The organism is Acidimicrobiales bacterium (genome assembly GCA_041394245.1).
Classification (GTDB): Bacteria; Actinomycetota; Acidimicrobiia; order Acidimicrobiales; family Aldehydirespiratoraceae; genus JAJRXC01.
Genome location: JAWKIR010000003.1, coordinates 457,269 through 514,939 on the forward strand (window position 1 = coordinate 457,269; position 57,671 = coordinate 514,939).

At 68.4% G+C, this 57,671-nt stretch carries 51 protein-coding genes, 1 tRNA gene and 1 pseudogene (2 of these 53 cut by a window edge); 22 read left to right on the forward strand and 31 right to left on the reverse strand.

All coding sequences use genetic code 11. From position 1 onward, the window contains the following. The 3 genes from R2707_16805 to R2707_16815 form a co-directional block, all read right to left on the reverse strand. A protein-coding gene (locus R2707_16805) for an isopeptide-forming domain-containing fimbrial protein (protein MEZ5246758.1) crosses the window boundary here: on the reverse strand, window positions 1–2,947 show its start. Its footprint begins 4,616 nt before the window's first position; 2,947 of the gene's 7,563 nt are visible here — the first part of the coding sequence; the start codon lies at window positions 2,945–2,947; its stop codon lies off the left edge, out of view. A 147-nt stretch (window positions 2,948–3,094) separates the two neighbouring features. Next, window positions 3,095–4,048, reverse strand: a complete 954-nt coding sequence (locus R2707_16810) for a TIGR03621 family F420-dependent LLM class oxidoreductase (GenBank protein ID MEZ5246759.1) — start codon at window positions 4,046–4,048, stop codon at window positions 3,095–3,097. A gap of 12 nt (window positions 4,049–4,060) precedes the next feature. Then, entirely contained in the window at window positions 4,061–5,350 is a 1,290-nt protein-coding gene (locus R2707_16815; GenBank protein ID MEZ5246760.1) for an amidohydrolase family protein, read from the reverse strand. Window positions 5,351–5,430: 80 nt separating this feature from the next. On the opposite strand from R2707_16815, the gene R2707_16820 reads away from it, so the two are divergent. The 3 genes from R2707_16820 to R2707_16830 all read left to right on the forward strand — a co-directional run bounded on the left by R2707_16820 (window position 5,431) and on the right by R2707_16830 (window position 8,742). Then, window positions 5,431–6,066 (forward strand): TetR/AcrR family transcriptional regulator, encoded by a 636-nt coding sequence (locus R2707_16820; GenBank protein ID MEZ5246761.1) that lies wholly within the window; start codon window positions 5,431–5,433, stop codon window positions 6,064–6,066. An 80-nt stretch (window positions 6,067–6,146) separates the two neighbouring features. Further along, the gene (locus R2707_16825) at window positions 6,147–6,917 is read left to right on the forward strand and encodes an acetoacetate decarboxylase family protein (protein MEZ5246762.1); all 771 of its coding nucleotides are present in this window, start codon (window positions 6,147–6,149) and stop codon (window positions 6,915–6,917) included. A 118-nt stretch (window positions 6,918–7,035) separates the two neighbouring features. Beyond that, window positions 7,036–8,742 carry a family 43 glycosylhydrolase gene (locus R2707_16830; GenBank protein MEZ5246763.1) on the forward strand — a complete coding sequence of 569 codons (1,707 nt, stop codon included), beginning with the start codon at window positions 7,036–7,038 and terminating at the stop codon, window positions 8,740–8,742. Between the two features lie 129 nt (window positions 8,743–8,871). Here the strand turns inward: R2707_16830 and R2707_16835 are convergent, their stop codons facing one another. From R2707_16835 to R2707_16845, 3 genes are read right to left on the reverse strand one after another with little or no spacing between them, the layout of a single operon-like run. Beyond that, window positions 8,872–9,348, reverse strand: a complete 477-nt coding sequence (locus R2707_16835) for a nuclear transport factor 2 family protein (GenBank protein ID MEZ5246764.1) — start codon at window positions 9,346–9,348, stop codon at window positions 8,872–8,874. Beyond that, entirely contained in the window at window positions 9,338–11,131 is a 1,794-nt protein-coding gene (locus R2707_16840; GenBank protein ID MEZ5246765.1) for an ABC transporter ATP-binding protein, read from the reverse strand. The genes R2707_16835 and R2707_16840 overlap by 11 nt, the downstream gene beginning before the upstream one ends. Then, on the reverse strand, window positions 11,131–12,819 hold the full coding sequence (locus R2707_16845; protein ID MEZ5246766.1) for an ABC transporter ATP-binding protein: 1,689 nt from the start codon (window positions 12,817–12,819) through the stop codon (window positions 11,131–11,133). Before R2707_16845 ends, R2707_16840 begins: the two co-directional genes overlap by 1 nt. A gap of 215 nt (window positions 12,820–13,034) precedes the next feature. On the opposite strand from R2707_16845, the gene R2707_16850 reads away from it, so the two are divergent. Continuing rightward, entirely contained in the window at window positions 13,035–13,991 is a 957-nt protein-coding gene (locus tag R2707_16850) for a D-2-hydroxyacid dehydrogenase (GenBank protein MEZ5246767.1), read from the forward strand. Window positions 13,992–14,003: 12 nt separating this feature from the next. Here the strand turns inward: R2707_16850 and R2707_16855 are convergent, their stop codons facing one another. The 8 genes and pseudogenes from R2707_16855 to R2707_16890 form a co-directional block, all read right to left on the reverse strand. Beyond that, window positions 14,004–15,935, reverse strand: coding sequence for an S-layer homology domain-containing protein (locus R2707_16855; GenBank protein ID MEZ5246768.1), 1,932 nt, complete (start codon window positions 15,933–15,935; stop codon window positions 14,004–14,006). 150 nt (window positions 15,936–16,085) lie between these two features. Beyond that, window positions 16,086–16,442, reverse strand: a pseudogene (locus tag R2707_16860) (glutathione peroxidase). A gap of 254 nt (window positions 16,443–16,696) precedes the next feature. Continuing rightward, window positions 16,697–16,945: a MoaD/ThiS family protein gene (locus tag R2707_16865; protein ID MEZ5246769.1), complete on the reverse strand. Its 249-nt coding sequence runs from the start codon at window positions 16,943–16,945 to the stop codon at window positions 16,697–16,699. Window positions 16,946–16,955: 10 nt separating this feature from the next. Continuing rightward, window positions 16,956–19,196 carry a xanthine dehydrogenase family protein molybdopterin-binding subunit gene (locus R2707_16870; protein MEZ5246770.1) on the reverse strand — a complete coding sequence of 747 codons (2,241 nt, stop codon included), beginning with the start codon at window positions 19,194–19,196 and terminating at the stop codon, window positions 16,956–16,958. Then, complete coding sequence (locus tag R2707_16875) at window positions 19,193–19,687, reverse strand: (2Fe-2S)-binding protein (GenBank protein MEZ5246771.1); 495 nt, start codon at window positions 19,685–19,687, stop codon at window positions 19,193–19,195. Before R2707_16875 ends, R2707_16870 begins: the two co-directional genes overlap by 4 nt. Beyond that, window positions 19,684–20,550, reverse strand: a complete 867-nt coding sequence (locus R2707_16880) for a xanthine dehydrogenase family protein subunit M (GenBank protein ID MEZ5246772.1) — start codon at window positions 20,548–20,550, stop codon at window positions 19,684–19,686. Before R2707_16880 ends, R2707_16875 begins: the two co-directional genes overlap by 4 nt. 46 nt (window positions 20,551–20,596) lie before the next feature. Further along, window positions 20,597–22,060 carry a wax ester/triacylglycerol synthase family O-acyltransferase gene (locus R2707_16885; GenBank protein ID MEZ5246773.1) on the reverse strand — a complete coding sequence of 488 codons (1,464 nt, stop codon included), beginning with the start codon at window positions 22,058–22,060 and terminating at the stop codon, window positions 20,597–20,599. After that, entirely contained in the window at window positions 22,060–23,493 is a 1,434-nt protein-coding gene (locus tag R2707_16890) for an HAD-IB family hydrolase (protein ID MEZ5246774.1), read from the reverse strand. The genes R2707_16885 and R2707_16890 overlap by 1 nt, the downstream gene beginning before the upstream one ends. A gap of 121 nt (window positions 23,494–23,614) precedes the next feature. Between R2707_16890 and R2707_16895 the strand changes: the two genes are divergently transcribed. The 3 genes from R2707_16895 to R2707_16905 are packed head-to-tail and all read left to right on the forward strand — an operon-like array spanning window position 23,615 to window position 26,781. Beyond that, window positions 23,615–24,547, forward strand: coding sequence for an alpha/beta fold hydrolase (locus R2707_16895; GenBank protein ID MEZ5246775.1), 933 nt, complete (start codon window positions 23,615–23,617; stop codon window positions 24,545–24,547). Between the two features lie 33 nt (window positions 24,548–24,580). Continuing rightward, the gene (locus tag R2707_16900; GenBank protein ID MEZ5246776.1) at window positions 24,581–26,035 is read left to right on the forward strand and encodes an AMP-binding protein; all 1,455 of its coding nucleotides are present in this window, start codon (window positions 24,581–24,583) and stop codon (window positions 26,033–26,035) included. A 5-nt stretch (window positions 26,036–26,040) separates the two neighbouring features. Beyond that, a complete protein-coding gene (locus R2707_16905) occupies window positions 26,041–26,781 on the forward strand; it encodes a lysophospholipid acyltransferase family protein (GenBank protein ID MEZ5246777.1) in 741 nt (246 codons plus the stop codon). Window positions 26,782–26,785: 4 nt separating this feature from the next. Here the strand turns inward: R2707_16905 and R2707_16910 are convergent, their stop codons facing one another. Then, complete coding sequence (locus R2707_16910; protein ID MEZ5246778.1) at window positions 26,786–27,817, reverse strand: TauD/TfdA family dioxygenase; 1,032 nt, start codon at window positions 27,815–27,817, stop codon at window positions 26,786–26,788. A 1-nt stretch (window position 27,818) separates the two neighbouring features. Then, window positions 27,819–29,543, reverse strand: coding sequence for an amidohydrolase family protein (locus R2707_16915; protein MEZ5246779.1), 1,725 nt, complete (start codon window positions 29,541–29,543; stop codon window positions 27,819–27,821). 110 nt (window positions 29,544–29,653) lie between these two features. On the opposite strand from R2707_16915, the gene R2707_16920 reads away from it, so the two are divergent. Both R2707_16920 and R2707_16925 read left to right on the forward strand, forming a co-directional pair. Then, the gene (locus tag R2707_16920; protein MEZ5246780.1) at window positions 29,654–31,336 is read left to right on the forward strand and encodes a family 43 glycosylhydrolase; all 1,683 of its coding nucleotides are present in this window, start codon (window positions 29,654–29,656) and stop codon (window positions 31,334–31,336) included. Between the two features lie 55 nt (window positions 31,337–31,391). Then, entirely contained in the window at window positions 31,392–34,190 is a 2,799-nt protein-coding gene (locus R2707_16925) for an acyltransferase family protein (GenBank protein ID MEZ5246781.1), read from the forward strand. Window positions 34,191–34,209: 19 nt separating this feature from the next. On the opposite strand, the gene R2707_16930 is transcribed toward R2707_16925, so the two are convergent. Further along, complete coding sequence (locus R2707_16930; GenBank protein ID MEZ5246782.1) at window positions 34,210–34,704, reverse strand: MarR family transcriptional regulator; 495 nt, start codon at window positions 34,702–34,704, stop codon at window positions 34,210–34,212. A 53-nt stretch (window positions 34,705–34,757) separates the two neighbouring features. Here R2707_16930 and R2707_16935 point away from each other — a divergent pair, with 53 nt between their 5' ends. The 4 genes from R2707_16935 to R2707_16950 are packed head-to-tail and all read left to right on the forward strand — an operon-like array spanning window position 34,758 to window position 38,943. After that, window positions 34,758–36,386 carry a methylmalonyl-CoA mutase family protein gene (locus R2707_16935; protein MEZ5246783.1) on the forward strand — a complete coding sequence of 543 codons (1,629 nt, stop codon included), beginning with the start codon at window positions 34,758–34,760 and terminating at the stop codon, window positions 36,384–36,386. Continuing rightward, complete coding sequence (locus R2707_16940; protein ID MEZ5246784.1) at window positions 36,383–36,784, forward strand: cobalamin-dependent protein; 402 nt, start codon at window positions 36,383–36,385, stop codon at window positions 36,782–36,784. Before R2707_16935 ends, R2707_16940 begins: the two co-directional genes overlap by 4 nt. Further along, window positions 36,781–37,752 (forward strand): methylmalonyl Co-A mutase-associated GTPase MeaB, encoded by a 972-nt coding sequence (gene meaB / locus R2707_16945; protein MEZ5246785.1) that lies wholly within the window; start codon window positions 36,781–36,783, stop codon window positions 37,750–37,752. The genes R2707_16940 and meaB overlap by 4 nt, the downstream gene beginning before the upstream one ends. A 9-nt stretch (window positions 37,753–37,761) precedes the next feature. Next, window positions 37,762–38,943, forward strand: coding sequence for a cytochrome P450 (locus R2707_16950; protein ID MEZ5246786.1), 1,182 nt, complete (start codon window positions 37,762–37,764; stop codon window positions 38,941–38,943). Here R2707_16950 and R2707_16955 read toward each other — a convergent pair. Next, entirely contained in the window at window positions 38,924–39,766 is an 843-nt protein-coding gene (locus tag R2707_16955) for a helix-turn-helix transcriptional regulator (protein MEZ5246787.1), read from the reverse strand. The two genes, R2707_16950 and R2707_16955, sit on opposite strands and share 20 nt — an antisense overlap. Window positions 39,767–39,856: 90 nt before the next feature. On the opposite strand from R2707_16955, the gene R2707_16960 reads away from it, so the two are divergent. Genes R2707_16960 through R2707_16980 form a run of 5 tightly spaced genes read left to right on the forward strand, consistent with a single transcriptional unit; the run spans window position 39,857 to window position 42,712 of the window. Next, complete coding sequence (locus R2707_16960) at window positions 39,857–41,020, forward strand: PLP-dependent aminotransferase family protein (GenBank protein ID MEZ5246788.1); 1,164 nt, start codon at window positions 39,857–39,859, stop codon at window positions 41,018–41,020. Between the two features lie 13 nt (window positions 41,021–41,033). Next, entirely contained in the window at window positions 41,034–41,405 is a 372-nt protein-coding gene (locus R2707_16965; protein ID MEZ5246789.1) for a hypothetical protein, read from the forward strand. After that, window positions 41,402–41,572 carry a hypothetical protein gene (locus R2707_16970; protein ID MEZ5246790.1) on the forward strand — a complete coding sequence of 57 codons (171 nt, stop codon included), beginning with the start codon at window positions 41,402–41,404 and terminating at the stop codon, window positions 41,570–41,572. Before R2707_16965 ends, R2707_16970 begins: the two co-directional genes overlap by 4 nt. A gap of 57 nt (window positions 41,573–41,629) precedes the next feature. Further along, window positions 41,630–41,869 (forward strand): hypothetical protein, encoded by a 240-nt coding sequence (locus R2707_16975; protein ID MEZ5246791.1) that lies wholly within the window; start codon window positions 41,630–41,632, stop codon window positions 41,867–41,869. A 54-nt stretch (window positions 41,870–41,923) separates the two neighbouring features. Next, the gene (locus tag R2707_16980) at window positions 41,924–42,712 is read left to right on the forward strand and encodes an alpha/beta fold hydrolase (GenBank protein MEZ5246792.1); all 789 of its coding nucleotides are present in this window, start codon (window positions 41,924–41,926) and stop codon (window positions 42,710–42,712) included. Here the strand turns inward: R2707_16980 and R2707_16985 are convergent. Continuing rightward, the gene (locus R2707_16985; protein ID MEZ5246793.1) at window positions 42,664–43,089 is read right to left on the reverse strand and encodes a hypothetical protein; all 426 of its coding nucleotides are present in this window, start codon (window positions 43,087–43,089) and stop codon (window positions 42,664–42,666) included. The genes R2707_16980 and R2707_16985 overlap by 49 nt on opposite strands. A 127-nt stretch (window positions 43,090–43,216) precedes the next feature. On the opposite strand from R2707_16985, the gene R2707_16990 reads away from it, so the two are divergent. Genes R2707_16990 through R2707_17005 form a run of 4 tightly spaced genes read left to right on the forward strand, consistent with a single transcriptional unit; the run spans window position 43,217 to window position 46,995 of the window. Beyond that, window positions 43,217–44,377: a hypothetical protein gene (locus tag R2707_16990; GenBank protein ID MEZ5246794.1), complete on the forward strand. Its 1,161-nt coding sequence runs from the start codon at window positions 43,217–43,219 to the stop codon at window positions 44,375–44,377. 8 nt (window positions 44,378–44,385) lie between these two features. Continuing rightward, the gene (locus tag R2707_16995) at window positions 44,386–45,432 is read left to right on the forward strand and encodes a lysophospholipid acyltransferase family protein (protein MEZ5246795.1); all 1,047 of its coding nucleotides are present in this window, start codon (window positions 44,386–44,388) and stop codon (window positions 45,430–45,432) included. Continuing rightward, complete coding sequence (locus R2707_17000) at window positions 45,429–46,226, forward strand: DUF1295 domain-containing protein (GenBank protein ID MEZ5246796.1); 798 nt, start codon at window positions 45,429–45,431, stop codon at window positions 46,224–46,226. Before R2707_16995 ends, R2707_17000 begins: the two co-directional genes overlap by 4 nt. Continuing rightward, entirely contained in the window at window positions 46,219–46,995 is a 777-nt protein-coding gene (locus R2707_17005; GenBank protein MEZ5246797.1) for an inositol monophosphatase family protein, read from the forward strand. Before R2707_17000 ends, R2707_17005 begins: the two co-directional genes overlap by 8 nt. Before the next feature lie 3 nt (window positions 46,996–46,998). Here the strand turns inward: R2707_17005 and R2707_17010 are convergent, their stop codons facing one another. The 12 genes from R2707_17010 to R2707_17065 form a co-directional block, all read right to left on the reverse strand. Beyond that, complete coding sequence (locus R2707_17010; GenBank protein ID MEZ5246798.1) at window positions 46,999–47,667, reverse strand: DUF3105 domain-containing protein; 669 nt, start codon at window positions 47,665–47,667, stop codon at window positions 46,999–47,001. A 77-nt stretch (window positions 47,668–47,744) separates the two neighbouring features. Continuing rightward, window positions 47,745–48,608 (reverse strand): FliA/WhiG family RNA polymerase sigma factor, encoded by an 864-nt coding sequence (locus R2707_17015; protein MEZ5246799.1) that lies wholly within the window; start codon window positions 48,606–48,608, stop codon window positions 47,745–47,747. A gap of 282 nt (window positions 48,609–48,890) precedes the next feature. Then, the gene (locus R2707_17020; GenBank protein ID MEZ5246800.1) at window positions 48,891–49,880 is read right to left on the reverse strand and encodes a Gfo/Idh/MocA family oxidoreductase; all 990 of its coding nucleotides are present in this window, start codon (window positions 49,878–49,880) and stop codon (window positions 48,891–48,893) included. 10 nt (window positions 49,881–49,890) lie between these two features. Continuing rightward, window positions 49,891–50,046, reverse strand: a complete 156-nt coding sequence (locus R2707_17025; GenBank protein MEZ5246801.1) for a hypothetical protein — start codon at window positions 50,044–50,046, stop codon at window positions 49,891–49,893. A 68-nt stretch (window positions 50,047–50,114) separates the two neighbouring features. Then, window positions 50,115–50,188, reverse strand: a tRNA-Ile gene (locus R2707_17030). Between the two features lie 68 nt (window positions 50,189–50,256). Next, window positions 50,257–51,012 (reverse strand): DUF3566 domain-containing protein, encoded by a 756-nt coding sequence (locus tag R2707_17035; GenBank protein ID MEZ5246802.1) that lies wholly within the window; start codon window positions 51,010–51,012, stop codon window positions 50,257–50,259. A gap of 103 nt (window positions 51,013–51,115) precedes the next feature. Then, on the reverse strand, window positions 51,116–51,964 hold the full coding sequence (locus tag R2707_17040; GenBank protein MEZ5246803.1) for a DUF3445 domain-containing protein: 849 nt from the start codon (window positions 51,962–51,964) through the stop codon (window positions 51,116–51,118). Between the two features lie 26 nt (window positions 51,965–51,990). Then, the gene (locus R2707_17045) at window positions 51,991–52,311 is read right to left on the reverse strand and encodes a pilus assembly protein TadG-related protein (protein MEZ5246804.1); all 321 of its coding nucleotides are present in this window, start codon (window positions 52,309–52,311) and stop codon (window positions 51,991–51,993) included. Between the two features lie 60 nt (window positions 52,312–52,371). Then, window positions 52,372–54,924, reverse strand: a complete 2,553-nt coding sequence (gene gyrA / locus R2707_17050) for a DNA gyrase subunit A (protein MEZ5246805.1) — start codon at window positions 54,922–54,924, stop codon at window positions 52,372–52,374. Beyond that, window positions 54,924–56,993: a DNA topoisomerase subunit B gene (locus R2707_17055; protein ID MEZ5246806.1), complete on the reverse strand. Its 2,070-nt coding sequence runs from the start codon at window positions 56,991–56,993 to the stop codon at window positions 54,924–54,926. The genes gyrA and R2707_17055 overlap by 1 nt, the downstream gene beginning before the upstream one ends. Before the next feature lie 125 nt (window positions 56,994–57,118). Continuing rightward, on the reverse strand, window positions 57,119–57,439 hold the full coding sequence (locus R2707_17060) for a DUF721 domain-containing protein (protein MEZ5246807.1): 321 nt from the start codon (window positions 57,437–57,439) through the stop codon (window positions 57,119–57,121). Beyond that, window positions 57,436–57,671 carry the 3' end of a DNA replication/repair protein RecF gene (locus tag R2707_17065; GenBank protein ID MEZ5246808.1) on the reverse strand. 877 nt of this gene lie beyond the right edge of the window, so only the last 236 of its 1,113 coding nucleotides appear in the window; its start codon lies off the right edge, out of view; its stop codon occupies window positions 57,436–57,438. The genes R2707_17060 and R2707_17065 overlap by 4 nt, the downstream gene beginning before the upstream one ends.

The following is a 57,671-nucleotide window of genomic DNA, read 5'->3' on the forward strand; positions in this document are numbered from 1 at the left end:
CACCGGCGTCGGTGTCGCTCGAGGTCTGGACCTTGACGACGGTGACGTCGGGGATCACGACGGTGGTCTGGTCGCGTGCACTGGTCGCGTTCTCCGCGGCCTGGTTGTCCTCGTCGATGTTGTCGGTCGGGACATAGGTCGGTGTCGTTCCGGCGTTGCCGTCGCTGCCCGTGTAGTCACGCACGCCGGCGTCGTTCACCAGGTCCTGCCCGGCCGCGATCGTCGCCGGCACGGTGATCGAGTACGACAGGGTGCTCGTCTCCTGCGGCGCGAGGTCGGCGATCGTCATCGTGAGGACACTGCGCCCGTCGGTGGCCTGGCCCCCGAGCGGGTAGCTCCCGTCGCCCGGGTCGAGGCAGGTGACGACCTCACCGGTCGTGAGGGTGGCGGCGGTTGTGACGTCGGCACAGACGATGCCGGCCGGGAGGATGTCCCACGTGCGGATGTCGAAGGCCGACGCGTAGAGGTCCTCCGTCGGGTTGGCGCCCGCCTCGAAGTCGTTCGTGATGTCGACCTCGTAGTCGAACACGTCGAGCTGCACCCCGCTCTCCGCGCCGTCGTCGGTCGGCTGCCCGGTCGGGGCGTTGCGCTTGTCGAGCACGATGTGGGGTTCCACGTGCGGATAGCCGGCCTGGTCGCGACTCGAGAACGTCACCCCACCGCTGTTGTCGTTGTTCTGGAGGGTCAGCTTCGCAAGGTTGTCGATGATGTCGACACCGGTGACGTCGCGGGGATCGTCGGACAGCCGGACCGAGAAGATCACCTCGAACCGATCGGCGGTGTTGTCGACGTAGAGGTCGGTGCCACCGCCGGGGATCGTGCTGCCGAGCGCCCAGCTCAACGCCTCGTCGGTCGCACCGCTCGGCGCGGTGCCGGGGCCGGCCACGAAGTCGTAGGCCTCGTCGATCACAGCGTCGTTCACCGTGAAGACCTGACCCGTGTTGGTGTCATCGCCCCAGAACGCCTCGAAGACCGAATCCGGCGGGATGAAGTCGGACACCACCGGATTGCGGAAGTGCAGGTCGCCGATGAAGTCGACGACGATCCGGTAACACACGCGATCGCCGGGCCGGTAGGCCCAATTCGCCTCATCGGGCGTGGGCGGCGCTTCGCTGGTGAAGGTGGCGGCATCACAGTCCAGCGTGACCCCGGGCGCGGTCGGCTGTGACACGCTCTTGTCGATGTTGACGACGCTCGATGCCTGGCCGGCCGACGACGCGTCCGGCGTGGTCTCGGTGACCCGGTCGAGGTCGACGGCGCCGTCCGTGATCGGACTGGTTGTCGCAGTGACGTCGACCTCGTTGGTGAACGCGTCGGCGCCGACGACCGGTGTGTCGTCGTCGAACGCCTCCTGGTAGTCGACCCGCACTCGCGAGGTGAAGGTGATCTCGAAGTCGTCGTTGGTGCCGAGGTCGGGAACCGTCGACCACACGAGCGTCCAGGACCCGTCGGTGTCCTCGGTGACCGTGTCGGGATCGTCGACGCCACCGTCGACGAGCGGTGCCGGGAGACCGCCGGTCTGCAGACACTCGGTGCCGACCGGTGCGATGGTCTCGGGATTGCCGGCCGACAGGATCGGACACTGGCCGTCGGGCAGCGTGTCGGTCACGACGATGCCGGTGGCGTCGCGGTACTCACCGGTCTCGACGAGAAGGCTCCATCCGGGCAACTCGGTCTGCGTGAACACGCCGTCGTCGACCGACTTGTGGATCGAGAGGTCTTCCGCGGTGACCACCCAGGAGTCCTCGGCAGTCGAGGTCAGGTCGTCGACCCCCGGGTTGTAGTTGCCCGTCGCCCGCGACCAGTTGCGCAGCGACTGCTCGTCGGTCGTCAGTGGTCCGGAGTTGTTGTCGAGATCGGCGGTGTCGTCGCCGATGTCGAGATGGCCGGGCGCGAACGTCGCGGTGTTCTCCCGCAGCGGGATACCGGCCGCGTACATGAGCTCGAACCGTTCGCCGGGTGCCATCGTGCCGACGGTCGCCGTGAGGTCCCACACGACGTGCGTGTAGACGCCGGCGGCCTGGCCCGGGAACTCCTCGTCGGCTGCCAGGGTGACCGTCTCGACGGTGGTCGGGGTCTCACACGTGGCGGCGACACCGTTGCTCGTCGGGTCGACGGGGGCGACCCCGACGCCGAGCGCACCGGCACCCGCATACTCCTCGGTGCCGGTGGCCGACACGTTGGTCGCGGGCACGGTGTCGGTGTTGTCGACGGCGCCGCAGCCGAGGAACTCGAGCCCGGCGGGCAGGTAGTCCTCCACGATGATCGAATCCGTCGGATCGACCAGGTTGTTGTCGACCGTCAGGCTGTAGGTCGTCCACTCCGTGTGGACACCACGGAGGAGCTCGGACTCGGCATTCGGCTCGAACTTCTCGATGTCGATCGCCTCGATCCGGGTGACCACCGTGGCGGTGTCGAACGCCGAGGTGTCGCCGTTGTCGACATGGGCACCCGTGGCATCGAAGTCGGGGATCTGGCGAACGTCGCCGGACATGTAGGCGCCACCGGAGTTCGTGACCGACGATCCCACTGCGAACGACGCCTCGGTCAGATCGACCGTGACCGTGATGGACCGCGACACTCCGGATTGGAGGTCGGCCACGTTCTCGAACAGCAAGGTGGTCTGACCGGCGGCGGGGGAATCGGCGAACACCGTGGGATTGCCCGCGCTCGATGACACGAACGTCGCGCCGGGCGGGAGCACCTCGCGGAACGTGAGGTTGTAGCCATCGGCCCCGGTTCCGTTGTTGGTCGCGGTCAGCGTGTAGGTGACGTCCTCGCCGTAGAGGATCGTGGCCGGCCCGGACTTGGTGAAGTCGAGCGACGCGTCGTTGGCAGCCGCTGCGGGTTCGGGCGAAGCGACGAGCTCCACGACGGTGAGGCTGGTGGCGAGCAGGGCTGCGAGGCTCAGCATCGCGACCGGGCGGCGGGGGAAGCGGCGAATCACAGGAGGACGGTAGCACAGTGCCCCGCCACACACCCGGGAACCTCGCTGGGCACTGCGTGACCTCGAACGAACAGCGTTCAGAACGCCCCCCCGGCGGCCAGCTCGGGGGTAACCGCTGTAGCGGGTGTCTGACACCGGTGTGGCGGGTCAGGGGAGCGACGAGAGAACCGGGGCGAAGGCGGCGATCTTCTCGGGCGTCGGGCAGCGGACCACAAAGGTGGTGATGCCCCAGCGGTCGTGGCCGGCGCGGAAGTGCGCAGCGATCTCCTCGACCGAGCCGATCGCCATGTAGGGAGTGACGGCCGCGATCTCCTCGGTGATGCCACCTTCCTCGTCGATCGTCTCGGCCAGCGCGGCCTCGCGATCGTCGGTGACCTCACACACCTGCACGAGCGCACTGAAGTCGATGGCCCGGTCGTGAACCGCGGCACCCTCGCGCACCTGGGCAACCTGCTGGTCGAGCCGATCCAACGCCCAGCTCACCGTGTGACGGTGTCCGTCCGGCAACGTCCTCCCGAGCCCGATCAGCCCGACGCCGTCGGCATGGGCTCCGATGTGGCGCAGCATCGCCGCGCCCTGACTTCCCACCAGGATCGGCATCCGCTCCTGCAGGGCACGGGTCACCGCGGCGCCTTCGACCCGATAGTGCTCGCCCGCGAAGTCGACCGTCTCACCGTCGAGCAGGGGCCGGATGATCTCGACCGCCTCGCGCAGGCGAGCCTTGCGCGCCGCCGGCGGATCGAAGGGGATGCCGACCTCGGCGTACTCGTGCCCCGAGTGTCCGGCTCCGAGACCGAGCTCGAACCGGCCACCCGAAATCCGATCGAGTGTTGCCGCCTCCCACGCCAGCTGCACGGGATGGCGCATGTCGTTGTTGAGCACATAGGTGCCGATGCGGATCCGCTCGGTCGCGGTCGCCATGGCCGTCAGGTTGAGCATCGGCGCGTGGCGATCCGGACCGATGTGGTCGGCCACCATGACGATGTCGAACCCGGCCGCCTCCGCCGCGCGCGCCCACCTCACCGGGTCGAGCACCTGGGCACCGACCAGTTGGAGGCCGACGCGGATCGGTCTCGCCGACCTGTAGCGGGTGTCTGACACCGCTGTGACGGGTTACTCGGGCCAGTCGATGTTGTAGTCGTCGAACCAGAACCGGGCTTCGCGGATGGCGTTCTCGGGGGTACGCAGCGAGATGTCCTGGTTGAGCTGCTCGGGGGTCGGGCCGATGTCGGCGGCGATCTTGGTGAGGCCGTCGACGTCGAGGTCGTAGCAGCGCACCGCGTTGAGGCCCAGCAGCAGTCGCGTCTCCTCGACCGGGATCTGCTGGAAGTCGGTCTCGAGCCGCTCGACCGTGTTGGGCCACGAACCCTCGGGATGCGGATAGTCGGTGCCCCACATGAGGGCGTCGACCCCGTTGACATAGCGGCGTCGGAGCTCGACCTTGCTCATGGTCGACGCCCCGATGAACACGTTGGTGCCGATGTATTCCGACGGCAGCTTCTGGATCAGGTTCTTGGTGCGCGAGGCCATCTTCTTGACCTTCCAGTTCTTGCCGCCGAACACGGAGTCGGTCTTGAACAGCAGATCACCCAGCCACCACGACCCGCACTCGACCGGCACGTACTTGAGGTTCGGGAACTTGTCGAACTTGCCCGAGAGCAGGAGCTGCCACAGCGGACGGTGGGTCCAGAACGCGACCTCGAGCATGTACTGGGCCATGTTCTCGTTGTAGGCCTCGGTGTCGGCCTCGCCCGAGTGGGTGTGGACGACGAGGCCGGCCTCGGCGCAGGCGGCCCAGACGGGGTCGTAGCTCTCGTGGCCGTACGACGGCTTGTCGTGCCACATGGTCGGGATCATGATCCCCTTGATGCCGGGCTTGCCGGCGAGGGCTTCGATCTCCTTGACCGCCTCGTCGACGCCATGGGTGATCGGCACGAGGGCGACGCCGGCCCGGCGGGGCGGGTTGGTCGCGCAGAACTCCTCGAGCCAGCGGTTGTGGGCCCGGGCCCCGGCCCAGGCCAGCTTCGGGTCGGTGATGGCACCGGCGGAGAGCCCGGCACCGAACGGTGGCGACTCCATCCCGGTGACGGCATCGCCGTCGGCGAAGATGATCTCGCCGGCCACCCCGTCGGCGTCGAGGGTCTTGTCGCGAATCGCCGGGTCGTAGGCGCCCTTCAGGCCGATCTCGTTCTCGCGCTCCCACTGCTCGACGTATTCGCCGTTCATCTCCTCGACCATGGCGCGGTGTTCGTGACGCGTGGCCAGCCATTCGTCGAACTCGGCGTGGACCGACGAGTCGAGGTACTCGCGATAATCCTCGACGAAGAGACCCGCGTGCGTGTCGGACGACACGATGATGTACGGGTTGTTGCTCTGATCGATGCCATCGAGCGGATTCGGCATGGTCTGGTCCTCGTTCTCGTGTGGTTCTCGTGCGGTTGTTCGCTTGCGACTGGACTAGAACACTGTCATAGTCGGCTGTCGTGAGCAAGCCCGCAACCACCGGCCGCCGCGCCGGTCTCGACCGAGACGACATGGTCGCCGCCGCGCTCACCCTCGTCGAGAACGAGGGTCCTGCCGCGCTGACGATGCGCCGGCTCGCCGCGGAGCTCGACGTCACCACGACCACCGTCTACTGGCACGTCGGCAGCCGCGACGAGCTCATCACCGAACTGATCCGCCACCAGTCCGAACGACAGGCGGCGCGGCCGGTGACCGGCTCGACCCCGCGCGAACGGGTGATGGGCGCGGCCCGCCATGTGTGGGACAGCGCCCTCGAACACCGGGCCATCACCTCGCTCGCCCACCAGACGGGCACCACCTCGCTGCTCGAACACCCCCTCGAAGTCGCCCTCGTCCGCGAGCTCGAAGCCGCCGGACTCACCGGCGCCACCGCAGCCGAGGCGATGCGGGCGATCCTGTCGACCGTCGGCGGTTTCCTGGTGCTCGCCCTGCGCGACCAATCCGCCATCGCCGAGGACCGCCGCGCCCCCGCCCTCTGGGCGGCGACCGATGCCGGCCTCGATCCGAGCACCATCACGGCGCTGTGCGGTCCGCCCGACCTCGAGGCACTCTTCGACACCGCGGTGCAGGCCGTCGTCGACCGCTACGTGGGGTAGCGCACCGCCGCCACGAACCACGACGTTTCGCATGATGTCGCCATGACGTGGGAACATCGTCGCTGTATGAGGAGGCTCTGATGTCCGATACTGCCGCAGCCCTGAAGTCCAACCCCGGTGAGATCGCCGGTTGGCCGAAGCTCGTCGTGAAGTACACCACCGACGAATCCAACATCGCGCCGCTGCTCCCACCCGGCCTCTCGCCGATCGACAACATCGTGCAGGTCGGCGTCTACTGCATCCCGATCCTCAACGAGCCCGAGTACGGCTGCAGCATCAAGGTGTCGGCCGAATGGAACGGCGTCGCCGGCCAGTACAACCTCGGCATGGGCATCGACCAGGAGGCCGCCGTGCACAACAGCGGCGAGATCAACGGGCAACCCAAGTTCCTGTGCGACATCGACTACTTCCGCCTGGGCGACCACGTCGGCGCGCGGGCGACGCATCAGGGCTACACCTTCTTCGAGTACTCCGGCGACGTCAGCGGCCCCGGCGACGTGGTCGAGGGGGACTTCACCGAACACGAGTGGTGGACCAAGTACTCCCGTGCCATCGGCAACCTCGAGAAGCAGTACGACTTCGCCCCTGTCGTGGTCGACGTGGCGACGACGTTCGAGCAAAAGCACGTCGAGAACCTCGAAGGCGAGATGATCCTGCGCGACAGCCCGTGGGATCCGGTCGCCCGCTACCTCCCGTGCAACGAGGTGGTGTCGGCCCAGCTCGTCACCCATCAGGCCAAGGCTCGCAACATCACCAACGCCGGCCCTCTCGATGCCGACGCCTTCTGGCCCCATGCCGACACGATCGGCGGCAGCCGCTGGCCGGGCGAGCGTGGCGGCCCCCGTCGGTAGACGTCGACGCACCCGCGGCGCAGGCCGCGGACACATCCGAGCGGACCACACCTAGTGTCGTGACCAGCGCGCTCCTCGGGCGGAGGGGAGCGCTGGCAGCAGACAGGCGGGAGTGGCGATGCGGCGGTGGGGAATCGTTTCGGTCGGGCTGGTGTTGGCCCTCGTGCCGACGCCGGCGAGTGGGCTGCACGACGACACGGTCGACTCCGGTGCCCGGTACGGGAGTGACTTCCCGGATCCCCACGTCGTCTACGACGCCGCCAACCACACCTACATCGCGTTCGCCACCAACACGGGCGGCTTCACCCTTCCCACCCTGACCGCCGGCAACCTCGACGACTGGGCCCTCCAGCCCGACACGTTCTCACCGCCCCGCTGGGCGGCGCCCGTCGTCGGTGACGCGGAGCTCTGGGCCCCCTCGGTCCACCAGCTCGCCACTGGCGAGTGGCGCGCCTACTCCGCCATTCGGGAGCGGACGACCTCGACCCAGAACCGCTACTGCATCTCGGTGGCCGAAGGGCCGGGCCCCGCCGGTCCGTTCGTGGACTCGAGTGACGCGCCGCTCACCTGCGGTTACGGATCCGCCGGAGCCATCGATCCATGGGTGTTCGTCGACGGCAGCGGCGTTCCCTGGCTGCTGTGGAAGATGGAGGACCACCGGAGCGTCGTCCTCGCCGACGACGACGTGCACTTCCCACTCCCAGCGACGCTGGTCGAGGAGCGTGCGCAGCTCCGCGACGAAGGCGAGGAACCGCCGCAACGGATCCTGCGTCCGGCGGCCGACGCGATCTGGTCACAACGCCTCGACCCGTCCGGTCTCGCGTTCCACCGACCCGACGAGGCCGATCCCGACGAGGCGCCATCGTGGGCGTCGGTCCTGCTCACCGCGCAGGCGACAACGTGGGAACGCAGCATCGTCGAGAGTCCGGCGCTGTTCGAAGCGGGCGGCCGTCTCCACCTCCTCTACAGCGGCAACCGGTACCAGTCACACGAATACGCCACCGGCTGGGCGACGTGTGACAGCCCGGCCGGACCGTGCACACGGGCTCGCTCCACCCCGATCCTCACCCATGACGGCACCATCAACGGCCCCGGCGGTGCGTCGGTCTTCGTCGACGCGGCCGGCGACACCCGGGTCGCGTTCCACGCATGGACTGCGCCACACGTGTCGTATCGCGACGGCGGACGCCGGCTCCTGCACATCGAACAACTCTGTGTCCTGCCCGACGCATCCCTCTCGGTCGGGTTTCCCGCCGGTTGGAGCTTCTGCGACGTCGACCCGACGACCTGGTTCGGACCCGGCATCACCTGGATGGCCGACGAGGGCGTGACGACCGGAGTGAGCGAGGGTCGGTTCGTTCCCGAACGTTCGCTCTCTCGCGCCGAGGCCGTCACGTTCCTGTGGCGGTGGGCCGGGAGTCCGGCACCGTCCGCGTCGAGCCCCTTCACCGATGTCGAAGCGGGCCGGTACTACACGCAGGCCGCGCGCTGGGCCGCCGAGGTCGGCATCATCAGGGGCACCACGCCCACCACCTTCGCGCCCGATGCGCCGATCGATCGAGCCCAGGTCGTGACCATCCTGCACCGCGCCCACGGCGAACCCGACCCGGGCGAGGGCTCGTCCTTCGCCGATGTTCCCGACGACTCGTTCTTCTCTACCGCCACCGCCTGGGCCGCCGCGACCGGCATCACGACCGGCCGCACGCCCACCGAGTTCCGACCCTTCGAACAGGCGACGAGAGCCCAGTTCGCCACCCTGCTGTGCCGCTTCAGCCGACTCCCCGGCGACGACCGGGTCGGGACGGGTTCGATCTGTCCCGGGTGAGTGGGCCGGCCCGGTGGCCGAGTCCAGCCTCGTCGTGATCTGTAGCGGACTGACCTGATCACGGGGCCCGGCACCGGTCATCGAGCACCTCGGTCAGCGGGGCCGGGGCGCGACCGTCTGGGAGTCCGGTCAGGACTCGTTGGTGAACCAGTCGGCGACGAGGTTGAGGCCGGTGATGCCATCACGCGGGTACATCTCCTCGTAGATGCGGCGATAGCCGGTGGCCTTGATCCGCCAGCCGTCGTCGGTCTTGACGTAGTCGTCGTAGTAGAAGGCCGCGCCATAGATGTTGATTCCGTGGTCGCCGACGACGACGTTGTCCTCGAGCTTCCAGATGCCCGATGCCGTCCCGTCGCCGTTGAGCGTGATCTCGGGATGGTGCACCGCGTGGCTGGACAGGAACTTCTCCGACCCCATCGACTCCTTCAGGAACGCGATGACCGCCTCGACGCCGTCGAAGCTGTACTTGCCGTCGCTGTAGCGAGCCACCACGTCGTCGGTCAGCACGGTGCGCATCTCGTCGAACTGGTGCTGGTCGAGGACCCGCAGATACTTGTACTTCAGCTGCTTGATGAGTTCGATTTCGACAAGATCGTCAGGAGTCATGGCCCAATCCAACCACCCAGGCCGTGTAGAGGTCGAAATAGCGACCGCCGGCGGCGACGAGCTCATCGTGTGAGCCGACCTCGACCAGACGACCGTCGGCGACCACCGCCACGCGGTCGCAGCGCTCCGAGGTCGACAACCGGTGTGCGATCGCGATGACGGTCCGGCCCTGCATGAGCGTCTCCATCGCTGTCTCGACCGTCGCTTCGGTCCCCGGGTCGACCGACGACGTGGCCTCGTCGAGGATCAACACGGCGGGATCGGCGAGCGCGGCGCGAGCCAACGAGACCAGCTGCTTCTCCCCGGCCGACAGCCGGCTTCCCCGCTCCCGCACCTCGGTCGCGAGCCCGTCGGGGAACTGTTCGAACCTGTCGAGCACGCCGATCCGCGCAGCCGCGTCGCGCACCTCGTCGTCGGTTGCGTCGGGACGGGCGACCCGGATGTTGTCGGCGATCGTGCCGGTGAACAGGTAGCCCTCCTGGGGGACGACCACCACCTCGTTGCGCAACGACCGCAGGTGGATCCGGCGCAGGTCGACGTCGCCGATGCGCACGACACCGTCGGTGGGGTCGTAGAACCGGGCGATCAGCTTGGCCATGGTCGACTTCCCCGCACCCGTCGGACCGACGAATGCCACCCGCTCACCCGGTGCGATCTCGAGGTCGATGCCGGAGAGGACCGGATCGCCGCCGCCGTATCCGAAGGTCACGTCGTCGAGCACGATCGACGCGCCGACCGGGAAGTCGACGCCGTCGGCCGGTTCGTCGATCGCCACCGGTTCGTCGACGAGGCCATAGAGCTTGTGCAGCGCCGCGGTCGCCGACTGGACCATGTTGAAGAGCTGACTCAGCTGCTGCACCGGCTCGAAGAGCGTGCTGAGCAGGAGGATGAAGGCGACGACGGTGCCGAGGCTCAGTCGCCCCTCGCTGACCATCCAACCACCGACACCGAGCGCCACCGCGGTCGTCGCCGCCCCGGCGAACTCGACGATCGGCAGGTACCAACACTGGATGCGCACCGAGGCCATGTGGGTCCGGTACAGCGAGAAGTTCGCGTCGGAGAACCGCCGGGCTTCGATCTCCTCGCGTCCGAATGCCTGCACGACCCGCACACCGCTGATGCCCTCCTGAAGGCTCGAGAGGGTGTCGCCGATCTCTTCGCGAACGGTGAGATACGCCGCATTGGAGTCGCGCTGGAACTTGATGCTCGCCACGACCACGAACGGCACGGCGATCGCGCACAGCAGCATCAGCTGCCACGACAGGATCAGGAGGATGACGAACGAACCGACCAGCAACAGCGCAGCGCTGGTGAACATGATCAGCCCGAACTGCACGAGCTCCTGGAGCGAGTCGACGTCGGAGGTCATCCGCGACACCAACACGCCGGCCTTCTCGCGGTCGAAGAACGACATCGATTGCCGCAGGAGGGAGTCGAAGACCCGGACCCGCATGTCGCGCAGGAAGTGTTCCCCGACCCGGGCCAGCAACACGATGGCGCCCCGGTAGCAGGCATAGCTGACGACCGCGACGACGACATACAGCGCGATCGCCAGGTTGAGCTGCCCGACGTCGTCCTTCGCGATGCCTTCGTCGATGCCCCGCCGCACCAGCAGCGGACCGGCCAACAGCATCGCCGTCCACACGACGATCAGGCCCACCGCGCCAGCGGCGCCGCGCCGGTAGGGCGTCAGCATCCGTGCGGTCCGGCGCAGCACCTTGCGGGTCGCTTCGATGTCGAGTTGATCTTCCGGATCGGTGGCGTGACCCCATGCCCAGCCCATCAGCGGGCCCCCTCGGGAGCGTCACGATCCACCGCGAGCACTTCCCGGTAGCGGGCGTTGGTCTCGAGGAGTTCGGCGTGAGTTCCCTCGGCTGCGACACGACCGCCGTCGAGCAGCACGACTCGGTCGGCGAGGGCGATGGTCGCCGGCCGGTGGGCGATGACGAGGGTCGTGCGGCGGTCCATCACTTCGCCCAGCGCGTCACGGATCTCGTGCTCCTTGGTCGGATCGACCGCCGAGGTCGCGTCGTCGAGGATCAGCACCCTGGGGTCGGCCAGGATCGCCCGGGCGATGGCGATGCGCTGTCGCTGGCCGCCCGACAACGAGAACCCCCGTTCGCCGATCTCGGTCTCGTAGCCGTCGGGCAGGTCGCGGATGAACTCGTCGGCCCCGGCCAGCCGCGCCGCCCGTTCGACGAGCTCGAACGGCGCTTCGGGATCGGCGAACGCCACATTGTCGCGAATCGACGACGAGAACAGGAACGTCTCCTCGAAGACGAGCCCCACCGACCGACGCAACTCCCGGCGGCGGACGTCGCGCACGTCGACCCCGTCGAGGAGCACGGCACCCCGGTCGACGTCGTAGAAACGGGGCAGGAGACGAGCGACCGTGCTCTTGCCGGATCCGGTCGCACCCACGAGGGCCACGGACTCACCCGGCTCGATCGTGAGCGAGAGGCCGTCGAGCACCCCGGCGCCGGTGCCCGACCGATAGTCGAACGCCACCTCGCGGAACTCGACCCGGCCGAGCGCACCGTCCGTCGGCAACGGGATCGGATGCTCGCGATCGACGATCCGCGGCGCGGTCTCGAGCACCTCGCTGATCCGCTCACCGGCAGAGGCGGCCCGCTGGGCGTTGGCCACGATCATGCCGAGCATCCGCAACGGTTGGACGAGCATCATCACGTAGATGTTGAAGCTGACGAGCTGACCGACGGTCATGTCGCCGTTGAGCACGAGGTGACCGCCGTAGCCGAGGACCGTGATGAGACCGATGTTCGGCAGGATCTCGATGGCCGGCATGTAGCGCGCCCGGATCACCGACGAGCGCATCGACTCGTCGAACACGTCGTCGGCCTCATCGCGGAGCTTCGCGGCCTGCACCGGTTCGGAGCCGAAGCCCTTCACGACCCGCACGCCCGACACGGTCTCCTCCACCACCGCGGCGAGCTGCGCGGCCTCCTGTTGCACGGCGAGCACCGCCGGGTGCAGCCGTTGTGCGAACCGTCGCCCGAGCACGTTGACCAGCGGGAGCGAGACCAGCGCGAGCACCGCCAACACGGGCTGGATGATCAACATGATCACCGTCACCGAACAGACGATGAGGAAGTTGCCGAAGGTCAGCGGGACGAGCACCACCACGTTCTGGAAGTGCTGGAGGTCGGTGTTGCCCCGGCTCATGAGCTCGCCGGTGGCGTTGGCGTCGTGGAACGAGAAGTGGAGGCGCTGCACGTGGGCGAAGAAGCGGTCGCGCAGCTTCGCCTCGATGAGGCGGGCGTTGCGGAACGCGAGATAGCGCCGCACGCCGAGGAAGACGGCCGACACGAAACCGGCCGTGAGGATGAGCAGCACCCACTGGAGCAGCGGACCGTTCTGACGCACGCCTCGATCGAGACCGAGTTGCACCATCAGCGGCACGGTGACTCGACCCGCCGTCCACAACACCGACGCGAGCATGCCGAACAGCACGCCCCACTTCTCGTCTCTGGCCGTCTGCCAGATGAGCAGCCACCCGGCTCGACCGGTCGAGTCGAAGGCGCCGCCACCGGCCTTCAGCTGGTCCGGCGCGTGGTCCCGTGAAGTTGCAGTCAGCGTCGATCCCTCCCCCCGGTGCGACGACCCTCACACGGTACGGCCGTGGTCGTCCATTCAGTTTCATCGACCCATCGGTCTAGGGTCCGGCCATGAAGATCCTGCTGCTCCGGTCGGCCGTCGATCGGATCGGTGAACGCATCCTCGACATCGCTCCCGATGCCCGGTTCGTCATCATCGAGGACGACGCGTCCGTCACCGGCGACGCGACCGGCGTGGAGGTCGTCTACTGGGGGCACGGCGCGCACGGCGACCGCCGAGCGCGGACGTTCCTGGCGTCGTGGAACGATCCCGAACTGCGCTGGGTGCAGGGCTCCAACGCCGGCTACGACCACCCGATCTGGACGGACCTGCTCGACCGGGGTGTCGCCTTCACTCGGGCCGCCGACATCTGGGTCGAACCGATGGCGCAGTACATCCACGCATGGGTGCTGGCGTGGTCGCAGGGTCTGGCCGGACAGATCGACCGCTCGCGGGCCCGCGAGTGGACCAGCGTCCAACCCGACGACGTGACCGCTCGGACCCTCGCGATCATCGGCTTCGGCGGGATCGGACGACCGACGGCCCGCATCGCCAAGGCGCTCGGGATGCGCGTCATCGCCACGCGGCGCACGCCCGGCCCGGCGCCCGACGTCGACCAGATGTACACCCCTGACCGTCTCCACGACGTGCTCGCCGAGGCCGACTATGTCGCACTTTGCACCCCCCTCACCGACGACACCCGCGACCTCATCGGCCCGGCCGAGTTCGCCGCGATGCGACCGGGCGCCGTGCTGATCAACGTGTCCCGCGGCGAGGTCGTGGACGAGGACGCGCTCGCCGACGCGCTGACCACCGACTCGATCCGCGGCGCGACGATCGATGTCACCCGCACCGAACCACTGCCGGCCGACTCGCCCCTCTGGGCGCTGCCCAACCTGGTGATCACCGCCCATCAATCGGGCGAAGGCCCCCGCAGCAACGAACGCCTCGATGCGCTCTTCCTCGACAACCTCGAGCGCTACGTGAACGGGCTACCCCTCCGGAACGTGGTTGCTCCGGAGGGATAGCTCATTCGTGGACTACTGGCCGTAGACCGTGATGCAGTCGGTGTCACCGACGTAGCGGAACAGGAAGGTGGCCATCTCACCACGGTTCAGGGCCCGCTCCGGATCGAAGGTGGTCGGGCTCGTACCGGTCGTGATCCCTTCGGCGAACATCCACCCGACCGCCTGATCGTAGAACTTCCCGACCGCGACATCTCCGAACGTCGCCGAACCGAGCGCCGCGTCGGGTTCACCGGCAAGACGCCAGAGGAACGTGGCCAGCTCGCCTCGGGTGAGTACCCGCTCCGGATCGAACGTGGTCGGGCTCGTGCCGGTGGTCAGCCCTTCGGCGAACATCCACCCGACCGCCTGATCGTAGAACTTCCCGACCGCGACATCCCCGAACGTCGCCGAACCGAGGGGTCCGGACGGTTGACCTTCGAGCCGCCACACGAACGTGGCCAACTGGCCGCGGGTCACCCCGTCGAGGGGAGAGAACTCACCCGGGCCGGTACCCGTCGTCAACTCGCGGTACGAGAGCCAGCCGACGGGGATGTCGTAGAAGGCGTTGAGCGGGACGTCGTCGAAGACGTCGCTCCCCCGCTCGAAGCTCACGCAGCCTTCGCACTCGACCAAGGCGAAGACCGAGTCGGGGAGGCTGTCGCCCTCGCCCCAGAACTCGCCCAGGTCCCACCAGGTGTAGCGGAAGCAGCCGCCGCCGTAGCTGACGGCGGCTCGGGCCCGCTTGTCGCCGACCGCGTCGATGACCGACGTCGACTCGGAGGCGGCACCGTCACCGCTCACCGTCCAGGTGAACAACTCGCCGGCGTTGTCGCCACCCGGCCCGACGTGGGAGACCACGGCGTACTCGTCGTCGAGCGGCGAGTAGGCCACCCGGGCCCGGAAGGGCTTGCTGCCGTCGAAATCACCGAGTTGCTCGGCATCGGCCTCATCGAAGGAACCATCCGGTTCGATGAAGTTGAAGAAGTGCTGGTCGCCGTCGCCCTGGTCGGAGCGGTAGATGATCATGAAGCGATCACGGGTCGAGTCCCAGGCCAGCTCGGGCACACCGTCGGTGCCGGTGCCCACGGTGGAGATGTCGAGGGGCGCGGTGTCGAAGTCGATGTCGAAGAGGCCACCACCGGCCGACGAGACCGACACGATCCGGGCCGAGGCGTGGTTGCCGTCCGCGTCGCGCTGCCACGACACGGCCCAGACGTCGGAGGTGGACGAGTAGGCGACGGCGACACCGTCGTCGGCCTCCTCCTCGGAGATGTCGACGGCGTCGCCGTCGAGCACCCACGCGCCGGACTCGTCGATGACCGTCGCGAGGATGGTCTGGATGAAGCTCACGCCACCGTCCACACCGCGGGCCTTCCAGCTCACCAGATAGACGCCCTGCTCCGGGCTCCACTCGGTCTGCACGTGCTCGATGTCGGAGAAGTCATTGTCGGCGTCGGTCGTGACGCCCGACTTGCTGGCGGCGATGACGAAGTTGTCACCGATCAGCGTGCCGTCGGAATCGACTCGCTGGCCGTAGACGATTGCGTCGTCGGTCCAGGTGACGAGCCACTCCGAGTTCGTGGAATTCCACGACGCGAACGGCGGTTCGAACTCGTCGAATCCGGCCGAGGGAAGATCGGGATTGACGAAGATGTCGGCACCGATGACACCGGTTTCGTCGATGACCCGCGCGTGGATCGAATCGACGAGATCGCCATCGTCGACCGCAGTGTTGTAGACGATCAGCGAACGACCGGTGACCGGGTCGGAGGAGATGTGGGGCCAGCCGTGAGCGGTCCCGACCCCGTCACCCTCGGCCACGGTGAAGGTCTCGGCGATGGGTACCTCCGTGTCGGCCCCGACCGGGCCGGGGCCCGCTGCGGCACCGGCCGAGCCGACCGTCAGCAGCGGTGCCACCAACGCAGCTGCGAGTGCGGCCGCCGTCCATCGTCGTCTCAACTGCATACAGAAGCTCCTCGTCGGTACCGTCCCGAGGCGGCAACATAGACCACCAGGCGAGCCGGAACCCGTCACGTCCGGTGACCGGACGCGCAACCGGCCGCAGGGACGCCCACGAGGAGCATCGCCTGCGGCCGGCGATCGGCGGTGTCCGACTCAGCCGAGCAGCGTCGGGAGCTGTTCGGCGACTTCCTCGGGGGTCACCATCGGTGAGAACCGTGCGACCACGTCGCCGGCCGAGTTCACGAGGAACTTCTCGAAGTTCCAGGTGATGTCGGAGGTCTCGCCCTCACCGGGCTGCTCCGACTTCAACCAGTCGTAGAGCTCGCAGGCGCCGTCGCCGTTGACCTCGATCTTGGCGAACATCGGGAAGTCGATGTCGTAGTTGTCCGTCACGAAGGTGCGGATCTCCTCGGCCGAACCCGGTTCCTGGGCGCCGAACTGGTTGCAAGGGAAGCCCAGGACCTGGACCCCGTTGTCATCATGATGAAGCGTACGCAGACCTGCGTACTGAGGCGTGAGGCCTCAAGCGGAGGCGACGTTGACGATGAGCACGGCGCTGTCGGCGAACTCGCCGAACGACACCGGATCACCCTCGAGCGACGCCATTTCGAACTCGTGGAAACGAGCCATGGATCTCCCCTGTCAGGCACCGGGACCATCCCGGTGCCTCGGATCGTAGCGGGCCACCCTCCCCTCCCCCGATCTCTGACGCGTGAATCGCGTATTGCGCGACTGCGCCGTCAGAAAAGCCGGGGGCAGGGGGGTCAGCCGCCGGCGATGGGGGCGAGGAAGTGGACGTCGTCGGTGGGGGCGACGCGGGCGTAGATCGTGCCCTTGGGTTGGAGCTCGCCGTTGATCGCGACGGATGAACCATCGCGCAGGAGCGGGCCGAGCCCCGCGAACCGGTCGGCGAGCTCGTCGATGACGGCGCCGATGGTGACTCCGCTCACCTCCAGCTCCCGCACACCGTCGGTGAAGGCGGCGTGGTTGGCCTGGAGGTGAACGGTCGCCATCGCTCGACGACTAGCGCTCGTTGAGCGCCTTGAGCACGTTGGGCGGCGACATCGGCAGGTCGGTCATGCGCACCCCGGTCGCGGCGGCGATGGCGTTGGCCAACGTCCCGATCGGGGGGACGATGCCCGTCTCTCCCACGCCCCGGACACCGTACGGATGACTCGGGTTGGGGACCTCGACGATGATCGTCTCGATCATCGGCAGGTCCGAGGCCACCGGCATGCGGTAGTCGAGGAAGCTGGCGTTCTGCATCGTCCCGTCGCCGGAGAAGATGTACTCCTCGTTGAGCGCCCAACCGATGCCCTGCGCGGAGCCGCCCTGCATCTGGCCCTCCACATACGACGGGTGGATGGCGGTACCGGCGTCCTGGGCGGCGGTGTAGCGCAGGATCGTGACCTGACCGGTCTCCTCGTCGACCTTCACGTCGGCGAGATGGGCGGCGAACGACGGGCCGGCGCCCGCCGCGTTGAGCGAGGCGGTCGCGGTCAGCGGACCGCCCGTCATCTTCGCCGCGCCGGTGATCTCCTTGATCGTCACCGGTTCGGCACCCTCCGACGGCGGTCCCTCGATCACGGCGGCCCCGTCGATCCAGGCGACCTGGTCGACGGCGACGCCGCGCATCACCGCGGCGCGCTCCTTCATCTGCTCGATGAGGTCGCGACACGCGTTGACGACGGCCATGCCGGTGGCGAACGTCGCCCGGCTGCCCTCGGTGATGTCGGTGAAACCGACCGACTCGGTGTCGGCCACGATCGGCGTGATGTGGTGGACGTCGAGCCCGAGTTCTTCGGCGGCCATCAGCGCCATCGACGCCCGGCTGCCGCCGATGTCGGGGCTGCCCGTGATGACCGTGGCCGTGCCGTCCTCGTTGAGGTTGACCGTGGCGCTCGACTGCTCACCGATGTTGAACCAGAAGCCGGTGCCGAAACCTCGGCCGGCCCCTTCCGGTATCGGTGAGTTGTAGTGGTCGCTGTTCTTGATGGCCTGAAGGGTCTCGATGAACCCGATCTTCGGGTGCGGCGCTCCCATGGCGGTCGGGTCGCCCTCGGTCACGGCGTTCTTCAGCCGCAGGTCGATCGGATCCATCCCCAGCTCGACGGCGATCTCGTCGACCAGCGTCTCGATCGCGAACGCCGCCTGGGGAGCCGACGGCGCGCGGTACGCGGCCGACTTCGGGGTGTTGTCGACCGTGCCGATCGCCATCAGGTCGAGGTTCGGGAACCGGTAGGACGCGATCGACATCGCGCCGGTGAGGGCCGCGTAGCCCTTGGCCGAGCCGTTGCTGTAGTGCAGGGTGCCCTGGATGGTGGTGAGTTCACCGTCGTTGGTGGCGCCCATCTTGATGTGGATCCTCGACGCGGGCGCCGGACCGGTGGCCCGCAGCACCTCTTCCCGGGTCATCACGATCTTGACCGGACGGGCCGCCTTCTGGCTCAGCAGCACGGCGATCGGCTCGAGATAGATGGTGGTCTTGCCACCGAACCCGCCACCGATCTCGGCCGGCGTGACCTTGATCTTGTCGGTGCCCCAGCCGAGGATCTTGGCGGTCTTGGACCGCACCGCGAAATGTCCCTGCGACGACGCCCAGATGGTGGCCTTGCCGTCCTGACCGACATCGGCGATGCACGCGTGCGGCTCGATGTAGCCCTGATGCACGGCCTTGGTCGTGAACGTTCGTTCGACGATCACGTCGGCCGCCGCGAAACCGGCCTCGACGTCGCCCCGCTGGAACGGCCCGATCGAGGCGATGTTGGACGGCTCGGTGTCGCCGGTGAAGAGCGTGCGGTTCGTCGAGTTCGCGATCGGCGCGCCGTCGGCGATGGACTCCTCGATGTTCAAGACCGCGGGCAGCACTTCGTATTCGACCTTGACCGCGGCGGCCGCGGCGCGGGCCTCGGCGAGCGTGGTCGCGGCCACCGCCGCGACGGTGTGGCCGTTGTAGAGCACCTCGTCGCGGGCGATGTTGTTGACCGCCTCGTCGTGAGCGGGGTCGGTCGGGTCGATCGCGGGGAAGTCGGCGCCGGTGACGACGGCCTTCACGCCGGGCATCGCCTCGGCCGCGCTCGTGTCGATCGACACGATCCGGGCGTGGGCGTGCGGTGACCGCACCATCACGCCGCGGAGCTGACCGGTGAGATTGAGATCAGCGGCGAATCGGGCCTTGCCGATGACCTTGTCGAGGCCGTCGTGACGGATCGGTCGGGTGCCGACGTACTTGTACTTTGCGGGGGGGTTCTCGGTGGCAGTCACTTGCTGGCTCCGTTGCTGTTCGAGAGTTGTACGGCGGCTTCCTGCACCGCGTGGATGATCTTGTCGTAGCCGGTGCAGCGGCAGAGGTTGCCCGCGAGGGCGTAGCGGATCTCGGTCTCGGTGGGCGACGGGTTCTCGTCGAGCAGGACCTTGGCCGCAACCAGAAACCCCGGTGTGCAGATACCACACTGGAGGGCCGCACCCTCGAGGAAGGCCTGCTGCAGGGGATGGAGGTGGTCACCCTGGGCGATGCCCTCCACCGTGCCGATGCTGCGACCTTCGGCCTCGGGAGCGAACATCAGGCACGAGCATGTGAGTGCGCCGTCGACCGTGATCGAGCAGGCGCCACAATCGCCGGTACCGCAGCCCTCCTTGAGGCTGGTCAGCCCGAGCTCGTCGCGCAGGGCGTCGAGCAGCGAGGTGTCGTCGTTGGCGAGGAAGTCGACCTCGTCGCCGTTGACGGTGCAGTGGACGTGCGTTCGATTCATCATGCGCGTGCCCTTTCGGCGGCGATGTTGGCAGCTCGCTTGGCGAGTACTCCGGCGACCTGACGGCGGTACTCGATGGTCCCGCGCTTGTCGTCGATCGGGTTGCATGCGGCCGACGCCGCGGCGGCGACCGCCTCGAGGGTCGCAGTGTCGAAGGAACCATCGGTGAGCGTCGACCCGACGAGGGCGGCCTCGGCATCGGGGACCCGGACCACCGTCGGGGCGACCGCACCGAGGGCTACCGTGGCCGCGGCGCACGTGTCGCCGTCCATGGTGAGCCGCACGGCGGCACCGACGACGGCGATGTCCATCTCGGTGCGGGGGGTGAGGCGAAGGTACGCGTCGGCGGTGTTGGCCGGCGGCGCATCGACCTGGAACTCGACGACGAACTCGTCGGCGGCCAGCGATGTCTGCCCGGGCCCGGTGACCACGTCCTCGACGGGCACGGTCCGCTCACCGCCGCTGCCGGCGATGACGGCGCGCACCCCGTTGGCGACGAGCGCGGGGACCGAATCGGCAGCAGGCGAGCCGTTGCACAGGTTGCCGCCCCAGCTCGAGCGGTTCTGGATCTGATCCGACCCGATCAGTCCGCTGGCCTCGCTCAGCCCCGGGAACGCGGCGGTGAACGCCTCGTTGTGGGTCAACGTCGAGGTCGGCGTGGCGGCACCGACCGTCCAGGTGCCCCCTGATTCGGTGGCACCGACGAGGCGATCGATCTTCTTGAGGTCGACGATCACCGAGGGCTCCGGTCGACCGGATCGGATCTGGGGAATCAGATCGGTGGCTCCGGCGAAGACCCGGGCATCGGCGTCGGCCGAGAGCAACCCGACCGCCTCGTCCACCGTTGTTGGTGCGGCATATTTCATGCGCGGCAACCTAGTACGCGGCAACGCTTCGCGTTGCAGGCAACGCTCAGGGGACCGTGGCCAGCAGTTCGTCGAACGCGGCGACCACGCAGTGGCGGAAGGCGGCGGGATCGGTGATCGCGACCGGGTCGATGAACAGACCGATGTCGAAGTTGTTGCAGTAGGACAGCGCCGTCGCATTGCACGGAGTTCCGGCCAGCGGACCCATCGTCACCGAGTACTCGACCTTGGCACCGCCGATGTAGAGCGGGATCGGCGCACCGCGGAGGTTGGATGTGGCGAGGTCGATCTTGGCGGCCTGACCGCGGGCGGTCCGGGTGACGACAGAGGTCGGCAACAGGTTCACGACGCCGGACAGCGCGGTGAACCCGCCGCTGCGACCGGCCGCGACGCGGGCCTCGTCGAGCGTCTCGGCGGTGACGGCGAGCCGGTCGGCGATGTCGTGACCGTCGGCCGGGAGCTGCACGAGGACCGGCGTGAACGCGTTCCCGCCGGCCTTGTCGTCGGTGCGGGTGCTGAGTACGAACGAGACGTTGAGGGTGTCGAACGTCTCGTCCCGATCGGCGTGGTAGCGCACCGCAGCGTGCGACATCGCGGCGACGAACGCCGCGTTGATGGTCGTTCCCGCGGCCTTGCTCGCCGCCTTCAACCGGTCGAGGGGCACGGTGACCGCTTCGAGGTGACGGTGTCGGGAGCGTTCACGCCACAGCGGCGCGCCCTCACCCTCCTCGATGCTGTGGGTCAGCTGCTCGGCCGTCTCGGTCACCATGGCGGTGACATGGCCGAGCTTCTCGCCGATGCGTCCTGGGTCGGCCGGCCAGATCGCGATCTCGCCGGCGGCGCGGCGAGCCGTGCCCCCGAGCCGCCGGGCGAGGTGACCGAAGGATGCCGCCGTCGCGGCGGCCAGACTCGGCCCCAGATCGCCTCCCAACTCCTTGTTGCGATGGGAGGCCGCGGCGCGTGCGACGATCCCCTCGAGGTCGATCTCGGGGGCGCGGGGGACGTCTCGCTCGATGTCTTGGAACATCTCGGCGATGCGCAGCTGGCCGATTCCGTCGGAGATCGCGTGGTGCATCATCGACCAGAGCGCTCCCTGGCCCGACTCGAGACCCTCGATCACGATCATCCGCCACAGGGGACGGGTGCGATCGAAGGGCTCCATGTAGAGCTGCGCGGCGAGGTCGAACAGTTGACGTTGTGTCCCCGGCGCCGCGAGGGTCATCACCCGGAAGTGACTGTTGAAGTCGAACTCGGGGTCGGGCACCCAGGCCGGTGTCGACAGGCGACCGAGGCCGGGCTGCACCCGCTGGGTGAATCGGGGGAGCTCCGACACGGCGACGCGCATGCGGGCCCGCAGCATGTCGACGTCGATCGGACGGTCGAAGACGAACAACCCGCCGCCACTCGGATTGAGCCACGGATCCTTCTCGATGTTCCACATGAGCGCTTCGTGCTCGGACATGCGGTCGTTCATGTCGAGCTCGCGGGCGGGCTGGGTGGTGTCACTCATCATGCACTCGTGTCGGTTCCGGGCCGCCGATCGGCCTCCGCGTCGGGGTCGCCCGCATAGCCGGGCGGAAACGTGAGGGCCAGCTCCTCGGGAGTCGGCACCTTGTGCTCGCGGGCCTCGTCGGGCAGGAGATCGACGATGGCCGCCATGATCGCCTTCGTGTCGGCATCTGGATCCTCGAGCCCGAGCTCCACGGGACGACCGACGGTCACCGTCACGAGCGGCCGGGCGCCGACGGGCAGTTTCGGCATCCGCGCGCTCCGGGGCCAGACCTTCTCGGTGCCCCAGAGGCCGATCGGGATCACGGGCGCCCCGGTCATCGCGGCCAGCCGGGCGGCCCCCCATCGTCCTTTCAGTTCGGGATCGAAGAACGCCGGACCCCGGGGGATGGTGCCCTCCGGCGCGAGCATCAGCACTTCACCGCCGCGCAGCGCCTCGGCGGCCGCCTCCAATGGTTCGTCGGAGCCGGTGCCCCGATCGACCCGGACACCGCCGATTCCGCGGGCCAGGCGCCCGATGACGGGGACGTCGAACACTTCCTTCTTGCCGAGGCTGCGCACACTGCGGTGGGCCTTCGCGGCGAGCAGTGCCATGGCGGTCGGGTCGAAGTAGCTGCGGTGGTTGAAGACGAGGATCGCCGGGCCCTCGGCGGGAACGTGCTCGACGCCGGTGAACTCGAACCGCGCGAACGGCTGGAACTCCTCACGCAGGAACGGGCGACCCCATTCCTGCAGCTCACGACCGGCGACCTTGATCACCCCGTCGAGCTTGTCGAAGTGGCGCGTCGGCCAACCCTTGAGGGCGGCGACACCCTGGAGTCGGAGATCGGGGTTGACCGCGACGGGATGGCCGACCATCTCGAGCATCGAGGAGTCGAAGTAGCTGTCGCTGTAGGCGTAGCTCCGGTCGAGGGCCACGTCGTTTGCGGCGGCCCATGCTCGCACCGCATCGGCCTTCGCCCGCCCCCACACGAAGGGACCGACGGTCTCACCGGTGTAGGCGCCGCCCTCCGACGCCCACTTCGTCGCGACGACGGCGTCGAACCCGAGTTGCTCGGCGAGCGGGGCGACCCAGGGCTCCGGCGACGTGGTCGCCAGCACGAGGAGTCGACCGGCCTGCCGATGCTCGTCGATCGTCAGACGGGCGAACGGAAGGATGAGCTCCGCGTCGATCTCGGCCGCAGCAGCGGTCGCGGCCCGATGCACCGTCTCGACCGGCCACCCCTTCGACGTGCGGGCGCCGAGCTTCGCCGGCTGCATCATCACCCAGCTCTCACCGAACTGTTCGTAGAACTTGAGGAAGGCGTCGGCGATCGGGAGATCCGGGATCGAGCCGAGCCCGGCCTCGCTCAGGTGGCGCTGGAAGACGACCGCGGACGACGAGGCGATGAGTGTGCGATCGAGATCGAAGACGGCTGCTGCGGATCGGGCCATGAGAACTCCAGGGGGGCCGGGACGACAACCCTAATGTCAGCAACCGGGATCGGCGTCTCGTCGTCGGTGTCGGCCGGGACACCGCCGACCCGGCCGCCGACCTCTCACTAGAGTCGCGCCCATGACCGAGCACGCCCCCGATCCCGACTGGTCGACTCTCGACCGACCCGACGCCACCATCGAATGGTGCCGGTGGCCCCGCCCGAGCGCGCCGATCGGCCGGATCCTCGTCGCCCACGGCGCCAACGAACACGCGGCCCGCTACGGCCGCTTCGCCGCGATCGCCCGCGAGGCGGGCTGGGAGGTGTGCGGCGTGGACCATCGTGGGCACGGCCGCACGGCCGACGAACACGGCGCGTTCGGCGTGGCCCGGCCGGGAGGCTGGGAGGCCATGGTCGACGACCTGATCGCGCTCGCCGATCATCTCGACGACGAACTACCGCTCGTGCTGTTCGGCCACAGCATGGGATCACTGCTCGCACAACGGGTCATCCAGCTGGCCGGTGACCGTTTCGCCGGTGTGATCCTCTCGGGCACGTCCGGGAATCTCGATGGCGCCGCCGAACTCGAAGCCATCCTCCTCGCGGTCGAAGAGGCCGAGGGCGCCGATCAGCCGTCGGCGCTCTTCGCGGGGATGTTCGCCGGATTCAACGAAACGTTCGCGGCGACCACCTCCGAGCCGACCGGTTTCGAGTGGCTGAGCCGCGACGCCGACGAGGTGGCGATCTATGTCGCCGACCCCTGGTGCGGCGGCGATCTCAGCAACGGTTTCGTGACCGACATGATCCGCGGCATGGCCACGATGTGGGATCCCGCCGCCGAGGCGATGATCCCCCGGACGCTCCCCGTGCTGTTCATCGCCGGCGATCAGGATCCGGTGGGCGGATTCGGCGAGTCGGTCCGGGCCCTCCACGACCGCTATGGCGCCGACGGCATCGGCCCGTTGGTGCTCCGGCTCTACCCGGACGCCCGTCACGAACTGCTCAACGAGACGAACCGCGACGAGGTGCACGCCGATCTGCTCGACTGGCTCGGCGACCTGAACGGCCGCTGACAACCTCCGTCGAGACGTCTACAGTCGCCGCCAGTGACGCTCGCAGACCTCCTCGACCCGCAGCCCGACGACGCGATCGCCCTGATCGACGATGGACGGGAGACCACCTACGCCGAGCTCCGCGAGCTGGTCGCGCGCACCCGCGCCGGTCTGGTCGCCGCCGGCGTCGAGCCGCACGACCGGGTCGCTGTGCTGTGCACCAACACCCGGGCCGCCGTCGTCGGCATCCTCGCCGCGACCTCCGCGGGAATGGTGGCCGTTCTGCTCGATCCGAGCAACCCGGTGCCCGAGCTCCGCCACGAGATCGACGCGGTCGGCGCGTCCCTCGTGCTCACCGGCACCCCGCTCTCGGATGATCTGCATCCCCGGATCGCCGCGCCGGCCGGCGCAGCGGTCGTCGGGGTCGACCCCCTCCCCGAGGGTCCCGCGGTCGCGGCGGCATCGTCGGCCCCCGACGACCTGGCCGTCATGCTCTTCACGAGTGGCACAGCCGGCTCGCCGAAGGCGGCGATGCTCAGCCACCACAACCTGATCTCGAGCCAGGACTCCATCCTGGCGACCGACGAGGCGGCGCTCGACGCGAACTCCGTGGTGCTCGCCACCATCCCGATCGCCCACATCTACGGCCTCAACATCTCGTTGCTCACCACCTTGCGGGCCGGCGGCACCGTCGTGCTCTCCGACGGCTTCTCACCGCAGCGCTGCGTCGAGCTCATCGCCGCCCACGGCGTCAACCGCTTCGCCGGTGTCCCCCCGATGTGGAGGTCTCTGATCGACAGCGACGCGCCGGATGACGCGTTCGCGGGGGTCACCCGCATCGCCTCAGGCGCATCGGCGCTGCACCCCCGGCTGTGGACGGAGTTCAAGGAACGGTTCGGCGTCGAGCTCCTCGAGGGCTACGGGCTCACCGAGACCTGCGCGACCGTCACCACCCACATCGGCATCCCCGTCCGACCGGGCACGGTCGGCAAGCCGGTGCCGGGGGTCGAGGTCGTGGTCGTCGATTCCGACGGGCACGAGGTCCCGTTCGACGACTCGGGCGAGATCAAGGTGCGCGGCCCCGGGGTGTTCCTCGGCTACTGGGAGAACGAGGAGGCGACCAAGGCCGTGCTCGACGACGACGGCTGGCTCTCGACCCGCGACATCGGCGTGTTCTCCGAAGACGGCTACCTGGCCCTCGTCGACCGGGCCAAGGACCTGATCATCGTGTCGGGCTTCAACGTCTACCCGTTCGAGGTCGAGACCGTCCTCGTGCAGCACCCCAAGGTCGAACAGACCGTGGTCATCGGCCGCGACGACGAACGACGCGGCGAACGGGTCGTCGCGTTCGTCACGGTGCCCGATGGTTCACCGCCTCCCGAACTCGACGAGCTCGTCGCCTTCTGTCGCGAGCGGCTGGCCCGCTACAAGTGCCCGACCGAGTTGGAGATCGTCACCGAGCTCCCGATCGGCACCACCGGCAAGGCCCAGCGCAGGAAGCTGAGCTGATCGACATGGCGCGCGAGACCGGCTGGCTCCAGCAACCACTGCAGCGGGTCCTCAAGCCGTTGATGCATCGTCTGTGGGATCTCGAGATCACCGGTCTCGAGAACATTCCCGTGGTCGGCCCCGCCCTGCTCGCCCCGAATCACCTGTCGTTCCTCGACTCGCCCTTCACCATGTCGCTGCTGCCGCGGCGCACGCTTGCCGTCGGCAAGGCCGAGTACATGGACGACTGGAAGACGAGATACTTCTTCCCGGCCACCGGCATGATCCCCCTCGATCGTTCGGGGGGCGACGCCAGCAAGGTGGCCCTCGACGCCGCTGCCGCGGCCCTCGAGCGGGGGTATCTCTTCCTCATCTACCCCGAGGGAACGCGTACCCGCGACGGCTATCTCCACAAGGGCAAGACCGGTGTGGCCCGCCTCGCCCTGCGCACCGGCGCGCCGATCATCCCGATCGGGCTCGTCGGCACCGATCGGATCCAGCCGCCCGATCGCACCATGCCGAAGTTCCGCGAACGGTGCGGCATCCACATCGGGCAGCCCATCGACGTCACGCGTTACCGCCACCGCATCGACGATCGCCTCGTGCTGCGCCAGATCACCGACGAAGTGATGTTCGAGATCGGCGAGCTCTCCGGTCAGACCTATGTCGACTGCTATTCCGGTGACCCGCTCCCCGACGACGCACCGCCGATCGACGTGCGCGACCACGCACCGGTCGCCGATCCGACGCCGGCCGCCACGGCCTGAACGATCAGGCGCGGCTACGCGTCGCTGACCAGTGACTGGTCGCGCCGGCCGCCTGGAACCGGTCGGGCCGGTCGTCGGGACCGAGGATCTCCGTCGCCAACCACAGCCGCTTGAGCCAGCGGACGCGTCCCGCGGCGGCATCGTCGACGTAGGCCCGGCGGCCGTGGAGCACGTGGTAGTTGTTGACGAACTGCATGTCGCCCGGTTCGAAGACCATCTCGACCCGGTTGTCGGCGTCGTAGATGTAGGTGTCGTAGGCATCCATGGCGGCACGCTGGGCGTCGGACAGACGCGGGGCGTCGGGGTGGCGCTGCGAGGCCTCGATGTAGGGACGGATGTAGCGCACGAAGAGCCGACCGCCGTGTTCGGAGAAGACCGGCACGTGGTAGAAGGGCGTCCCGCCGTCGCGCTGCTCGCCGCGGAAGTCGTAGGGCAGTCCGTCGAAGAGCACGGCGGCGAGCTCGGGATCGTCGGCCACCAGCCGGTTGTATGCGCCCACCGCATTGGACACGAGGCTCTCGCCGCCGGAGATCCCGGGATCGAGACACATGAGTCCGACGAGATCGGAGCCGTCGGAGTGGAACGCCTGGGCGACGCCGCCCAGCTCGTTGCCACGTGCCGTCGGGTCGTCGGGCCGCTTGCCCTGGTCCTTGACGTCGCCGAGCAGGTGACCCTTCACGTTCTGGGGCCACGGCACGCCGAGGTGCAGGCCGATACCCCAGTACATCCACGACGCGTCGTCGAAACCGACCCGCTCGACGGGGAGCGCGGAGATCCGGTGGAACCCGCGCCCGTTGATCAGCTCGTCGGCGATGCCCGCCAGGACCGGGGCGAGCGTCGGCAGCGGGAAATCGTCCTTGCGGACATCGAGGACTTCGTCGGTGCGGGACCGGGCGACCGCGAGCGCGGCTTCCAGCTCGGCGATCTCGGCGGCGGTCAGCCGGTGGGTCCACGCCGCGGGATCGGCGACGTCGGCCGCGGTCCAGTTGGCGTGCGTTTCGAGCGCGGTGACGTCGGCCGCCGACATCGTCGCCATGTCAGGCGCCGACCGGGGCGGCCTGCGCGCCGCGGATGAGACGGCCGGGCAAGGCCCCGGTCTCCTGGCCGGAGGCGTAGGTCTCGACACCGGCAACGATGGTGTGGAGGTAGCCGTCGGCCCGCTGGAGCACTCGACGGCCACCGGCCGGAAGGTCGTACGCCAGCTCCGGGGCTCGTGCCGTCAGATGCTCGAAGTCGATCACGTTGAGGTCGGCCCGGTAGCCGGGGGCCAACACACCGCGATCGTGGAGGCCGACGGTGCGGGCCGTGTCGCGGGCCTGGCGCTGGACCAGGAACTCGAGGTCGATGCGGCCCTCGGGCCGCTCGCGACCCCAATGCTGCAACAGCGTCGTCGGGAACGAACCGTCGCAGATCGTGCCGACATGGGCGCCACCGTCGCTGAGCGACGGGACGGTGAACGGGTGGGTGAGGAGATCGCGGGTGCCGTCGAGGTTGCCGTGTCCGTAGTTGCTGAACGGCAGCCACAACATGTTGGTGCCACCGTTCTTCAACAGCAGGTCGAGCGCGAACTCGGCCGGTGTCACCCCCGCCGCCGCGGCCCGGCGCGACACCGTCTGATCGGTCGACGGCTCGTAGTACGGCGTCTCCCCCATCTCGTACATGAGCTCGAACTTCTCGATCAGGCTGCCGCCCACCAGTGTCGCGTCGACACCGCCGGCCGCCGCGAGGAGGCGAGCCCGGCGATCGGGGTCGTTCAGGGCCACGACCCGCGCTGCCGGCGCCAGCCCCGCGACCTCGGCCCAGACCGGGTTGCGCAGGAAGGGGTTGAGCGTGCACTCGAAGCCGAGCAGGATCCCGATCGGGCGGACCGGGCACTGGCCGGTGATCATGTAGCCGTCGGCTCGCGCCTGCTCGATCCGGCTGAGCAGATCCCGGTGGAACTCGTCGCTCTTCGGGCTCTCCACGATGGTGAACGACAGCGGTCGACCGGAGATCTCGCACATGTCGCGAAACATCTGGAACTCGCGTTCTCGGTCGGTGAAGTCCGAGACCAGCTGGAACACGCCCCTGCCCCCGACCCCGATGGCTTCGGCGATGCCGACGAGTTCCTCGGCGGCGGCGGTCAGGGTCGGGGTGAAGTCGCCCGTGGAGGTCTTGTGGTTCGAGGTGCGACTGGTCGAGAACCCGAGGGCGCCGGCCGCGATCCCCTCGGCTGCGAGCCGCCCCATCTCGGCGATGTCCTCGGGGGTGGCGTCCTCGCGGTTGGCACCGCGCTCTCCCATCACGTGGAGCCGCAGCGCCCCGTGCGGCACCTGTGTGGCGATGTCCATGTCCTTGGGCGTGTCGCAGGCATCGATGTACTCGGCGAAGGAGTTCCACTGCCACGACAGGCCCTCGTGCAGCGCCGCGCCCGGGATGTCCTCCACCCCTTCCATGAGCTCGACGAGCTTGTCGTGGTCGGTGCTGTGGACCGGAGCGAACCCGACACCACAGTTGCCGAACACCACCGTGGTCACGCCGTGCCAGCTCGACGGCTGCATGCGGGTGTCCCAGGTCGCCTGGCCGTCGTAGTGGGTGTGGATGTCGACGAAGCCGGGGGCGACGAGGGCGCCGTCGGCGTCGATCTCTCTGGTCGCCGACCCTTCGACCTCGCCGACCGCGACGACGATGCCATCACGGACGGCGACGTCGGCGGTGCGGGCCGGTGCGCCGGTGCCGTCGACCACCGTGCCACCGCGGATGATCAGATCGTGTTCAGCCATTCGTGCTCCTCGTCGCTGCGACCATGAGTCGCTGCGACCATGATGTCAGCGATCGGCGACCAGGCCCAGACCGACTCCAGAAGGAGGGTGTTCGCGCCGATCATGGTGTGGTGCGATCCTCGTCCCTGTCTCGCCACGACCGACCGCGCCGGCCCGGCGGCATCATCGACCGCGGTGTCATCGGGGTCCTCGGAGCCATCGCCACGCTCGCGGCGCTGATCACACCGGCCGGCGCCTACCCCGGGGCGCCGTGGTTCGAACCGGGGCAGCCCTACGACCAGAACTTCGCCGATCCCGCGATCATCGAGGTCGACGGCACGTTCTACGCCTACGCGACCACCACGGGTGGCTCGTCGATGCCGGTCATGACCTCGACCGATCTGCACACCTGGATCGCCCGTGGCGATGCGCTCGGCGCCGGTCCGTCGTGGGCGCCGAGGATCGACGTCGGATGGAGCGTGTGGGCGCCATCGGTCGTCGAGTTGCCGACCGGCGACTTCCTCGCCGCCTTCGCGGCGCAGACGGCCACACCCGGGCGGCGCTGCATCGCCCTGGCGACCGCCGCGACGCCCCTCGGCCCGTTCACCGCGTTCGGCACATCGCCGTTCGTGTGCGAACCCGATCCCAACGGCGCCCTCGACCCGTTCCTCGTCGTCGACGAGCACGCCGTCCCGTGGCTCATCTGGAAGAACGAGGGCGTGCCGGTCGGGCACCCGTCACTCGCCTCCCGTCGCACCGGGTTCTGGTCGCGCCAGCTGACCAACGACGGCACGGCCTGGCGGGCCGGATCATCGGTCCACTTCCTCATGGAGACCACCGAACTCGCCCGACCGTGGCAGGGCACCGTGATCGAGAACCCGTCGATGACGGCGTGGGACGGCAGCTGGTTCCTCGCCTACTCGGCGAACCGCTACAACTCCACCGGCTACGCCACCGGATGGGCGGTATGCGCCACTCCCGGCGGCCCGTGCCGGGAACCGTCGATGGAACCGTTGCTGGTCTCGAACGGCGAACGGGTCGGGCCGGGTGGCCCGGCGACCTTCGTCACCGACGGCGTGCTCCACATCGGCTACCACGGGTGGAACCCGCCGTTCCACGACTATCCGGCGTACCCGTCGTGCGACACCGATGGCGACGGCGAGTGCCTCCAGGCCCAGCGTTTCCTGTTCATCGACTCGCTCTGTGTCGCCGGCGACCGTGCCTGGGTCTACTCGCCCCACGGCGAACCGTTCTGCGACGTCGAACCGGGGAAGTACTACACCGGACCGGTTGCCTGGCTCGCCGACAACGACATCACGACCGGCATCAGTCCGTCCGCCTACGGCGGGCACCAGACGGTCAACCGCGCCCAGATGGCCACGTTCCTCTGGCGGCTCATGGGTGAGCCCGATGGTGCGGCGACGACCAGTTTCGACGACGTCGCCGCCGGGCGGTACTACACCGACGCCGTCGCCTGGCTCGCGGCATCCGGCGTGACCACCGGCATCGCCCCCCGCACCTTCGATCCCGACGGGACCGTCACGCGGGGCCAGATGGCCACCTTCCTGTGGCGACTCATGGACAATCCGGCCCCGCCCCCGACCTCGGGCTTCGGCGACGTCCCGACCGGCCGCTTCTACAGCGAGGCCGTTGCCTGGTTGGCCGACGAGGGCATCACCACCGGCATCGCGCCGGGGGTGTTCGACCCCGATGGTTCGGTCACCCGCGTCCAGATGGCCGCCTTCCTGTGCCGTCTCGCCGACACGACCGTCTACGCCGCATCGGACGCAACGACACCCTCCTGCACCGACTGAACCCGACGCGCGGGGGTGAGCTCGCGGCTCGGGGGCCTACGATCGCGATCACATCATGGGTCGCGTCACACCGCCATCGTCGGTCGAGTCGAGTCCGCAACGACGGCTGCAGTACCAGCCGGCACTCGACGGGCTCCGAGCGGTCGCGCTGTTGGGCGTGGTCGCGTACCACGCCGGTATCGACGAACTCCACGGCGGGTTCCTCGGCGTGTCGACCTTCTTCACCCTGTCGGGCTTCCTCATCACGTCGCTGCTGATCCGCGAACAGGCGGCGTCGGGACGGGTCTCGCTGATCAGGTTCTGGAACCGCCGACTGCGACGCCTGATGCCGGCCGCCCTTGCGACCATCGCCGCAACCGTCGTGCTGGCTGCGCTGATCGGCGACGATTCGCAGCTGGCCCGGCTCCGCGGTGACGGGCTCGCATCGCTGTTCCACTTCTCCAACTGGCGCTTCATCTCGGCGGGCGACAGCTACGGCGCCCTCTTCCAGAGCCCTTCGTTCTTCCGCCACTTCTGGTCGCTCGCCGTCGAGGAGCAGTACTACCTCGCGGTGCCGCCGCTGATCGCGGCGGCGCTCGCCCTCGCCGGGAGGCGCGCCACGCGGGCCGGACTCCCCGTCGCCCGTTCTCGGGGTCTGGCCGTGTTCCTCCTGGCCTTCGCCGCCGCCGGGCTCGCCTGGCCGGCAATCCTCTCGGTGCGCGGGGCCGGCACCGACCGTCTCTACTTCGGCACCGACACCCGCCTGGGTGAGCTCACGGTCGGCGCGCTGCTCGCCCTCTGGTTCGTGCGCCGCGACCAGCAGATCGTCACCGGTCGCCGAGGAATCGCGGTCGCCACTGCGCTGACCGTTGCCGCCGTGATCATCACGGGGTTCATGTGGCATACCGCCCACCCCGGCGACGAGTACCTGTATCGCGGTGGGCTGGCCCTCCACGCCCTGTTGACCGTTCCCGTGATCGTGGCCGCGGTCGCGCCCGGAGGACCGGTGCGGGCGCTGCTCTCGTTCGAACCGCTGCGGCGACTCGGCGTGGTCTCCTATGGCGCATATCTCACCCACTGGCCGATCCTGTTGTGGCTCCAGCAGGAGACCGACCTCGATCCGCTCGGGCGGTTCGCCGCCGGATCGGTTCTCACTCTCGTGGCGTCGCTCACGTTGCACCGGCTCGTCGAGCAGCCCTTCCGGTCCGGCGAACGCGCCGCCCGGGTGCGCGTCTGGGTGGCTGTCCCCGCGTCGCTGACCGTTGCCGCACTCGTGATCGGGGTGACCTCATGGCGACAGCCCGACTCGGCGCCGATCGATTTCGCCGCCGCTCAGGACGCGCTCGCCGCCCTGGACGATCCGGTCGGGTCCTCGTCCGACACCACGCCGTCCGGCGACATCGCTCCCGACACGACCTCCGGTCCCCTCGACCCGGACGCACCCATGCGGCTCGCCGCGTTCGGTGATTCGACCGCTCTCATGACCGGGCTCGGGATTCTGCAGTGGGCCGAGACCCACCCGTCCGAGGTCGAGATCGTGCGGGGCAACGCCAAGCTCGGATGTGGGCTCCTGAGCGGGGGGACCCGCATGGTCGAGGGACGTGAGGTGGAGGTGCCCGACGAATGCGACGGGTGGCTCGCCGACTGGATCGACGTGCTCGGCGACCGCCGGGTCGACGTCGCCGTGGTGCAGTTGGGCGCGTGGGAAGTGACCGATCACCGCCTCGAAGGCAGCGACGAGTTCCGCTCGATCGACGACGCCGACCATCGCGCGCGGCAGGAGGCGGCGCTCGACGAGATGATCCTGGCGCTCCTCGAACACGCCGACACCGTCGCCCTCCTCGCCCATCCCGACGTCGGCGAGGCTCGTCTCTCCACGATCCCGGCGGGTGTCTCCTACCCGGAATACGACCCGCGTCGCGCGCAGGCGTGGCGCGACCTGGAGTACGCGGCCGCCGACGGTCCCGACGCGGTCGACGCGGACCACACGTTCGTCATCGACCTGGCCTCGTGGATCGACCAACGGCCCGACGACGTCCGCCTCCGACCCGATGGGGTGCACTTCTCCCAGGAGACCGGCGCCGAGGTCGCCCAGTGGCTGGTGCCGGAGATCCGTCGGGGCCTCGATGCCGTGCTCGACGCGGCGCCCGAACCCGTCGACCCGGTCGACCCGGTCGACCCGGAGCCACTGCGCGTGCTCCTCACCGGCGACTCGCTCATGGTCGACTCGGCCGACGCGATCGCGGCCGCCCTCGCCACGGCCGATCGCCCGATCGTGGTGCAGTTCGAGGGTCAACCGGCCCGGCCGCGTACCGTCGAGCAGACCGACGACTGGCGGACCAGGGTGGAGGCGTTCGGCCCCGACCTGGTCGTCGAGTACATGGGCTACTGGGAGATCGCGGCCGGGGGGCTGGCCGACCCGCCCTACGGCACCCCCGGTTTCGCCGAGGGCTATCGCACCCAGACCCTCGATCCCTGGTTCGATCACCTGGCATCGATCGGCAGCGCCGAGATCGTGCTCGCCGCCGCTCCCGTCGGAAACCCAGTCGTGAGCACCACCATCGCCGATGTCGTGGCCATCCTCGAAGAGGAGGTGGGTGACCGATCCGGCGTGTGGTTCGTGCCCACCGCGTCGGCCCTGGCCCCCGACGGCTACACGGATCGACTGGTCGATCCGCGCACGGGTGAACTCGAGCGGGTGCGGCGGGTCGACGGCCTCCACCTCTGCCCCGACGGGGCCGAGCGGGTCACCGACCTCGTGCTCGATGTGCTCCGCCGTGAATACGGCCTCGTCTTCGACGACTCGTGGCGGCCCGGCGACTGGCGTCTCGCACCACCGATCGACCTCGCAACGGAGTGCCCGCCCCTGTCGTGAAGAACCCTGTCGTGCCGGGTCAGGCGAAGTCGCCGTTGGCCGAGCGATAGTCGGCGAGGCCCCGGGTCAGGGCCCGGCGGGTCGACGCGGTCATCCCGGCGAGGCCGAAGTCGATCTCGGCGAGTGCCGCGGCGCCCGCGTCGGCCGCAGTTCGACCGGCCGGGAGCAGGCGGGCGAGCACCGTGCGTCCGTCGTCGGAGTGGCGTACGCGCTGGACGAACCCGAGCGACTCGAGTCGCTGGATCGTGTTGGTCACACTCGCGGCGTGGACCTGGAGCCGATCCCCGATCTTGCCCATGGGAAGTTCACCGGCCCGGGTGAAGCTCAACAACGCGAGCACCTCGAAGCGACTGAAGTTGAGATCGATCGGGGCCAGGGCTGCGTCGATTCGTCCGTGGAGGATCTGATGGGCTCTCGTGATCGAGGTCGCGGCCAGCATCGCTTCGGTGGATCGCCAGTCCCGCGCGGCCCAGTTGCGTCCCGCCTCGGCGATGGGATCGAAGTCGAGCGTCACAACGGCTACGCTAGAGCCGGATACTTTGATGTCCAAGCACTTGAGGTGAGGGCGTGCGAGAACCGCGAGACGACTGGCAAGCCGACTACGACGGGGCCGCTCGGCGCGATGTCCCGTTCGAGACGATGTCGGGCATCCCTCTCGACGCCGTCCACGGCGACGCCCCCTACCCGGGCCAGTACCCCTTCACCCGGGGGCTGCACGCCGCCGGTTATCGGTCCCGACTCTGGACGATGCGCATGTTCGCCGGGTTCGGCACCGCCGAGGACACCAATGCCCGGTTCAAGGAACTGTTGCGAGCCGGAGGCACCGGTCTCTCCACCGCATTCGACATGCCCACCCTCATGGGACGCGACTCCGACTCGCCCTGGGCGCTCGGCGAAGTCGGGCGGGCCGGCGTCGCCGTCGACACCCTGGCCGACATGGAGGACCTCTTCGCCGGCATCGATCTGCGGTCCGTGTCGACCTCGATGACGATCAACGGGCCGGCCGCCACACTGCTCGCCATGTACGTCGCGGTGGGCGAGAAGACCGGCGTGAGTCGGGCCGAACTCGCCGGCACGGTCCAGAACGACATCTTGAAGGAGTACCAGGCACAAAAGGAATACATCTATCCCCCGCGACCGTCGATGCGGATCGTGACCGACATGGTCAAGTTCGCGACCGCGGAGATGCCGAAGTGGCACCCCATCTCGATCTCGGGCTACCACATCCGAGAAGCGGGCTCGACGGCCGCGCAGGAGCTGGCCTTCACCCTCGCCAACGGGTTCGCCTATGTCGAGGCGGCGCTCGCGGCCGGTGAGGACATCGACGAGTTCGGCCGGCGGCTGTCGTTCTTCTTCAACAGCCACACCGACTTCTTCGAGGAGATCGGAAAGTTCCGGGCGGCCCGGCGGATCTGGGCGCGCTGGATGAAGGAGCGCTACGGCGCAACCGACGAGCGGGCGATGATGTGCCGCTTCCACACGCAGACCGCAGGCGTCTCGCTCACCGCTCAGCAGCCGGAGATCAACATCGCCCGGGTGACCACGCAAGCGCTCGCTGCTGCGCTCGGTGGCACACAGTCGCTGCACACCGACAGCTTCGACGAGGCGCTGGCCCTCCCGACGGAGAAGGCGGCCCGCATCGCGCTGCGTACGCAGCAGATCGTCGCCCACGAGATCGGCGTCACCAACGTGGTCGACCCTCTCGGCGGCGCACCCTTCGTCGAGTGGATGACCGACGAGATGGAGCGTCGGGCCGAAGCGGTCTTCGCCCATCTCGACGAGCTGGGCAACGGCTCGATGCTCGAAGGCGTCTATGCCGGCATCGACAACGGGTACTTCGTCGGCGAGATCGCCGACGCCGCGTACCGGTTCGAACGTGAGGTCAATGCGGGTCGACGGATCATCGTCGGGGTCAACGCGTTCACCGACGGCGACGACGACACCGACCCCAACCTCCTCCGGATCGACCACGCCACGGAGGAGTACCAGCGCAAGCGGCTCGCCGGGGTGAAGAAGGATCGCAGTCAGGAAGCGGTCGACGACGCCCTGGCTCGGCTCACCGCCGACGCCGGCGACCCGACGGTCAATCTGATGCCGTCGATCATCGATGCCGTGAAGGTCTACGCCACCGAAGAGGAGATCGCGATGGCGATGGAGACCGTGTTCGGCACCTATGTCGAGAAGGCGATCGTATGAGCACGACTGCGCCGCCGCGGATCGTGCTGGCCAAGCTGGGGCTCGACGGTCACGATCGAGGCATCAAGGTCGTCGCCCGCATGTTGCGCGACGCGGGGATGGAGGTCATCTATCTCGGTCTGCGCCAGACCACCGACAGCATCGTGGCCGCGGTCGAGCAGGAGGATGCCGACGCGATCGGGTTGTCGATGCACAACGCGGGTCATCTCACCCTCGGCCCCGCGATGCTCACTGCGCTCGACGCGGCGGGCATCGATGTGCCGGTGATCATCGGTGGCATCGTTCCCGATGCCGATCTCCCGGTCCTGCACGACGCGGGTATCGCTGCGGTCCTGGGACCGGGCGCGTCGGCCGAGGAAGTGGTCGCCACCGTGCGTCGGGTGGTCGAGCGCGCGTGACCCTCGAGGGTCTCTCTGCAGTGGAGTTGGTGCGCCGGGCGGGAGACGGCGATCGCCGAGCGGTCGGCCGTCTGCTCAGCCTGGTCGAGCGCGGCGGCCAGGGAGCCGAGGAGATCGCCGAGCTGACCCACGCCGACAGCCTCGAGGCCCACGTCATCGGCATCACCGGGGCTCCGGGGGCCGGGAAGTCGACGATGGTCGCCCGGCTGGTCGCCGAGGCGACCCGTCAGGGTGATCGGCCGGCAGTGCTGGCCGTCGACCCCTCATCGCCGCTCACCGGCGGTGCGATCCTCGGTGATCGGGTGCGGATGGCCGATGTCGACACCACGGCGTTCATCCGCTCGATGGCCACGCGGGGCCATGCCGGCGGGCTCGCCCTCGCCATCCCCGGCGGGGCCCGGGTGCTCGCGGCAGCCGGGTTCGATCCCGTCGTCATCGAGACGGTGGGGGTCGGCCAGGTCGAGGTCGACGTGACGGCGGCAGCCGACACCACCGTGGTCGTGGTCACACCGGGTATGGGCGATGCGGTACAGGCCAACAAGGCGGGGCTCTTGGAGGTCGCCGACCTGTTCGTGGTCAACAAGGCCGACCAGCCGGGGGCGAGCGACACGCGTCGAGATCTCGAGCTCATGCTCGAACTCAGCCATGTGACCGGGCAGGAGGACGAGCACTACCGGCCGCCGATCGTGATGGTGAACTCGCTCGACGGCGATGGCATCGTCGATGTCCACGAGTTGATCCGGTCCCACCGCAACCATCTGGTCTCGTCGGGGACCCTGCATGTTCGTCGATGTCGTCGCGCTCGCTTCGAGCTGGCCAGTCGGGCCGGACTCCGGTTCGACCGGGATCTGGCGACGGTGCTCTCCTCCCCCGCGATGGTCACCGTGATCGACGAGGTGGCTTCGGGTTCCGCCACTCCCGGGGTCGGCGTCGCGGCGCTCGCGGCATCGCTGGCCGAACGTCCCTAACATCGCCCGATGAGCCCGGCCACCGACATCCTCGACCCGACCTGGTGGCAACACGACCCCCAGGCCGACTATCGGGACCTGCTCGGCCACGACGGCTTGTGGCGCGACGAGCGCAGCGGCTTCTGGCTGGTCGCTCGCCACGCCGACCTGTTGCGGGTCGAGCGCGACCCCACCACGTTCGCAAGCCGGGCCGACGGCGGTGGCGCCTATCGCCTCAACCCGTCGCCGGGCGAAGAAACGATGATCAGCAAGGACGACCCCGAACATCTGGCCCAGCGTCGGATCGTCAACCGTCGGTTCACACCGAAGGCCGTGCGTGACCACTCCGAGCACTACGCCGCTCTCGTCACCGGTCTGGTCGACGACGCGATCGCTGTTGTGTCGAGCGACGGACGCGTCGAGATCGTCGACGCGCTGGCATCCCAGCTGCCGTGCCGGGTCACCGCCGAACTCCTGGGCTTCGGCCAGGGCCGTTGGCGCGAGGTCAAGGACTGGTCCGAGCGCCAGATGCGCATCGACTCGGCGGCCGACGACCCGGCGCTGTTCGCATCGTTCATGGGGAGCATCCAGGAGTGGGCGGCCGTCATGGAGACCGTGCTCCCCCAGCGCGTCGCCGAACCGGCCGACGACCTCTTCTCCGACTGGCTCGGCGCGGGCATGGACGGTCCCACCATGGTGATGGAGACGGGACTCGTCATCGCCGGGGGTGCCGAGACCACCCGCACGGTCATCGCCCACGGACTGCGCACCCTCGCCGACCATCCCGACGTGTGGGACGGGCTGGCCGACGACCCCACCCGAGTCCCGCTCGCGGTGGAGGAGCTGATCCGCTGGGTGACTCCGCTCAACAACATGTTCCGCATCGCGACCGCCGACACCGAGGTCGCGGGCACGGCGATCGCGGCGGGCGACCGGATCGCCCTCGTCTACCCGGCGGCCAACCGCGACCCGGCCGTGTTCGACCGACCCGACGAGTTCGACGTCACACGGGACCCCAACCCCCACCTGTCGTTCGGCCACGGGACGCACTTCTGTCTCGGCGCCAACCTTGCCCGCATCGAGCTCCGGCTCCTCTTCGAGACGCTCACACAACGGGTCACGAACCTCCGCGTGATCAGCGAACCCGATGTCGAGCCGAACATCTTCGCCCGCGCCGTGCGCTCGTTCGACCTCAGCTGGGATCTGCGCTAGGTCCTCGGTCGGCGGAGGACCGCAACCGGACCCGTCCGAAGCGTTCGGCGGTCGGTGTGTCCGCCGACGGTGTGTAGATGACGGCGCTCCAGCCCGGATGATCGGGGAGGAACAGGCGGTGGTGGTCGAAGATCAGTACTCCTTCGGTCGGATGCACGAAGCGCCGGGTCTGGGGCGAGAACACGGCAACGTCGTGCCCCGCCCACGCGGCGGCGAACTCGGGATGGGTGCCCCGAAGATCCTCGGCGAGTGCGGCGGCCTCGTCGCTGGGGTACTGCCCGAGGTGCAAACGGAACTGGCGCACCAGCCGCTCGACCTCGTCGGCCCAGTCGGTCATGAACGAACGGAGATCCGGCGTCTCCAGCGTGAGCCGAAGCAGGTTCGGATCGGTCGCCCGATGCAGGACGGGGAACAGCGCGGCTTCCGCGTCGTTCCAGCACACCAGGTTCCATGCATGGTCGAGCACGTAGGCCGGGTTCGGGTCGAGGCCGTCGACGAGGGCGCGCTGGGCGGGATCGGCCGCTTGCCCGGCGACCGTCGGCGCGGGCGGGTGCACATCGGCGAGCCCGAAGAGATGCTCGCGTTCCGGGCGGGACAACCGCAGCGCCGTCGCCAGGCCGTCGAGCACTTCGGCCGAAACACGGTTGGCGCCACCCTGTTCGAGTCGCGTGAGCCACGACACCCCGATGTTGGCGAGCACCGCCACCTCTTCGCGTCGCAGACCGGTCGCCCGCCGCCCGCTGGACGCGGGCAGCCCGACGTCGGCGGGCCGCAACCGCTCCCGGCGGGTTCGCAGGAACTCCCCCAACTCATCGCGCTGCACGTCGTGTCCTCCGGGCGTGAACCTACCACTGGTGGTACCACCATCGGCAGGGGCTTCCGGATCGGCACGACCGAGGCGCACGCTGCCCGAATGCCTGCCCATCTGCTGAACACCCGCGCTCGTGCGGCGACGACGTCGGCGATCCGCGACCTGCTCGAACACGCCCAGCAACCGGGCATGATCAGCCTGGCCGGGGGCCTTCCCGACCCCGACCGGTTCCCGACCGCCGCCCTCGCCGACATCGCGGCCGAGGTGTTGCGTCACGACGGACGGCGCACCCTGCAATACGGTCTCACCGCCGGCGAACGCGACCTTCGCGCCCACATCGTCGCGACGACACCGTGCGCGACCGACATCGACGCGGTCGTCGTGACGACGGGGTCGCAACAGGGTCTCGAATTGCTCGCCGGCGTGTTGGTCGACCCCGGGGACACGGTGGTGGTCGCCGATCCGGAGTATCTCGGCGCGGCGCAGTCGTTCCGGCGCGCCGGTGCCCGCCTGGCTCCCGTTCCCGTGGACGACCACGGCCTCGACATCGACGAGCTGGACGCGGCGCTGCGCGGCGGCCTGCGCCCCAAGTTCGCGTATCTGGTCCCCCACTTCCACAACCCGTCCGGGGGCACGCTCTCGGCGAGTCGGCGCCACCGCCTGCTCGAACTGGCGGAGCGCTACGGGTTCCTGGTCGTCCTCGACGATCCGTATCGCGAACTCTTCGTCGACACTCCCCCCGACGACATCGCCGCACCCCACCCGATGGTGGTGCACCTGCGCAGCAGCTCCAAGGTCCTCGCGCCGGGCCTACGGGTCGGGTGGACGATCGGGCCGACCTGGCTCACCCGGGCGATCGAGCGGGCAAAGCAGTCGGCCGACCTTCACACCAGCACCGTCTCGCAGGCGATCGTCCTGCGGGCCCTCGGTGCCGACTGGTACCCGCAGCATCTCGACACGCTGCGGGTCGCGACCCGCGCCAAACGCGATGCCCTGTGCGCTGCGCTCGAACGCGAGCTCGGGGACCGCATCGAGTTCCGCCGACCCGGCGGTGGCATGTTCGTGTGGGCGTCGCTCGCGATCGGGGTGACCACCGACGAGCTGCTCCCCCGGGCCCTCGACCAGGGCGTCGCGTTCGTCCCCGGCTCCGCCTTCGCCGTGGACCGCGACCTGTCGCAGCATCTTCGTCTCAGCTGGGCGACGGGCTCACCGGCAGAGCTGGCCGAAGCGGTGACCAGGCTCGCCCGGGCAATCGACAGGACCTAGTGTCGACGCCATCGTGACGATGATCGACGAACTCGAACCGGGCGTGGCCGCAGCCTTTGCCCATCTGCTCGACGGCGTCTGGGACGGCCGGGTCGATCCCGGGCTCCTCGAGCGCTGTCGGACCCGCGTCTGTGCACTCGTCGGCGCGCCACCCGACGCCGGCCGCCACCCGACGTCGCCCGCACCCGCACCCGACAGCGACGTCGTCACCGCCTGTCTCGCCTTCGCAGAGATGTGGGTGATCGATCCGCACGCGGTCACCGACGAGCTGGCCGCGGCGGTCCGCTCCCACCTGAACGACGCCGAGGCCGCCGCCTTCACGATCGCGCTCGCCACCATCGAAGCCCAGGCGCGTGCCGCCGTCGTGTGGGAGGCGCTCCCGTGAGATTCCCGCCCCCGCCCGACTCGATGAACTTCTTCGAACACGACGACGAACTCAACGCCCGGTTCGACGCCTTCTACGCCGAGCTGTGGCAGCACGGCATCGTCGACGAGGCGACGAAGGAGGTGGGGCGCCTCCGCAACGCCCGCATCACCGACTGCGGCATTTGACGCAACCTCCGCTTCGCAGGTGCGCAGCAGCAGGGACTGACCGAAGAAGCCGTCGCGATGATCGACGGCGACGTCGCCCGGTCCGACCTCACCCCGAGATGGAAAGCCACGGTCGACTGGGCCGACACGGTGATCGGCGCACGGTCGCCGGGTCCCGCACCCGACGAACTGACCCGGGCGGAGCTGGCCGAGCTGACCCTCACCATCGCGGTCGCCCAGGGATTCTCGAAGGCAGCGATCGCGTGGGGGCCCGCACCGGAACTCCCCACGATGGTCATCCCCACGCCCGGATCCTGATCCGGGGACGGCACCGTGCTTGTGCCGTCGCGGCCGCGCTGACACCATGAGCCGATGGTCAAGCCGCCTCATCCGTTCCTTGCGCTGATGGAGGTACGCGCCGCACCCGAATTCGGGGCCTTCGCGGCCACTGCTCCGGCCATGGCCGCACTGTTGCCGCGGGCCCGCCACGGCCGCCACGTGCTCGTCCTCCCGGGGTTCATGGCCGGCGATGCCAGCACCAAGCCCCTGCGTTTGCTCCTCGGCACGCTCGGCTACGAAACCCAGGGCTGGGGTCTCGGCACCAACCTCGGACCGACCGCGGGGATCATCGACGGCCTGATCGACCTCATCGAACGACTCGACCGGGACCGGGGTCCGATCGACATCATCGGCTGGTCGCTCGGCGGCCTGTTCGCCAGGGAGATGGCCAGGCTCGCACCCCACACGACCCGACAGGTGATCACCCTCGGCAGCCCCTTCCAGACCACCGGACCCGAACAGTCCAACGCCCGGGTCGCGTTCGCGGCGCTTCGCTCACGCCACCACGACGACCATCGCGTCCCCCGCGTGCCGAGCTGGGCCCGTGAACCGCTCATGGTCCCCACGACGTCGATCTACACGCGCACCGACGGGGTCGTGAGCTGGCATCAGTGCCTCAACCGCGACCTGCCACAGATGGAGAATGTCGAGGTCTACGGCAGCCACTGCGGTCTCGGCCACAATCCGGCGGCCGTGTACGTGATCGCCAATCGCCTGGCCCAGCGGGACGGAGACTGGAAGCCGTTCCGGCCGCCACGCGCCCTTCGGGGGTTCTACCCGGCCGGCGATGTGCTCGACACCGATCGGGTCAGCGCCGCCTGATCCGGCGAGCTCGCGGTCGCCCGCACCAGTTCCTCCTCCGCCACGTCGGCCTGGCGCCCATAGGACCATGCGAGCGAATCGAGGCGGCGAGCCTCGAGTTCGAGCGCCATAGTCGTGTCGCGCAACGCTCCCGCACTGCGCTGCAACCAGCCGCCGACATGGAAGACCAGCTCGGCGCGACTGCGGGACGCCGCGACCGACGACCACACGTCGTCGGTGTGGCGGGCACGACTCTCGTCGTCGCGTCGGATCATGACCTCACGTCGCCGGTCGAGATCGAGGGCCAGCCGACGAGCAGCCGCCGCACCCCGATGCGCGTCGAGCGCCGACGCTCGGAACCGGTCGAGGTCGGCGGCGACGGCAGCGACGTCGGACATGTGGACTCCTTCGTTCTGGTAGGGAGATCATATGAAAAGCATCCAAAGATCACAAGCGGGTGTTGCCGGATGGGCGTTCGCACTCGGGGACCTGACAGCGCAGCGCGACCGCGGGACAATCAACCGCATGGATCCGATCAGTGCATGGCAGGACTTCTGTCGCCGCCTTTCCGATGCGGGCACTGCCGTCTTGACCGATCCGATGGTCACGAGTGACCGCGACCGCGCCGAAGGCCTGCGCGCGCTCACCCGTCAGACCACCTTCGCCCTCCAGCACGCGATGGAGTTCCGCGATCCCGACTTTCCGGCGTTCCACCGGTTCGACGACGACGTCACAAAGTGGGGCGGGCCCAACGCCGACAACAACTATCTGCGGTGCGCCATCGATCCGACCGGCACGTATCGACTCACCGCCGACGTCACCGGATGCCGCGAGGCGATCCTCTCGCTCGGCGAGGGCGACATGCAGCTCGGTCGCTCCGGCGTGTTCAGCGAGACCTCGCTGCGCGACCTCCGCATCGATGACCACCAGCTCGACGTCGTCATCTCGCCCGACGAACATCCGGGCAACTGGATGGCGACCGACCCCGCCGTGCGCCAGCTGTCGGTGCGGGTGTACGTCGTCGACTGGACCAACGACGCCATCCCCGACTTCCACATCGAGCGCCTCGACAGCGCTGCATCACGGCCGGCGGAGCTCACCGTCGAGCGGGCGGCCGAAGGCCTCGACGAGGCCGCCCATTGGATCGAGACCTCGATGCCGTTCTGGCTGCGCTACATCGAGACCGCCCGACCCGAAGGCATGGACAACGTCCTCTTCTCGCCCGGAGGAGCAAAGGGTGGCGCCGTCAACATCGTCTACGGCGCCGGCTACTGGAACCTGACCGACGACGACGCCTGGCTGATCACCTTCGACCAGCCCGACGCCTTCCACTGGTCGATCCAGACCCACACCTGGCCGTGGTTCGAGTCGGGGGACCTGGCCCATGCCCAGACGAGCCTCAACGACCAACAGTGCCATGTCGATGCCGACGGCAGGGTCCGGGTGGTCGTCAGCCACCGGGATCCCGGCGTACCCAACTGGATCGACACCGAGGGTCGGCCCCTCGGCATGATCGCGTACCGCTGGATCTGGGCGACAACCACCCCCACACCGCACGGCGAGGTCATCGCGTTCGATGCCGTCGCCGACGCGATGCCCGACGATCACCCCCATGTCGACGAAGCCGCCCGCGCCGCCGCATTGGCCGACCGAAGAAGGGCTGTGCATCGCCGATTCCGGCGATGAACCCACCGATGACGACACTCCCGCGGCCGGCGGTCCGACGCCCGATCAGCATCACGACGGTCAGCGTCGTCTTCTTCGTGCTGGTGGCCCTCACGCCGGTCGTCCTCCCGATCACAGTGGTCGCCGACCTCGTCACCAGGGCGCCGATGCGACGCACGCGGGTCTGGCTGCTCTATCTCTCGATCCTCTTCAACGAGGGGCTGGGCACGTGGAGCGCCATCGCGATGACGGCGTTTCACCTCGGCCGACTCGACCGCCCCCTGGCGCAGGAACGATTCCATCGCCTGATGATGTGGTGGGGCGAGCGACACATCACGTCGCTGCGTCGCTTCGCCGGGCTGCGATGGGTGGTGGAAACCCCCGACGAGGTCGTCCGGGCCGATGCGATCGTTCTCAGCCGCCACTCGAGTCACGCCGACTCCGTGCTCCCGCTCCTCCTCTTCGGCACCGGAGGCGGTCATCACCTGCGCTACACGCTCAAGGACGACCTCCAGTGGGCGCCGGCGATGGACATCGTGGGCAACCGGATGCCCCACGTCTTCGTCGATCGCTCGCCGGACGCCGATTCGCCGCTCACCGATCGCATCCGCGAGCTGGCCCGGGGAGTCGACGACGACACGGTCGCCGTGATCTTCCCGGAGGGGACCTTCTACACTCCGGCGCGACTCGATCGAGCGGCGACGCGCATCGCGGAGACCCGGCCCGACCTCGAGGCCACCGTGCGCTCGCTCCAACACCTCCTCCCGCCACGCCCGGCCGGCACCCTGGCCCTGATGGAAGGGGCTCCCGGCGCCGACCTGGTCCTCGTCGCCCATGAAGGCATGGAGGACTTCGGCGACCTCGCCGCGATCCGGGCGAACATCCCGCTGACCCACCCCGTCAGAGTCCGTCTGTGGCGCATCGCCCGCGCCGACGTCCCCGACGACGAGGATGACTTCGTCACCTGGCTGATGGATCGATGGATCGACATGGATCGGTGGATCCAGCAACGGGTCGTCGAACGTAGAACGGGCAGCACCTCATCGCTGCCCCCCGGACAGGAGTTCCGACCATGAGTGGACACCTCGACGTCATGGTCGGCGTCGCCATCGCCATCGCCATCGTGATGGTCACGACATGGATCGTGAGCCTGCCGCTGCGCAACGCCAGCATCGTCGACATCGTGTGGGGCGCCGGGTTCGTGATGGTGGCGTGGGTCGCCCGAGTCATCGGCGACGGCAACGTCGACCGGAGCAACCTGCTCACCGCCATGGTGACCATCTGGGGTGGACGGCTCACGCTGTATCTCTGGTGGCGAAACCACGGCAAGGGCGAGGACTTCCGCTACCAGTCGATGCGCCGACGCCAGGGCGAGCGCTTCGCGGTCCGGTCGCTGGTGACGGTGTTCGGCCTGCAGGGCGTCATCATGTTCATCGTGTCGCTCCCGGTGCAGCTCGCCGCCACGCCGGCGAGTCCCGGCATCGGTTGGCTCGCAGTCGTCGGTGTCGCGCTGTGGGGGGTCGGGCTCTTCTTCGAGACCGTCGGAGACGCCCAGTTGGCCCGGTTCAAGGCCGATCCCGCGAATGCCGGCACCGTCATGGACCGGGGTCTGTGGCGCTACACCCGGCATCCGAACTACTTCGGCGACTTCTGCGTCTGGTGGGGCATCTTCCTGGTCGCCGCCGAGACGTCCGACGCCCGATTCGGCATCATCGGCCCCGCCGTCATGAGCTTCATGCTGCTCAAGGTCTCCGGCGTCGCCATGCTCGAACGGGGCTTGATGAAGCGCCGAGAGGGCTACGCCGACTATGTGGCCCGCACCGCGACCTTCTTCCCTCGCCCCCCGAGGAGGCTGACCACCGATGTCTGATCGTCCCCCCGTCGACGAGACCCTCGTCGCCACTGCGGTCGAGATCGCCCGCGCCGCCGGCGAACTCACCCTGGGATGGTTCCGCACCACGGCCCTCTCCGTCGATCACAAGGCCGACGGATCACCGGTCACCGCCGCCGATCTCGCGGCCGAGACACTCATCCGCGAGCAACTCCGCGACCGCTTCCCCGCCGACGCCGTCATCGGGGAGGAACACCAGGACACCACGGGTACCAGCGGCCGGACCTGGGTCATCGATCCGATCGACGGCACCAAGGCCTTCACCAAGGGCGTCCCGCTCTACAGCAACCTCCTGGCCCTGGTCGACGAGCACGGCCCCGCCGTCGGCGTGATCAACCTCCCGGCGCTCGGCGAGACCGTGTGGGCCGGTCGGGGTCGTGGCGCGTTCCTCAACGGCGAACCGTGCCGGGTGAGCGACCAGGCGACCCTCGATGGCGCCTACGCGATGACCAGCGGATTCGGCTACTGGCCCGACGACGCGTTGCGGGCGGTGCTGCGCAGTCCGATGGTCTTTCGCACCTGGGGCGATGCCTACGGCTATGCCCTGGTCGCCACCGGGCGGGCCGAAGCGATGATCGACCCGCTCGCCAACCCCTGGGACGTCGCCCCGATGGCGGTGATCATCCCCGAGGCCGGGGGGCGCTACAGCACCTTCGACGGCGACGACGGACCCGACGCCTGGAGGACCGGATCGGGCGTGGGTACCAACGGTGCCGTCCACGATGCCCTTTTGGGGCTCTGGCGCTGACGCTCAGCCGCCGAGAACCTGTTCGGCGATCGCCTGGAACCCGGCATCGGGATCCGCGGGTGGCGAACCGATCGCCCCGCCGCAACTCACCCCCGCCTCCGGGGCGGTCGGCGAACGCCGGGCCTGATAGGTGTCGATGAACTCTTCGAAGAGCGGATCGTCGATCTCGTCGAGGGCCAGTTGTCGGGTCCAGGCCGTCATCACGATCGGGTTCTGCAACCCCGGATACGGGGCGGCGAGCAGGTGCTCTTCGCCGTCGAGCCGAGCTTCGATGGCATCGATCTGATCCGGCGGGAGGTCGGGCGAGAACGAGATCCACACCGCGCCGTGCTCGAGGGCGTGGACGGCTGTCTGGTCCTGGACCGGCGACGAGTAGAACCCACAGTTCTGCCACACATCGAAGTGATCACCGCTGGCCGGGGGCCGCTGGTCGTAGCTCGGACAGAACACATGGTCGTTGCCGTTGTCGGGGAGTTCGCGGATCACGCCGACCTCGAGCAGCTCCGGTTCCGGCAACGATTCGCCGAGACACAACTCGATCGCCCCGGTGACCCCACCCTCTGGCGTCGTCGCCAGAGAACTCGAACCGGTCGAGGTGCCGTCGCCGCATGCCGTGGCGACCAGCACCAGGCTCATGACGACCCAGGACAAAACGGCAGCGTGGCGACCCATGGGTCGCCACGCTAGCGGTGCTGGTTTCGGCATTGGCGACGGGAGGTGACCCTCCCAGTCGCAGTTCTGGTGGTCCGCTATCGCAACCCGAGGATGGCGGGAGCGTCGGATTCGATCAGGTTGATCTGTTCCATGCGATCGGCGAAGGCCGATGCTTCGGAGATGCCCTTGGCGTAGGTCGCCTTGCGTCGGGCGACCCGACCGGTGACGTCACACGGGTCGGGGGTCTCCGACAGGTACTGGGCCTCGATGCCCTCCTGCAGCATCAGCAACGACTCCGAGCGGAGCTGGCTGATGCGGGACTCGGTGACACCGAGGAAGTCGGCAAGATCCTGCGAGGTACGCCCCTCGAGGAAGTAACCCACCACGACGAGGCGATGACGCTCGGGCAGGAGCGAGATGGCATCACGGAGATAGCCGTGGAGCTCACGGGTCTCGAGTTCGGCCGAGGGCTCGATCGAGCTCTCGTCGACGAGCACGTCGACCAGGGTCAGGTCCTTCTCGACATCGTCGGCCGTCTCGTGTTCGAGGGCCAGCACGACGGAGCGGAACATCCGGTCCTGCAGTCGGTTCAGTTCGCTCTGGCTCATGCCGAGCGCATCGGACATCTCTTCCTTGGTCGGGACCCGACCGAGTTCGGTGGCGAGCCGCTGCTCGGCGCCTTCGAGCTTGCGGGCGAGGTTGCGGACCGAGCGCGGGGCCCAGTCGGCGGCCCGGACCGCATCGAGGATGGCCCCCCGGATGCGCTGGGCGGCGAATCGTTCGAAGGGGACGCCACGGTCCTCGTCGTAGCGGCGGGCGGCTTCGACCAGACCGAGCGCACCGGCCCGAGCCAGTTCGTCACGGTCGACGTGGCGGGGGAAGTGCACCGCCACCTGGAAGACGATGTGCTTCACCAGGGGCAGGTTGTCCTCGATGAGCTCCGCCAGCTCGGCATCCATGGAGCCGGCGCCCTGCGTCGGGCGGACCCGACGGCGACTCGCCCGTGTGCTCCGCATCCTCTGTTCGGTCTCGCCCTTGTTCATCGCCCCGGATCTCCCTCGTGTGAGTTGTGATGTTCGGTCCTGTCACCGAACTTCTTCCAGCGAGAGAAGGTTTCGGCGCGACGCGGGAATGCCTTTAGCGATTTCTCGAAAAATGTGCCAAATGGCCCGGAATCGGCGTCGTTGCAACGAACTACGGCATGTTGCGATCCGACCTTGACCACGAAATCTCGCGCCGGGCTACAGGAAGGTGGTGACGCCTTCGAACCGCATCGGGCGCACGCCGCAGTCACCGACGGCCCGCAACAGCGTCAGCGAGTCGGCCATCCCGGCCAACCCGTATGCCCCGGGAGCGGCAGCACCGGCGAGCACGTGCAGGGTGGTGCAGGCAGCGACCGCGCCGGCGGCGACGGCCGGACGCTCGACCGCCCCCATCACCAACACCTTGCGCTCGATACCGACACGCCCTCGCAGCTCGACCCGGACCGCACCGATGCCACCCTCGGCGTGGGGTGGGCGCAACATCGGCAGCGGCGCGGTGAGCCGATCTCTTCGGGTCGCGGCCTGGCGAGCAGTGACCCGCTCGACCCCGACGAACTCCGGCACCAGCAGCAGGGCATCGGGCAACCCGGCCCTGTAGCAGTCACGACCACCGATCGGGTCCGGGAAGTACGCGAGCTCACGGCCGGAGCCACCGGCCCGGCGGGTCCACTTGCCGTCCCGCCAATCGAGACCGGTCGACGACAGTGCCCGATGATGCTGCCGCGCACATGCCGGGCCGCCGGTCCCGACCTTCGCGACATGGATCTCGTCGACATGATCGAGTTCAGCGGCGCCATGGCGAGCGAGCAGACCCGTGAGCCCCGGCATGAACCCGGCACCGATCACGACGGGTACCCCGTGGTGCAGTGCTTCCTGGTCGAGGGTCAGCAGGCGTCGGACCTCCGACATCTGGTTGGAGGTCGCCACCACGGGGACCCCCCGGTGCACGGCTCGACGGGCGACCGCGGCCTGCGATCCCGGCGGTGTCGCCAGGACCACCGCATCGGTGTCGCCGGCGATCTGGCGACCTTCGCCGTATTCCGCCCCACTCCCCAGGGTCTCGACGAGTTGGCGCGCCTTGGCTTCCTGCTGATCTCGGATCTCGACACAGGTGACCTTGCCACTCGAACGCAGCTGGCGGGCCACACGCGATCCCGTGGCCCCGGCACCGAAGATGACGACCTTCATCGGACTCGCGTCATTGCAGGTCGGGGCCCTCGAGCTCGCGCCACCCGCCCTTTTGCGGAGGGACACCGCCACTGCCGCGCACGCGGATCGCTGCGGCGACCGAGATTCCGGCGAACAACGCGACCATCGCCCGGCGGATCAGTGTCAACAGACCACGACCGCCCATCGAACTCTCCTCACGGATGCGGGGAGTTTCGCCCGTCGGCGAACCTCCGTGGAACTCGGAAGTTCCCGTGGGGCTAGCAGGAGTCGAACCTGCGACCTCACCCTTATCAGGGGTGCGCTCTAACCAACTGAGCTATAGCCCCGTGAGGCGATCACGCTACCGGTCACCGGTCGCGGTCGCCAACGTGATGTGCGATGTGGACCGAACCGTTCAGCCGGAGGTTTCCCCCGCCTGCGCGCCCTGCGCCGTCGGCAGAATCGGAATGTCGGGACCACCCGGTCGATCGTCGGCCCCGGCCAGTTCACCGCGCCCGCCGTCCTCCAGCAGGGTCGGCGGCGCGGTGGGCATCTCGCGGGCTCCCGCCCCTCCGGCCATTCGCACGCTCGCACCGTGACGGGGGCGGGTCCGCTTGGGTCGCGGACGAGCGGTCTCCTCCTCGACCACGGTGAAGCGGACACCACCGGTGATGTCGCTGATGAGGTTGAACAGCACCGCCATCAGCACCGTGAACCCGGAACCGGCGACCACGAGGACGAGCCCACCGATGGCGCTGGCCCGGAAGATCTCGTCGGCGTTGAACGCGAAACTCTCGAGCGCGAAGAGCTCCTGGACGAAGTTCTCGACATTGTCGACGGTGCCCGATCCCACCGCGAAGCTCCACAAGATGACGCCGGCGATCAGCAGGATCACCCACAGGCAGAAGTAGAAGATCAGCGAGACCTTGAGGACCGACCACGGCTCGACATGGCGCACCAACCGTCGAACCTTGCGGGCCCGCAGACGCCCTGCGGTGCGCCGGTCGCGCATGCTCGGTCGGGGTGCGGTGCCGCGGGCCGGCACAGCCGCCGCCGGGCGGCCGTTGTCGCGGGTCGTGGACGACGAGAATTCGTCGTCGCCAGGCATGACCAACTCCTCGCCAGTGGCGAGACGGAAGGTTGCGTCGTCGGATTCGGGGAGCTCGCTCATGGTGTGGTGCGCACTCCGCCGCCGCCCGCGACTGGAGTACCGGGAAAGTGTAGGGGACGAACTCGTCGAGGGCGCTTCACCTCGACGATCAAACTGTTCGACGTCATTCGACGCGGTTGCGAAGCCACTTCGCCAGTTCGCCGCGAAGCCCATCGAGGTCCTTGTAGCGAGCGACATCCAACGGCATCGCGTCGAGCATCTCCGCCAGGGCCGACCCGGGAAGATCCTCCGCGACCTGGCCCAGCGACCAGACGTGGATGCGGATGCCGAACACGATCGCGTCGTGGTGGACGAGGCGACGCAGGGTCTGTCGTTCGATGCGGACGAAGAGATCCGTGCCGGGATTCGCGGGCAGCACCATCGGGGCCTGACGATCCCGCGGCTCGAGTCGACGGGTCGCTTCACCGACCACGGACCAGTTCAATCGGCTGGCCAGTGCGCCCGGAACCATCCGGTCGAAGAACCGATCGACATGAGCGCCCACCTGCGCCGCGTAGCCGGGCACCGGCGCGTGGATCTCCGTGAGCGTGCAGCCGAGCTTCGACCGCAGGTCCCAGCGGGTCGGAAAGCAGACCGATCCGGCCGTGAGCCTCCATCGCGGAATGTCGCCTCCCATGTCGCGCTCGAGCAGACACAGGTCCTCCTGCACACTGCGGGCCGCGGTGTCGAGCGGGTGTCGTGCCCCCGTCCTGAGCGTGTGGCCATGGTGCGCCAGCGACTCGGCGACCAGATCGACGACTTCCCGGGCCGACGCTTCCGATCCGGCCCGTGCGACGAATGTCTGCTCCGGGTGACGCAATGACAGGAGATCCTTCTCGAGGAGGTCGAGTGCGCGTCGATCGTCGATCTGGAGCCAGTTCTCGACGGCCAGGTTGCGGACACCCATCCGCCACCGAAAAGGGGTTCCCGGGAACGGCGAATGGTCCACGACGTCGCGAAGTCCGAGCGGCACGAACCCCACTGTGGCACTCCCCCGGCTCAGCGCACCCATTCGACCTGCGCTTCGGCCCGCGCCCGCGCCGCGGCCGTGCCGACGCGGACGACGACCTCGACGGTCGAGCCCTCGTCGACATAGTCGACGAGCACTCCCCCGTTGGCCTCGGCCAGTTGCCGCGCCGCCGTGCGGCCTTCGGCCACCCCGGCCAGGGCTGCCGCGTCCGCGGCGGTACGGGCCCTGGCCGCCTCGTCGGTGATCGACCCGAATCGAGCCACGACGGCCACCGCGATCAACGCAACGGCGAGCGCCACCAACAGCAACGGCAACGCCTGACCCCGGTCACGATGAACTCTCATTCCCATCCGGCTTCCACTTCACATCGTCGGAGAAGGGGAAGTCGGGTTCGGGGAGGTGTGACGAGACTATTGCGGCGGCGGCGTCTCCGCGTCGGTCACATCGACGACATCGGCCGCATCTCCGCCGTCGGCAGCGTCGGCGTCAGCAACTGTTTCGATGCGCACGAGGGCGATCGAGGCCACCGCATCGTCGGTGTCGGGGCTCATCACCTTGACCCCGCTGGCGGTGCGGCCCTGTTGCGAGATGTCCTCGGCCCGCGTGCGAATCAGCACACCCGCAGAGGTCATCGCGAGGATCTCGTCGTCGTCGTCGACGATGAGGGTTCCGACGACATTGCCCTTCTCCGCACTGATCTTGATACCCACGACACCCATGCCACCTCGACCCTTGGCGGGATAATCGTCGACCGGTGTCCGCCCGCCATAGCCCATGGTGGTGATGTGGAGCAGGGTCGCGCCTTCGCGGGCGATGTCGCACGCCACCACCGCGTCGCCGGTCTTCTTGAACTTGAGACCGATCACGCCGGCTGCGTTGCGGCCCATCTCGCGGACCTGTTCCTCCTTGAAGCGAATGGTCTGTCCGAATCGCGAGGAGAGCAAGATGTCGAACATGCCGTTGGTCGGAATGACCTCGACCAGTTCGTCGTCGTCGTTGAGCTTGATGGCGATCAGGCCGGCTCGCAACGACGAGTCGTAGGCGTTGAACCGGGTCTTCTTGACCCGTCCCTTGGCCGTGGCGAAGAAGAGATAGCGGTTCGTCTCGTAGTCGCGCGTGTCGATGATCGCCTGGATCTTCTCGTCGTCCTGCAACGGCAGGAGGTTGACGATGGCCGTACCGCGGGCCTGACGGGACGCCACGGGTATCTGGTGGGCCTTGAGTCGATAGACCCGACCCCGCGTGGAGAAGAACATCAGATACGAGTGCGCGGTGGTCTGGATCAGATGGGTGAGGGTGTCCTCGTCCTTGAGCTTGGTCCCCGCGATGCCACGACCACCTCGCCCCTGGGTCTTGAACTCGTCGGCGGGCACCGTCTTCACGTAGCCCGACGCCGACATCGTGAACACGAGCGGGTCGTCGTCGATCAGATCCTCGATGTCGAACTCGCCCGGATCGATCTCGAGAATCGAGCGACGTTCTTCGCCGAACTTCTCGCGGATCGCACCCAGTTCGTCGATGATGACCGTGCGCAACTTCGCGTCGTCGCCGAGGATCTCCTGCAGTCCGCCGATCGTCTCGCGAAGCTCTCCCGCTTCGGTCTCGAGATCGGCCCGACCGAGACGGGTGAGACGGCCCAGCTGCATGTCGAGGATGTGGTTGGCCTGGACCTCGCTGAACTCGAACGGGGCGAGCATCAGCGCCTCGCGGGCGGCACCGCGGTCCTCGCTCGCGCGGATCGTGGTGATGATCTCGTCGATGAGGTCGAGGGCCTTGATGAGGCCTTCGACGATGTGGAGGCGCTTCTCTGCCTGATCGAGGCGGTACTCGGATCGCCGGGTGATGACCTCGATCTGGTGGTCGACGTAGGCCACCAACGCGTCACGGAGACTGAGCGTGCGCGGCACACCACCGACCAGGGCCACCATGTTGACACCGAAGCTGGTCTGCAGCGGGGTGCTCTTCCAGAGGTTGTTGAGCACCACCTCGGGGTTGGCGTCGCGCTTCAGGGTGATGACGAAGCGGGTGTCGTCACCCGACGATTCGTCGTTGACGTCGGCGATGCCGTCGATCTCTCGGGCATTGACGAGCTCGGAGATCTTGCGAGCGACCGCACCCGCGGACACCTGGTACGGGAACGCCGTGACCACGATCGCCTGACGCTGGCCACGCTCCTGGAGCTCGGTGGCGGCACGCATCTTCACCGAACCACGACCGGTGCGGTAGGCCGACTCGATGCCGACCCGACCGAGAATCTGCCCGCCGGTGGGGAAGTCGGGGCCGCGCACGAACTCCATCAGATCGTCGATCGATGCGTCCGGGTTCTCGAGCAGATGGGTGACCGCGTCGCAGACCTCGTTGAGGTTGTGGGGCGGAATGTTGGTGGCCATACCCACCGCGATGCCCTGGCTGCCGTTGACGAGCAGGTTGGGGAAGCGCGCAGGCAGCACGGCCGGCTCGGTGAAGTCACCTGAATAGTTGTCGATGAAGTCGACGGTGTTCTCGTCGATGTCGGCCAGCATCTGCATGGCCAACTGGTCGAGCTTGCACTCGGTGTAGCGGGCGGCCGCCGGCGGATCCTCGGGAGAGCCGTAGTTGCCGTGGAAGTCGATCAGCGGATGCCGCAGCGAGAACGGCTGGGCCATGCGAGCCAGCGCGTCGTAGATCGCGCTGTCGCCATGGGGATGGAATCGGGCCATGACGTCGCCGGTGACGCGGGCACACTTCACGTGGGCCCGGTCGGGCCGGAACCCCTGGTCGTACATCGACCACAGGATCCGACGGTGTACGGGCTTGAGCCCGTCGCGGGCGTCGGGCAGGGCCCGGCTGATGATGACCGACATCGCGTAGTCGAGGAAGGAGCTCTCCATCTCCTCCTGGATCTCGATCACCGTGACGCCGTCGTGTTCGTCGTCGTGCTCGGTGTCGTCGGTGTCGATGGGAGGTGGCGGTGTGTCACTCATCAGAAGTCCAGGTTCCTGACCTCGCGGGCATTGGTCACGATGAAGTTCTTTCGTTGTTCGACGTCGTCGCCCATGAGGATCGACATCACCTCGTCGGCGATCGCGGCCTGCTCGACCGACACCTGCAACAGCGAGCGCGAGCCCACATCCATGGTCGTGTCGCGCAGCTCGTCCCAGTCCATCTCACCCAGACCCTTGAGACGCTGGAAGTCCTTGGAGTAGTTCGGACGCTCGGCCAGGAACCGGTCCTTGGCGGCATCGTCTTTGAGATAGACGGTCTCCTTGTTGGAGACCTTCGTGCTGTAGAGCGGCGGCTGGGCGATGTAGACGTAGCCGGCCTCGACCAGGGGTCGCATCTGACGGAAGAAGAAGGTGAGCAGCAGCGTGCGGATGTGGCTGCCGTCGACATCGGCGTCGGCCAGCAGGATGACCTTGTGGTAGCGAGCCGCGGTGACATCGAAGTCGTCGGCGAACCCGGCCCCGATCGCCGTGATGAGGGTCTGCACCTCGTTGTTCTTCAACATCTTGTCGACCCGGGCCCGTTCGACATTCAGGATCTTGCCGCGGATCGGCAGGATCGCCTGGGTCTCGGGATCGCGAGCCCGCACCGCGGAGCCACCGGCCGAATCGCCCTCGACGATGAACAGTTCCCGACGGGCCGGATCCTTGGCCGAACAGTCCTTGAGCTTGTCGGGCATGCCGGCACCGTCGAGCAGGGACTTGGATCGGATCGCCTTGCGGGCATCGGACGCCGCGACGCGTGCTCGGGCCGCGTTGGTGGCCTTGGTGAGGACGACCTTCGCTTCGGCCGGATGCTCCTCGAGCCAGTCGGCGAGTCGCTCGTTGGTCACCCGCTCGACGAGCGATCGCATCGAGACGTTGCCCAGCTTCGACTTGGTCTGGCCTTCGAACTGAGGATCACCGATCCGCACCGAGATGATCGCCGTGAGCCCCTCGCGGATGTCTTCACCCTGGAGGTTCTCGTCCTTTTCCTTGAGGAAGCCCTTCTCGCGCGCGTAGGCGTTGACCGTGCGGGTGAGGGCGGTGCGGAACCCCTGTTCGTGCATCCCTCCCTCGATGGTCGAGATGCCGTTGGCGAAGCTGTGGAGACCGTCGGAGTTGAAGCCGGTGTTCCACTGGAAGGCGATCTCGACCTCGTGGGCGTTGCCGTCGATGATCTCCTCGCCGTGGAAGTAGCCGACCAGGGCGAACAGGGCTTCCTTCGAGGCGTTGACGTGGCTGACGAAGTCGATGATGCCGCCGTCGTACTTGAAGCGGATCCATCCGTCCGGGTCGTCGGTCTCGACGGTGGAGGTCGGGCGCAGATCGCGCGCCCGGATCTCGAGCCCCCGATTGAGGAAGGCCATCATCTGGAAGCGCTCGAGCAGGGTCTGGAAGCGGAACTCGACCTCGTCGAAGATCGTCGGATCGGGCCAGAACCGGGTGGTGGTGCCGGTGCGGGCAACCCCGTCGACCAGTGGTGACGCACCGATCGGTGCCAGCCGGTCACGCAGATCACCGCCGTCGGCGAACGACATGGCATGACGCGTGCCGTCGCGATCGATCTCGACCTCGACCCGCCTCGACAGCGCGTTGACCACCGAGATGCCCACGCCGTGCAGACCACCGGACACCTTGTAGCCCTCACCGCCGAACTTGCCGCCGGCGTGGAGCACGGTCAACACGACCTCGGCCGCGGACAGGTCCTCGTATTTCGGGTGCTTGTCGACCGGGATGCCACGACCGTCGTCTCGGACCTCGCAGGCGCCGTCTTCGAGGATCGACACGTCGATCCGCGTGCAGTGGCCGGCCATCGCCTCGTCGACGGAGTTGTCGACGACCTCCCACACCAGATGGTGCAGACCGGTCGGGCCGGTGGAACCGATGTACATGCCCGGCCGCTTGCGCACGGCTTCGAGCCCCTCGAGCACTGTGATGTCGGACGCGCCGTAGGACGACTCACTCGTGGTGGTCAATTCGTTCCCCGTTTCCTCTGGACCGTCGTCAGTCTCCACCGAGGGTGTGACACCCTCGTCGGACCCGTCGCCGGCCTCGTCGACCGTGCTCACGAACGAGCTCCGAAATCCCTGTCGCGAAGCGCGGACACCAGGGGTTCCGGGAGGGTGTTGGCGCCCTTGAGACGCTGGTGAAACAGCCCGTACACGGTGGTGCAAGTGTAGCAGTTACACGTATGTCATTTGCGTCTCGTGACCCTGACGTTGAGGGCGGAAACACGGTCGGATCCCGACACCGCGGCCACCCGCGAGATCACCTCGTTCTCGAGCCATCGGAGTTCGCTCGCCCAGTTCGCGTCGTCGACGGTCACCACCAGCGTGTGGCCGTCGATGGAGAGCGGCCGACTGTGTGCGGCGACCTCGTCACCGACGATCTCGGGCCACTTCGTGAACACACTGTCGAGGACGTCGACCGATGGCGCTCGCAGGGTGCCCATGAGTCGATCGAGGGCCCGGCCGAGGCGTTGCGGGTCACGATGATGACCACTGTTCGCGTTCACTCGGTCGACGCTTTCGCCCCATCGGTTCCACTGACCTCGCGGACCGTTCCCTCGACGATCTTCAACACCCGATCGGGTGTCGCGGCCGGCGGCAGCCACGCCGCGGTGGTCAGCAACCGTTGCCCGCCGGGAAGCGCATCCAGCAGTGCCTCGGCCCGCCCCGGATCGAGTTCGGAGAACACGTCGTCGAGGAGCAACACCGGTTCCGCGACGCCGGCCGCGCGCACCACGG

Bases quoted from the DNA above. Each gene is read 5' to 3' on its own strand.
- R2707_16815 (MEZ5246760.1), bottom strand. From the start codon at position 5,350: ATGCCGAATCCGCTCGATGGCATCGATCAGAGCAACAACCCGTACATC.
- R2707_16825 (MEZ5246762.1), top strand. From the start codon at position 6,147: ATGTCCGATACTGCCGCAGCCCTGAAGTCCAACCCCGGTGAGATCGCC.
- R2707_16830 (MEZ5246763.1), top strand. From the start codon at position 7,036: ATGCGGCGGTGGGGAATCGTTTCGGTCGGGCTGGTGTTGGCCCTCGTG.
- R2707_16835 (MEZ5246764.1), bottom strand. From the start codon at position 9,348: ATGACTCCTGACGATCTTGTCGAAATCGAACTCATCAAGCAGCTGAAG.
- R2707_16840 (MEZ5246765.1), bottom strand. From the start codon at position 11,131: ATGGGCTGGGCATGGGGTCACGCCACCGATCCGGAAGATCAACTCGAC.
- R2707_16850 (MEZ5246767.1), top strand. From the start codon at position 13,035: ATGAAGATCCTGCTGCTCCGGTCGGCCGTCGATCGGATCGGTGAACGC.
- R2707_16855 (MEZ5246768.1), bottom strand. From the start codon at position 15,935: ATGCAGTTGAGACGACGATGGACGGCGGCCGCACTCGCAGCTGCGTTG.
- R2707_16865 (MEZ5246769.1), bottom strand. From the start codon at position 16,945: ATGGCGACCGTTCACCTCCAGGCCAACCACGCCGCCTTCACCGACGGT.
- R2707_16875 (MEZ5246771.1), bottom strand. From the start codon at position 19,687: ATGATGAATCGAACGCACGTCCACTGCACCGTCAACGGCGACGAGGTC.
- R2707_16880 (MEZ5246772.1), bottom strand. From the start codon at position 20,550: ATGAAATATGCCGCACCAACAACGGTGGACGAGGCGGTCGGGTTGCTC.
- R2707_16885 (MEZ5246773.1), bottom strand. From the start codon at position 22,060: ATGAGTGACACCACCCAGCCCGCCCGCGAGCTCGACATGAACGACCGC.
- R2707_16890 (MEZ5246774.1), bottom strand. From the start codon at position 23,493: ATGGCCCGATCCGCAGCAGCCGTCTTCGATCTCGATCGCACACTCATC.
- R2707_16895 (MEZ5246775.1), top strand. From the start codon at position 23,615: ATGACCGAGCACGCCCCCGATCCCGACTGGTCGACTCTCGACCGACCC.
- R2707_16905 (MEZ5246777.1), top strand. From the start codon at position 26,041: ATGGCGCGCGAGACCGGCTGGCTCCAGCAACCACTGCAGCGGGTCCTC.
- R2707_16910 (MEZ5246778.1), bottom strand. From the start codon at position 27,817: ATGGCGACGATGTCGGCGGCCGACGTCACCGCGCTCGAAACGCACGCC.
- R2707_16915 (MEZ5246779.1), bottom strand. From the start codon at position 29,543: ATGGCTGAACACGATCTGATCATCCGCGGTGGCACGGTGGTCGACGGC.
- R2707_16925 (MEZ5246781.1), top strand. From the start codon at position 31,392: ATGGGTCGCGTCACACCGCCATCGTCGGTCGAGTCGAGTCCGCAACGA.
- R2707_16940 (MEZ5246784.1), top strand. From the start codon at position 36,383: ATGAGCACGACTGCGCCGCCGCGGATCGTGCTGGCCAAGCTGGGGCTC.
- R2707_16950 (MEZ5246786.1), top strand. From the start codon at position 37,762: ATGAGCCCGGCCACCGACATCCTCGACCCGACCTGGTGGCAACACGAC.
- R2707_16960 (MEZ5246788.1), top strand. From the start codon at position 39,857: ATGCCTGCCCATCTGCTGAACACCCGCGCTCGTGCGGCGACGACGTCG.
- R2707_16975 (MEZ5246791.1), top strand. From the start codon at position 41,630: ATGATCGACGGCGACGTCGCCCGGTCCGACCTCACCCCGAGATGGAAA.
- R2707_16980 (MEZ5246792.1), top strand. From the start codon at position 41,924: ATGGTCAAGCCGCCTCATCCGTTCCTTGCGCTGATGGAGGTACGCGCC.
- R2707_16985 (MEZ5246793.1), bottom strand. From the start codon at position 43,089: ATGTCCGACGTCGCTGCCGTCGCCGCCGACCTCGACCGGTTCCGAGCG.
- R2707_16990 (MEZ5246794.1), top strand. From the start codon at position 43,217: ATGGATCCGATCAGTGCATGGCAGGACTTCTGTCGCCGCCTTTCCGAT.
- R2707_16995 (MEZ5246795.1), top strand. From the start codon at position 44,386: ATGACGACACTCCCGCGGCCGGCGGTCCGACGCCCGATCAGCATCACG.
- R2707_17000 (MEZ5246796.1), top strand. From the start codon at position 45,429: ATGAGTGGACACCTCGACGTCATGGTCGGCGTCGCCATCGCCATCGCC.
- R2707_17005 (MEZ5246797.1), top strand. From the start codon at position 46,219: ATGTCTGATCGTCCCCCCGTCGACGAGACCCTCGTCGCCACTGCGGTC.
- R2707_17010 (MEZ5246798.1), bottom strand. From the start codon at position 47,667: ATGGGTCGCCACGCTGCCGTTTTGTCCTGGGTCGTCATGAGCCTGGTG.
- R2707_17015 (MEZ5246799.1), bottom strand. From the start codon at position 48,608: ATGGATGCCGAGCTGGCGGAGCTCATCGAGGACAACCTGCCCCTGGTG.
- R2707_17020 (MEZ5246800.1), bottom strand. From the start codon at position 49,880: ATGAAGGTCGTCATCTTCGGTGCCGGGGCCACGGGATCGCGTGTGGCC.
- R2707_17025 (MEZ5246801.1), bottom strand. From the start codon at position 50,046: ATGGGCGGTCGTGGTCTGTTGACACTGATCCGCCGGGCGATGGTCGCG.
- R2707_17035 (MEZ5246802.1), bottom strand. From the start codon at position 51,012: ATGAGCGAGCTCCCCGAATCCGACGACGCAACCTTCCGTCTCGCCACT.
- R2707_17045 (MEZ5246804.1), bottom strand. From the start codon at position 52,311: ATGGGAATGAGAGTTCATCGTGACCGGGGTCAGGCGTTGCCGTTGCTG.
- gyrA (MEZ5246805.1), bottom strand. From the start codon at position 54,924: ATGAGTGACACACCGCCACCTCCCATCGACACCGACGACACCGAGCAC.